We start from the raw sequence: 57671 nt of genomic DNA on the forward strand, positions 1-57671 counted from the left end.
GCGGAGCAAGGCATGAACAGCACGTCCACCCTCAGAGCCGAACTCGACGCCACCCACCGGACCAGCCGGGATGCGCATGCAACCCGAGAACCCCGAGCCGATCAAGTCCCGGAGCTACTTACATGAGCCGCGTCAGGGGCGGGGAACTCAGCGGACGAAGGCGGAGTGGCCCGTGATCGCGCGGCCGACGACGAGGGTGTTGATCTCGCGGGTGCCCTCGAAGGAGTAGAGGGCCTCGGCGTCGGCGAAGAACTTGGCCACGCCGTAGTCGAGCACCACGCCGTTGCCGCCGACGACCTGCCGCGCCAGCGCCACGGTCTCGCGCATCGCCGTGGTCGTGTACTCCTTGGCCAGCGCGGCGTGCTCGTCCCGCGCCTCGCCGGCGTCCTGCATCTCGGCGAGCCGCACGCACATCCCGAGAGACGCGGTGATGTTGCCCAGCATCGTCACCAGCGAGTCCTGGACCAGCTGGAACCCGGCGATCGGCCGGCCGAACTGCTCGCGTTCCTTGCTGTAGGCGAGCGCGGTCTCGTAGGCGGCCATCATCGTGCCGGTGGCGCCCCAGGCCACGCCGCCGCGGGTGCGCCGAAGCACGCCGTTGGTGTCCTTGAACGAGTTCGCCCGCTGCAGCCGGTCCTCCTCGGGGACCCGGCAGTCGGTGAGCACGATGTCGGCGTTCTGCACCGTCCGCAGCGCGATCTTGTTCTCGATCTTCGTGGCGGTCATGCCCGGGTTGTCCTTGTGCACGACGAAGCCCTTCACCGCGCCGTCGGCCTCGTCCCGCGCCCAGATCACGACGAGATCGGCGAAGGTGGCGTTGCCGATCCAGCGCTTCTCGCCGTTCAGGACCCACGTGTCGCCCTCCCGCCGGGCGGTGGTCTCCAGGCCCTGCGCGACGTCCGATCCGCCGTGCGGCTCCGTGAGCCCGAACGCGCCGATCTGCTCCATCCGCGCCATCGCCGGCAGCCAGCGCTCGCGCTGCTCCTCCGAGCCGCAGAGGTCGACGCTGCCCATCGCCAGGCCGTTGTGGATGCCGAAGAAGCTGTTCAGCGACGGGTCGGTGTGCGCCAGCTCGAGCGAGACGAAGCCGATCAGGAGCCGGCGCGCGGCCGGCCCGTCGAGCCCCTCGTACGGCAGCCCGGCGATGTCGAGGGCGGCGAACTTGGGGACGATGCCGTGCGGGAACTCCGCGCGGCTCCAGGCGTCCAGGGCGATCGGGGCGATCTCGGTCCGGCAGAACTCGCGGACCCGTCCGATGACCTTCTGCTCCTCGTCCGTGAGCAGGGAGCCGTAGCCGTAGAAGTCGCCGGTGAGGAGGTCGGCGCCGCGCACATCGCTCATGGACCGACTCTTGCACGGCGCACCGGCGCCCGCTCGTCGTCGCGGGGGGCCGGGTGGGGGTCGCGTGCCGGTCGGGGACCGTCGGTACCGGCTCGTACGATCGCGCCGTGACCGCTCCCCCCGCCCCCGCGCTCGAGGTGCTCCACCGGGTCTTCGGCTACGAGGCGTTCCGGGGGCCGCAGCAGGAGGTCGTCGAGCACGTCTGCGCGGGTGGGGACGCGCTCGTCCTCATGCCCACCGGCGGCGGCAAGTCGCTCTGCTACCAGGTGCCCGCGCTGGTCCGCCCCGGCACCGGCGTGGTGGTCTCCCCGCTCATCGCGCTGATGCAGGACCAGGTCGACGCGCTGCGCACGCTCGGGGTGCGGGCCGGGTTCCTCAACTCCACCCAGGGGCCGGAGGAGCGCCGCGGCACCGAGCGGGCCCTGCTCGCCGGCGAGCTGGACCTGCTCTACCTCGCCCCCGAGCGACTGCGCGTCGGCTCGACGGTCGACCTGCTGGACCGGCTGGAGGCGCAGGGCGGGATCGCGCTGTTCGCGATCGACGAGGCGCACTGCGTGGCGCAGTGGGGCCACGACTTCCGGCCGGACTACCTCATGCTCTCCGAGCTGCACCGGCGCTGGCCGGCCGTGCCCCGGATCGCGCTCACCGCGACGGCCACCGAGCACACCCGTGCGGAGATCGCCGAGCGGCTCGACCTCACCGGCGCCAAGCAGGTCGTCGCCAGCTTCGATCGGCCCAACATCCAGTACCGGATCGTGCCGAAGGCCGAGCCGCGCCGGCAGCTGCTGGAGCTGGTCCGCACCGAGCACCCGGGCGACTCCGGGATCGTCTACTGCCTGTCCCGGAAGTCGGTGGAGCAGACCGCGGAGTTCCTGCAGGGCCAGGGCATCCCGGCGCTGCCCTACCACGCGGGGCTCGACGCCGGGGTCCGCCGCGAGCACCAGGCCCGGTTCCTCCGCGAGGAGGGCCTGGTCATGTGCGCGACCATCGCCTTCGGGATGGGCATCGACAAGCCGGACGTCCGGTTCGTCGCCCACCTCGACCTGCCCAAGTCCGTCGAGGGCTACTACCAGGAGACCGGCCGGGCGGGCCGGGACGGGCTGCCGTCCACGGCCTGGTTGGCCTACGGGCTGGCGGACGTCGTGCAGCAGCGCAAGATGATCGACGACTCCGAGGGCGACCAGGCGCACAAGCGGCGGCTGGCCCAGCACCTCGACGCGATGCTCGCGCTGTGCGAGACCGTCGAGTGCCGGCGGGTGCAGCTGCTCGCCTACTTCTCGGAGAAGACCGAGCCGTGCGGCAACTGCGACACCTGCCTCACCCCGGCCGAGTCCTGGGACGGCACGGTGCCGGCGCAGAAGCTGCTGTCCACGGTGTGGCGGCTCAGGCGCGAGCGGAACCAGAGCTTCGGCGCCGGGCAGGTCGTGGACATCCTCGTCGGCAAGCGGACCGCCAAGGTCGAGCAGTCCCGGCACGACCAGCTCTCCACCTTCGGCATCGGCACCGAGCTGTCCGAGCAGGAGTGGCGCGGCGTCGTCCGGCAGCTGCTGGCCCGCGGGCTCCTCGAGGTCGGCGGCGCCTACAACACGCTCCAGCTCACGGACGGGAGCTCGGCGGTGCTCAAGGGCGAGCGCCAGGTGATGCTCCGCAAGGACCCCGAGCGCACCCGGACCCGCCGCTCCTCCCGCTCCACGGCCCCCGCCGCGGACCTGCCGGCCGGGGCGGCGCCGGTGTTCGAGCGGCTCCGGGCCTGGCGGGCCGCGACCGCGAAGGAGCAGGGCGTCCCGGCCTACGTGATCTTCCACGACGCCACGCTGCGCGCGATCGCCACGCTCGCGCCGAGCTCCGCGGCTGCGCTCGGCACGGTCAGCGGGGTCGGCGAGAACAAGCTCGCCAAGTACGGGGCGGGCGTGCTGGCCGCCGTCGCGGGCGACGAGCCGACGGAGCGACCGCCCTCGCCACCGGCCGCCGACGAGAACTGGCCGCTGGAGGAGCCCCCGGAGCCCGACTACCCGGACGAGGACCCCTGGGGCTCCTGAGCCCCGACGAGCCGGGTCAGCCCGACCCGGGACCGGACGCCGAGCTTGCGGTAGACGCGCGTCAGGTGCGCCTCGACGGTCTTGCGGGACAGGAACAGGGCGTGCGCGACCTCCGGGTTCGTCCGGCCCCCGGCGACCGCGACGGCGATCTGCCGTTCCTGCGGGGTGAGCAGGGCCAGCCGCACCGCCGCCGGCTGCTCCCGTTCCGCCCCGCTGGCGTCGAGCTCGCGGCGGGCCCGGTCGGCCCACGGGTCGGCCCGCAGCGCCTCGCACAGCTGCAGCGCCGCCCGCAGTGGGGCGCGGGCGGCCGTGGGGCGGCGCACCCTGCGGAGGGACTCCCCGGCCGCGAGCAGGGCGCGGGCCCGCTCGAAGGGCCGCGGGACGGCCAGCCGCACGGCGAGCCGGCCGTGGGCGGCGGCCGACTCGGCGTCGTCGGCGAGCAGCGTGCGCACCCGGGCGGCCGCGGCCGCCGCGGAGGGCAGCCCCTGCCGGGCGAGGAGATCGAGGCGGACGAGAGCCGGGCCGGGGTCCTCGCCGGAGCGCAGCAGCGCCTCGGCGAGATCGGCCAGGCCGAGGTCGCCGGCCCCGGCCAGCGCCTCGGCGGCGCCGACGTGTGCCCCGCCGGTGAGCCGGAGCAGGCCCTCGACGGCGGCGATCCGCCGCGTCAGGGCGGTGTCGCCCGGTCCGGCGAGGCCGCGCGCCTCCCGCAACCGGCGGGTGGCGAGGTCCGGCCGCCCCCGGGCCGCGTCGACCCGGGCGAGCTGGGTCCGGGCGCGCGCCGCCATGCCGGGCTGGCCGACCGCGTCCGCGAGGCCGGCGCTCTCCGCGGCGTCGCGGACGGAGTCGTCCCAGTCGCCTGCCCACCAGCCGACCTCGGCCCGCATCGCGAGCACGCGCGGCAGGTCGGCGGGATCGGCCTCGGCGGCCAGGACGTCGAGGAGCGGCCGCGCCCGGTCGGGGTCCTCCACCTGCACCGCGACGACGGCCGCGAGCAGACCCGGTCCGCACCTCCCCTCGTCGAGCGTGGCGCGGGCCTCCATGAACCGGCCGGCCGCCGCGGAGACCGCGGCGCGCGCCGCCGGCAGCGGACAGGTCAGCTCCGCGGTCCGGCCGCTCTCCAGGAAGGGCAGCACGCCGTCCTCGGTGATCGGCCCCCCGGTCCGCAGCAGGAGGTCGACGGCCGCGCGGGGACGCCCGAGCTGCGTCAACGCCCGCGCGCGGATCCCGGCGACCTCGGCTCCGGGGTCGTCGCGCCGCGCCGCCGCACACCAGTCCAGGGCGGCCTCGGCGGCCCCCGCCCGGACCGCGTCCCGTGCGGCGGCGATGTACCGGCCCGCCACTCCGTCGCCGGCCAGCTCCGCGGCCCGGGCCGAGGTCCGGGCCGCGGCCCACCACTCGCGGCGGGCGCGCAGCTCCGCGGCGGCGACGTCGAGCTCCGCGGCGACGCCGTCGTCCGGGCGCCGGGAGACGGCGGCCCGGTAGCGCACCCGGCCCGACCCGTCGGCCCGGTCGGCGAGGGCCCGGAGCGTCCGCCCCCACCACGCCGGCGGGGTCCGGGCGAGCAGCGCCGGGCGCAGCAGCGGGCTCACGGGTTCCGGGCCCTCCGGCGCCGTCACGACCATGCCCGCCAGGTGCGCCGGATCCAGGTCGGCGAGCCGGAGCCCCAGGGAGGTCAGGACGGCGTCCAGGGTCGGCAGGGCCGGGCGGGGATCGGCGACGAGCGGAGCGAGGGCCCGCACCGTCCGCGGCGGCAGGGCGTCGAGGGCGGCGGCCCATGCCCGCGCCTGATCCGGCGCCAGGACGACGACGCCGTCGCCGCGATCCAGGCTCGCGAGGAAGGCGGCCGGGTTCCCACCCGTCTCCTCGGCGAGGCGGGCCACCAGCGCCGGCGGGGCCGGGTGGTCGTGCCGGCGGGCGAGGAGCCGCAGGTCGGCGGGCCCGAGGCCGCCGAGCGGGAGCGGCGGGAGGTCGGTCGTCGCAGGCATCTCCCCCGGCAGGGTCCGCCGGGCGAGCAGCACCGCGCCCGCGCCGGGGCGGCGGGCCAGCCGGCCGAGGACCGACCGGGACCGGGCGTCGACCCACTGCAGGTCGTCGACCACGAGGAGCCGGCGGCCCAGCGTGGGCGCGGGATGGCCGGCCCCCGGACCGTCCGTTTCGTCGGCGCCGCCCAGCCGGGCCGCGAGCTCGGCCAGTACCGCCCCGTCGAGATCCGCCTCGCCCTCCCGTCCGCGCAGCGCCACGACCTCGCGCCCGGATCCCGCTGCGCACGCGCGCACGAAGGCCGAGCGCCCGCACCCCGGCTCACCGACGACGAGGCACGCCCCGGTCTCGTCGAGCGCGATCCACGCGCGGGTCAGCTCCGCGTCCCGGCCGACGAGGTCCGGGGCCGGGCGACCCGGCCCGCCGCGCGCGGGGCGGGGCGACACTCCGCAGGCGCACGGCACCCGCTCCACGAGGTCCACGTCCGCAACAGACCGGGCCCCGGACGGTGGCGATACCGTCCGGGGCCCCATCTACGTACCTTTACGTACCGCTCCGTAGCCGAACGGTCACTGCGGGCTCGGCGCCGTGCCTCAGCGGAGCAGGCCGCCGACGGCCGTCGCGACCCGCGGGTCCGCGAGGTACTCGCGGATGTCGTGCGGGCGGTCCTTCGGGTTGTCGGTGCGCAGGTCGCGGACGTCGGCCCAGTCGTCGGCCAGCGGGCAGCCGATCGCGACGGCGTCGGCCGCGGCCCAGGCGTTCACCCACGTCCCGACGTTGCGTGGCCGCTCCGGGCCGCCCGCCAGCAGCCGCTTCTGCACGGCGTCCAGGCCGAGCGGGCTGCCCGCCGTCACCAGCAGCGGCACGGTCCGGCCCGCGGGCAGCTCCCGCAGCAGGTCGAGCGCGACGACCGCCCCGAGGCTGTGCGCGACGAGCACGATCTCCCCGTCGGGCGGCAGGTCGGCGCGCACGGTGTCGAGCACCGCGCGGCGGACGATGTCGTCCTCCAGGTACAGCGCCACGTCCCGGAACACCGTGGCGATGACCAGGTCGTCCAGGCCGCTGCGCCCCGCGATCCAGGACAGCGGCCCCTGCAGCGCGGCCACCAGCCCGCCGACGAAGGCGCCCTCCTGCTCCCCCGCCGGCATCCCGGTCCGCTCGGCGGTCTCCCGCAGCAGTGCGCCGTAGGCCTCACGCGCCGGGCCGGACGGCGGGGCGAGCTGCTCGGCCGTGGTGCCGACGAACGGGACGGCCTCACGGGCGCCGTCGACGAGGCCGTCGAGCACGTCGCCGTAGAACGGGACGCACGCGTCGGCCGCGTCGACCGGGGCCATCCCGCCGGCGGCCAACCCGCGGGCCAGGCCGCCGGTCCAGTCGGCCCGCAGCGCCGCCGGGTCGCGCCCACCCTGCCCCCGTCCGTGCAGGTAGACGAGCCGGCGTCCGGACGCCGAGGGGCGGCCGGGCAGGCCCGCCGCGATCCGCGGGAGGGCCGCGACGTCCTCCGGGCCGGCCGGCCGCGCCGCGGCGACCGCCGGCCGGGCGCCCGCCTCGGGCTGCGCCTGGGCGCCCAGCTCGGCCACGACCCGCCGCTGTGCGGCGTCGAGGTCCAGACCGCTCAGGTGGGCGAGGACCCGGCTGATCCGGGCGCCCTCGTTGGCGATCCAGGCGTCGGGGCCCCCTGCGGGATCGGGCACGCCGGCGTGGTGCAGCGCGACGACCTCCCACTGGTCGTTGTAGACCGGCGAGCCGGAGCTCCCGGGCAGGGTGTCACTGTTGTAGTGCAGGAAGTCGGACAACTGGTTGACCAGCTCGTTCGCCCGGACGGCGATCTCCTTCGGCCGCCCGTCCGGATGCCCGACGACGTTCACCGGCTCACCCGTCACGATCTTGCCCTGGGTCGCCGCGAGCGTGTTCCAGCCGAACACCTCGCCCGCGACCCGCCCGCTCGCGTCCGGCCGGACGGCGACGAGCGTGTAGTCCAGGTGCTCGTCGGTCGCGAACAGCGTGCCCGGGTCCAGCTCGAACCGGACGACCGGCTTGGGCAGGCCGTCGACTCCGGCCTCGAGGTCGAACTCGAGGAACGAGCCGGCCGCGGTGCGGGCGTCGGGCAGCACGTGGTTGTTGGTCAGCGCGAGCCTCCGCCCCACGAGGAAGGCCGTGCCGAACCCGACGACGTCGCGTCCGCTCCGGATGCTCACCCGCGCGACGGTGCGGGCCGCCTCGGCGCCCCGGGCCAGGAAGTTCACGCCCTGCAGCTCGTTCGCGGCGCCGATGATCCGCTCGAGCACCGTGCCCTTGTCGGGTCCGGTCACCGCCCGCACCAGCGCGTCGACGTCGACCTCGCCCTTGCGCACCAGGCGCCGGGCCCGGGCCTCGAGCTGCGCCGGGCTGTCGGCCACGGCGGTGTGCGCGGCCTCCCGCGCCTTCCGGTTGTCCTTGCGCTGCCTGGTGGTCGAGCGGTACCGCTCCGCCGCCGCCGCCTCCTGCTCGGCGCGGTTCACGCCAGCACTCCGGCGAAGCGGAGGAAGTCGGCGATCGAGCGGATCGGCCGGCCGTCCCGGAGGCGGACGCCGTCGCCCGGACCCCAGCTCGTCTGGTTCAGGTACGAGGTCCGGTCGAGCCGGATCTGGCCGATGATCGTCGACGCGACGATCCGGCTGCCGACGACGCCCAGGGTGGCGCCGTTCGCCCGTACCTCGGCCTCCTTCAGCAGGTAGAACCACAGCGGGGTGCGGTCGAGGAGACCGCCGTCCGTGAGCGCCTGCACGACCTCCGCGGAGCTGCCCTCCCGGAGCTCCTCGGCGGTGAGGGGCGGCTCGTCGAGCAGCCGGGCCACCGCCTGACCGGTGGGCAGCGACAGGACGTACCCGCGCCGCAGGTTGCGGCGGGCCAGCTGCTTGAGCAGGGTCGCGATCCGGCCACCGGGGTCGTCGGGCAGGCTCTCGCCCTCGTTGAGCAGCTCACCCAGCGGCAACGCCAGATGCGTGTCGATGCGCCGGGCGAAGCGGACCGGGTCCTGCGAGTCCTTGTCGATCATCCGGTCCCACTCGACCGGCCAGTTGGTGGGCAGGCTCGGTGCGCCGAAGAAGGGCGGCCGGGCCTTGCCTGTGAACTGGAACAGCTGCTCGAAGGAGGCGAACCGGGCGCCGTTGTTGCCCGGCTTGCCGAAGTTGCGGTTCCAGTCGTAGCCGGCCCGCACCATGCTGTGCCCGAAGCGGAAGGCCGCCACCGAGAACTCGAGCGGCATGTAGCCGCCGCGGCCCTCGAGGTCGAGCAGGTCGAAGTCGTCCGTCAGCACGGTGTCGACGACCCCTGGGGCGGTGATCGTCCGGAGGTAGTCGTGCACGACGAGCCACTGGTAGGTCCACCGCAGCAGGTCGCGGGCGCGCAGGAACACCTCGGCGTCGGAGATCCGGTCGGGCTCGTTCGCGCGGACCCAGTCGACCGCGGCGTTGTGGAAGCGCAGGAACGCGACGTGCAGCTGCGCCACCACGAGGTTCTCGTCGTTGCGGCCGTCGCCGATGAGCGCCGTGCCGGCGGCGTCGCGCGGCAGGTCCCGCTCCATGTCGTCGACCGGCGGGATGCGCACGCCGCGCGAGGCCGGGGTCAGGCGGCCGAGGGTGAGCTTCACGCCGGTGTAGGGAACTGCCGCGTCGTTCGCGTTCGGGCGGTCCACGAAGGGCCCGTCGCCGTAGACGGAGTCGAGGTTGAGCGCCGGGCTGCGCAGGTTCTGCAACTCGCGGACGACCACCCCGCGGTCGAGGGGCTGCGGGTGCTCGACCGTGATCGAGGTGACGGGCGAGGTCGCGTCGCGGTCGGTGTTGGCGGTGATGTCGTGGTCGACGAACTGGCCCCAGTACGTGTAGATCGGCGGGATCGGCGAGTTGCCCTCCGCGTCGTCCTGCTGGTCGATCATGGCGTTCCCCAGCGCGTCGAGCGCGGCGACGGTCGCCTCCCCGGGCGGCAGGAGGTCCGCGTCCGACAGGCCGGGGAACAGGTAGCCGAACGACGTGCGGCCGATCGACGCCGTCTCGGCCGACGGCTCTCGGGCCACGTCGCTCAGCGCGATCTCCCGCGCGCGCAGGACGTCCTTGCGCTGCTCCTCCGTCTCGTCGGCGCGGACGACGCCGCCGTGCGTCAGGTCCGCGAGGACGCGGCTGAGCCTTCCCTCGGTCATCGGGTGCCCCCTTCGGTTCGCCTGACAGGAGGGTGACGGTGTGCAGGCGGATCCGGCTTCGGGGAACTCCCTACACCTCCCCGCCGACCGCGCGCGTCACCCCGTCGGCCCATCGGCGCCGCCCGCCCGACGATCGATAATCGCGGGCGGCCCCGCCGTCGACATCCGGGAGGACGCGTGCCGGACCGGACCGGCCTGCCCGCACGGATCACGGAGCGGCTGCGCCTGCCCGTGATCGCCGCGCCGATGCTGCGGGTCTCCGGCCCGGACCTCGTGGTGGCGGCGTGCGCGGCGGGTGTCGTGGGCGGCTTCCCCACCGCCAACGCCCGCAGCGCCGAGGAGCTGGACGGCTGGCTGGGCGAGATCGAGGCGCGGACCGGCCAGGCCGCCGCGCCCTGGGCCCCGAACCTGATCATGCGGTCGCCGCGCCTGGCCGAGGACCTGGCCGTGCTGGTGCGGCGCCGGGTCGAGCTGGTGATCGCGAGCGTGGGGTCGCCGAAGCCGGTCCTCGGGCCGCTGCACGACGCGGGGGCGCTCGTGCTCGCCGACGTCGCCACGCTGCGCCACGCGGAGCGCGCCGTCGCGGCCGGGGCGGACGGGCTGGTCCTGCTCACCGCGGGCGCCGGCGGGCAGACGGGCTGGATGAACCCGTTCGCGTTCGTGCGGGCCGTGCGCGGCTTCTTCGCCGGCCCGGTCGTGCTCGCGGGCGGGATCGGCGACGGGACGGCGCTGGCCGCGGCCCGCACGCTCGGCGCCGACCTCGGCTACCTGGGCACCGCGTTCCTCGCCACGCAGGAGAGCATGGCGGCGCCGCGGTACAAGCGGATGTGCGTCGACAGCACGCTCGACGACGTCGTCCTGACCAGGGCGTTCACCGGCCTGCCCAGCAGCATGCTCGCCCCCGCGATCCGGGCCGCCGGGCTCGACCCGGCCGCGCTCGACGAGAACGTCACCCCCGCGGACGCGGACGCGCTCTACGGCCACGGCGGCCTCGGCCCGCGCCGGTGGACCGAGGTCTGGAGCGCCGGGCACTCCGTCTCCGGCGTCCGGGAGGTCCCGACCGCAGCCGAGCTCGTCGACCGCCTGGCGCGCGAGTACGAGGCCGCGACGGGCGACCCGAACCGTGTCGTCCACCCGGGGTAGACCCACACCGCCGTCCCCGACGTCCACCGCCGCACCGAGGGAGCACGTATGACCACGGACACCCGCGACACCGCCGTCCCCGCCGCCGTCCCGCCCGTACCGCTGTGGGCCGGGGCCACGGTCGGCACGCTGGTGCTCCGCGCCCTGCGCCGGTACCCGGACCGGACCGCGTTCGCCTCCGACGCGGGCACGCTCACCTACGCCGGTGCGACGGAGCTCATCGGCCGGATCCAGCGGGTGCTCGCCGATCGCGGGTTCCGCCGGGGCGACCGGATCGGGCTGCTGGCCGGCAACAGCCCCGAGGCCTGGTGCGCGGGTGTCGCCGTGCAGGCGTCGGGCATGGCGACCTCGTGGCTGCACCCGCTGGGCTCGGTGGAGGACCAGCTCTACCAGCTCGCCGACCTCGACGCGGCCGCCTGCCTGGTCGACGCGCGCCGGCACGGCGCCCGCGGGGCGGAGCTCGCCGCGCGCAGCGGCGACGTCCCTGTGCTCGGTCTCGGCCCGTCCGACTTCGGCCCCGACCTGCTCGCCGAGGCGGAGGCGGCGGGTGCCGCGACCGCCCGCGACCTCGCGCACCCCGCGGACATCGCCCTGGTCAACTACACCGGCGGCACCACCGGGCGGCCCAAGGGCGTGATGCGCCGACACCCCGCCGTCACGCACGTCATGTCGATCGGCACCCTCACCGACTTCGAGATCCCGTTCGACGCGCGGTACCTCGCCGTCGCGCCGATCACCCACGTGGCCGGCACCAAGGTGGTCCCGGTCCTGCAGCGCGGCGGGACCGTGCACCTGCAGGACGGCTTCGACCCCGGGCGGTTCCTGGAGACCGTCGAGCGGGAGCGGATCACGATGGCCCTCGCCGTGCCGACGATGATCTACGCGCTGCTCGACCATCCCGCGCTCGACCGCACCGACCTCGGCTCGCTGGAGCTGCTGCTCTACGGCGCCTCCCCGATGTCCCCGACCCGGCTGGCGGAGGGGCTGCAGCGGATCGGACCCGTGTTCTCGCAGCTCTACGGGCAGACCGAGTGCTACCCGATCAGCGTCCTGCGCCGCGCCGAGCACGCCGATCCCACCCTCGAGGGCTCGTGCGGGGTGCCGATCAGCAGCGTCGACGTCACCCTCCTCGACCCGGAGGGCAACCCGGTCGAGGAGGGTGAGCCCGGGGAGATCTGCGTTCGCGGCCCGGGGACCATGGAGGAGTACTGGCGCCAGCCCGAGCTCACCGCGCAGGCCTTCGCCCACGGCTGGCTGCACACCGGCGACGTCGCCCGGCGGGACGACCGCGGCTACCTCACGATCGTCGACCGCACCAAGGACATGATCATCAGCGGCGGCTTCAACGTGTTCCCGCGCGAGGTGGAGGACGCCCTGACCAGCCACGACGCCGTCGCCGTGGCCGCGGTGTTCGGGCTGCCGGACGAGAAGTGGGGCGAGGCCGTGACCGCCGCGGTCGTGCTGCGCCCCGGAGCGTCGGCGACCGCGGAGGAGCTCGCCGCGCACGTGCGGGCGCTGAAGGGCGCGGTGCAGACCCCGAAGTCCGTGCACCTCGTCGACGCCCTGCCGACCACGGCCGTCGGCAAGATCGACAAGAAGGCGCTGCGGGCGGGGCTGCGGACGGGCGGCCTCGAGCGGTAGCGCTACCGGCGGGGTTCGGGACCGCCGGCGGCGCTCTCTCCGTGCGACCAACACCGATCAACTGCCGTCGAGGTACTAGGCTTACCGGGCGACCCGCGCGTGATCGCGTCGGTTGGGACCTACACCCATCCCAGCGGCGGGCCTACCCTTGCCGTCCCGCGAGGGGAAGGAGGACCCGATGATCGAGCGCACCAACCCCGATATCGGCTATCTGGCCGAGGAGGTGCACACGACCTTCTCGTTCACGCAGACGATCAAGGCCGGGAACACGGTCTACTTCTCGGGGGTCACGCCGCTACGCGGGAGCCTGGCCGACCTGCAGGTCGTCGGCGAGGGCGACATGCGCGCCCAGCTCGAGTGGTGCCTGGAGATACTGCGCCGCTGCCTGGCCGAACAGGGAGCCACCTTCCACCACTTCGTGTCCCAGACCGTCTACACGACCGATATGGACGAGCTCGCCAAGCACGCCGACGTCTTCGCCAAGGCGTTCGCCGGGGAGGCGCCGAGCGCCACGTGGCTACAGGTCGAGCGGCTCTTCCACCCTGCGCAGCTGCTGGAGATCTCCGGGATCGCAGTGCTCGACTGACCTGCGGTACCAGGCCTTCGCCGGCGTCGTCACCCACGTCGGGCGGACGCAGTCCCCACCGTCCCCGCGGGTCGCGGCGTCCGTCGGCGCTGTCACCCCGCGTTTGCCCGACCACCGTCGACGTCGTCGCCCCGCGGGTCGCGACCGCCGCCGGCTCCGTCGTCGCGCCCGGCGCCGTCATCCCGCGCTGCCCGGAGCAGACCGAGCTCGTGCTCGGCCGCCCCGAGCCGCCGGTGCAGCTCGGCGGTCTCGCGCGCCTGCTCGACCGCCCGCCGCTCGACGGCCGCGGCGTGCTCCTCCCGCAACCGCTCCTGCTCCTCGCGGTGCCGGGCGGTCGTGCGGTCCCGCTCCTCGATGGCGGCGGTGCGCTCGGCATCGAGCCGGGAGGCGTGCTCCTCGCGTAGCCCGGCGAGTGCGGTGTCCAGTTCGGCCCGGTGCGCGGCGGCCGCCTCGCGGGCCCGCTCGCGCTCGGAGTCGAGCTCGGCCCGGTGCGCGTCGGCGGCCTCACGAGCCCGGCAACGCTCCGCGTCCAACTCGGCGTCGCGGGCGGTCAGGGTCGCGCGTAGCGCGGCCAGCTCGTCCCGCAACTGGGCGGTCTGCGCCGCTGCCGCCTCGGCCAGCTCCTCCGCCCGCACCGCCCGGTCCTCGAGGGCGACCGAACGCCCCTCCGCCCGCAGGAGCGCGCGCACGGCGGCGGCGGCCGCCCGCTCGGCGCGGGTACGCGCGCGGTCGGCCTCCGCCCGCAGGTCGACGGCCTCGCCGGCCCGTGCGGCCGCCTCGGCGGCCGCCGCCTCGGCCTGCGCCGCGCGCTCCTCCGCCGCGAGCCGCGCCCCGTGGTCCTCCGCCGCCCGGGCCAGCGCCGCGTCCCGGGCCGCCAGCGCCTCGCGCACCTCCTCGTCGAGCTGCGCCCGCAGCACCGAGACCCCGTCGAGCACCGCGGTCAGCGGTTCGGCCGCCGCGGCGAGCCGGGCACCGAGGTCGTCGACGGCGGTGACCGCGCCGGTGGGATCGCCGTCCTCGCGCAGCGACTCGACCGCCACGAACGCCGCCTCGGCGTCCTTGCAGCTCAGCCCCTTGCTCCCCCAGGTCCGGCCGTCCTGGCAGTAGCGCGGCCGGTTGCCGCGCCCCGCCAGCACGGGCAGCGGCTCCCGGCAGCGCCGGAAGGCGCACCGGCGCGGCTCCCCCGTCGACCGTCCCGGGTCCGCAGCCCGGACCGCCGTCGCCGCGCCCTGGGCGTCGTCCACCGACTCTCCTCCCGGAGATCCGTGGATCCCCTCGCTCCGCGAACGACAGATGTGTGGTTCGCAGCCTAGTCACCTCGGGCGAGGAGCAAGTTCGGACGTCAGGGGCCGGACGCGCCGTGCTTGATGCCTGCGACGGCGGGCCGGGCCAGATCATCCTGGTACGGGCTGTGCGGGCAGCAGGAAGACGACGCTGCTCGAGGAGCTGACGCGGCGCGTCACGGACGCCGGCGCGGTGGTCGCGTCGGGGCGCGCGGCGCCCGGTGGGGCCCGTTCCGCCCGGTGGCGGAGGCGCTGGTTCGGGTCGCGCCTGCCCTCGCCGATGAGGAGTGGCTGTTGCCGTACCGCGTGGTGCTTGCACGGATCTTGCCGACTTGGCCGCCCGGGCCGTCCGTGGGTACGCAGTGGTCGATCCCGTAGGTGTTCTTGGTGAGGCGGTGCTGGCACTGCTTCGGGTGCTCTCGGATGACGAGCACGCCCGCCACGAACCGCCTCCCTCCCATCTGGCTCTGGTCGAGACCCGGGTCGCCGGACTGGCGCCCCGGGTTCGGGAGCTGGTCCGGACCGCCGCCGTGCTGGTCCCGACCTCGACGCGCAGCTACTGACGGGGTCTCCGGGCCGGATGCAGCCGGGGTGGCCGACGGGCTGTCGTCCGCCCTTGACGCCGGGCTGCTCATCCGGGACGTGGCCGGAGCGTGCGCTGGCGGCACGCGCTGACCTGTGGCGCGGTTCTTGTCGGGCTCACCCCGTCCGACCGGGGTGCGATCGCGGCGCGTGCTGCGGAGGCGCTCGAGAACGAAGCCGGTGTGCATCGGGGCTTGGTCGCGGAGCTGAACGCGCGCGGTGGACGCCCGGTCCGCGCCGCCACGCTGCTGCTCGAGGAGGCGCGACGCCGTGGCCGTCGGGGCGCTGGCCACCGGTGGGTCGGGCACTCCTCCACCGGCTCTGCACCGGACTGCAGGCGGCACTCGACGACGTCGATTTGGTTACGGGGCTCGTGCTGCTGGAGCCGGCGCCGAATCGCCGCCCAGCTCGCGGTCGCCCGCGGGCACGGCCTCGCCACCTTGTCCTCGGCCTGGTGGCCGTCGACGAGGTCGTGCAGCGCGGGCGCGTTCGGCCTCGAATGCTGCTTCCACCTCCCTGCATCTTGCCCGGAGCGCAGGTGATCGCAGACACGCGCTCAGGATTCTCCGACACGCCGCGACTGCCGTAGCAGTACTGCGGCGGTGATCTAGTCAGTCGGCTCGATGTTCTGGTTCAGCCGGAAGACGTTCTCGGGATCGTACTTTCGCTTGACCGCACTGAGTCGATCGAAGTTTGCGCCGAAAGCCGATCGGACTCTGTCCGACCCCTCCTCGCCGAGGTAGTTCACATAGACGCCGCCGCTGGCAAATCGTGCGGTAGCTTCGGCGAAGTCCTTGGTCCAGGAAATATTCTTACCGGTGACTTCCCGATCTTCCCACATAGAGGTGATCAGTAGGTTGTAAGACGAGTCTCTGTGCCAGAAAGCAGTCTCACTGCGGTCGACGTCGTTCATCGCGCCATCCCCGTTGTGCTCGATGACGACCGTCGTCATGGGTGACGGGACGGACGAGAACTGGCCTGCGATCGTGTCGATCGCCTCGTCCGAAAGCCCGTTCAGGAAGTCCGACTTCCAGTAGTTCTGGAAGTTGTGCGGCCAGAATGCATCAGCCATCGTCTGCGCGGAGCTGTACGGCATCGGCTGGATGATGTCTGCAACAGGCGGGCCCCAGTCGCGGAGTGGCCGTAGCACCTTTTTCCCGACCTCCAGGTCTCCGGTGAAAACGCCTCCGATGCCGACGACCGGCGTTCCCTGGACGTCTTCTGGCATGAACGGGGCGGGAGGCGCCGTGAACAGCAGTGCTCCAGCGGTCAACTCCCGGGGCGCCGTGGTCTCGAAGTCTCGCCAGAATCTCAAGGCCTCGCGAGCGCGAGAGGCCGGATGGACGACCAGTCCGGCGAGGACGGTGCCGGCCGGATGAACCTCGAACTCGAACGAGGTGACGATCCCGAAGTTGCCGCCACCACCCCGGATGGCCCAGAAGAGGTCGGGGTTGTCGTCCTTGCTGGCCTGCAACAGGCGCCCGTCGGCGGTCACGATGTCGACCGCGACCAGGTTGTCGCAGGCGAGGCCGTGCTTCCGGACCAGCCATCCGAGTCCACCGCCCAGCGTGAGACCGGCGATTCCGGTCGTCCCCACGAAGCCGCCGGCGGCGGCAAGCCCGAAGTGTTGGAGATCGTGGTTGACCTCCAGCCAGGTCAGGCCGGCTTCCGCCCGGATGATTCTGAGCCGCGGATCAATGTGCAGCCCCTTCATCGGAGAAAGATCGATCGTCAAGCCGCGGTCGGCCAAGGCGTTACCGGTGACGTTGTGCCCCCCTCCTCGGACAGCAATCGGCAAGCCGTGGGCTCGACCGAATCTGACTGCGTCTATGACGTCACCTACACCGGCGCAGCGAACAATGATCTCGGGCCGCCGGTCGATCATCGCGTTGTAGATCCGCCGGGCGTCCTCGTAGTCCGCGTCCCCCGGGCGGACGAGATCACCGCGAAGATCCGATTCCAAAAGATCGGCTGCCGAGCTGAAGGGTGTCGCGGACTGCTTCTCCGGGTCCATCGAATGCCCCTCCGTTCCCGTTCGTTCGAGTCATCGATGGCGCGCGGAAATATCCTCCTCGTTCCGAGAGCACGGCAAGTAGGCCTCGAGGAGCAGGCACGCGCTTCGCCCCGACCCGTCCCGTGACGATGTGGGTCCTCACCCTGGCTTGATCACCCGAACATGCCTCCACGCTGGCAAGACCCCGGCTGGTGGGCTCGGCCCAGTGCCGGGGCGCTGGGCCGTACGTACTTCTACGCAGCGACAGCGGGCAGCGGAAGGCGCAGCCTGGATCCTTGGGGCGGCCCAGGATCGCGAAGGTCCGAGGCCGGAGTTGTGGCGCCGAGGTGGCGGTGTAGCTCGCGAGTTGGCGCGCGGCGAACTTGGTTCGACGCCCGTCGGTCTGCTCGCAGGCGCGAGCCGACGAGTGCAGGCGGCCAATCCGTCGCTCCCCCGCCCCTGCCCCGATGTGGGCTCGGCTCGGCGGTAGTTGTCATAACGTGGCTGGAGCGGGGGGTCCGCCGGCGATCGCCTGGGCCAGGCGCAGGTGCAGGAACTCGCCCAGGGCTTGGCGTGGGTGCTTGCTTCGCGTCCCGGGCGGTCCACTCCCCCGGCTGAGTACACGGCCTTTCGCCAGCGCGCAGCCCGGCCGCACCTCGGCGGGTCCAGGGCCGCACCCGCGGCCACCGCGGCTCGTCGCCCGTGCTGTCTCACCTGCGGCGATCGTCGTATCGGAAACCCATCGGGTGCCGCTTCTACCAAGTCTGTATCTCTATATCGACAATGAGTTACAGATCTTGATAAGAGCCCTGCCAGCTCGACTGAGGAGAACACCTCTTCTCCTGGGTCAGCGGGCAGTCCGAGGCACGCGAGGAGCTGAAAACCGGGAGGCGCCCCGGCCTCACGCGTCTCGATGCCCGGCCCGGCGCGAACCGAGGCCACTCACGCGAGTGATCTACGGGGTGGCGCTCGTGCTCGCATAGGTGGCGGCGAGGGCGGCGAGCTCGTCACGGGTGGGGCCGTCCGGGACCGGCGGGCGCCAGCCGCCGGCGTAGATCTCCGCGGCTCGGGGTCGGGCTGCGTCCAGGCTGGCCGGGAGGGCCCGCATGCCGAGGTAGGGCCCGACGAGGTCGAACAGCGCGGGGTCGGCCTGGGCGGCCGCCACGATCAGGTCGGAGGGCAGCGGCCGGGTGAGGTCGATGTCGGCGCCGCCCCAACGGCGCCTCTGCTCGGCGTCCCAGTAGACGTGGTCCTCGAACCACGGCGCGATGTTCTCGGAGCACCAGGCGTCGAAGGCGAGGGTGAGGCCGACGACGTCGGACGGGTCGCGGCCGAGCAGGCGGACGAGCTGCCGGGCCTGCAGCAGGGAGGTGGTGATGCCCCGCCCGACGGCGGGGTTGGTGGTGCACACGGCGTCGCCGACGAACACCAGCCCGGGCAGGCCCACTGCGCCGGTGTCGTCGAGCTGGCCCTGATAGGTGTTGTGCAACCGACCGCCCGGCAGGACGGCCGTGATCGGATCCGCGCGGGTGGGATCGGTCCATGCGGCCAGCGTCGGGACGGCACGGGCCGCGGCCTCGAACACCTCGGTCAGGCGCAGGGCGGCCAGCGCCCGATCGTCGCTGGACCGTGCGATGACGGTGGAGAAGATCCCGTTGTCGTGCAGGAACACGATGGACTGGTAGCCGGGGTAGAGGTCGGTCCGGCCGAGGGGGAAGTTCATGGGTCCCGGCTGCGCCCCCGGGTGGAGGCGGTACTGGCGGGAGACGTAGGCGATGCCACAGTCCCCGCCCCGGGCCGGGGCGCGCCGAGCGGCGCCGAGCCGACCGGCACGTCCGGTCGCCGCGATGACCAGGTCGGCGTCCAGCGTCGTGCAATCGGTACGGACGCCGGTGGCCCTGCCGCGATCGATGCACACCTCGTCGACATGACCGGTGTGGAGGACCACGCCCGGCTGGCGCTCGGCGGCCGCCCGCAGGACCCGTTCGAAGGTCAGTCGGCGGCACCGCACCGCCATCAGCTCCGCAGGTGCACCCAAACTCCCCGGACCGGGAGCAGCGGTGACGGGCTCGGCGCCGGCGTCGAGCAGGTCGTCCCACACCTCGGGCAGCTCCGCCTGCAGCGCCTCGGCCACCTGGGCGCGCAACGCGTGCGGGTGGTGGAACTGCATCACGCCGCGCCGGGGCCACGACCCGTCCGGTCGAGGGCCGGTGTCGCGATCGACGACGGTGACCCGGTGACCCCGCCGGGCCAACGCCATGGCGGTGAACAGTCCTGTCGGCCCCGCTCCCACGACCACGACACGCATGACGGTCTCCGCACTCGACGCTTCGGCAGTGTCCCGTCGAGTCACGAGAGGTCGCGACACCCCGGTGATACGAGTCCGTTCCTCGACGGGGTGCCGGCGCACCGGCGCGTGCTGGTCCGGGCCCCGTTCCGTCGCTCGACGACCCCTGACGAGCACCGTTGCCCTGCGTGATCCTCGTCTGTGGTCGGATGACGGCATGCAGCGACGCGTGACGGAGTTCTGCGACCGGTTCGGCCTGCGGCTGCCGATCCTGGAGGCCCCGATGGCCGGGGCCTGCCCGCCGGAGTTGGCGATCGCGGTGGCGGAGGCGGGCGGGATGGGCGCCGACGGTGTCGTCCTGGACCCGCCCGAGCGGATCAGGGACTGGGTGGAGCGGTTCCGAGCCGGCTCGGCGGGACCCTTCCAGCTCAACATCTGGATCCCGGACCCGCCGGCCGACGATCCCGACCGCCGGCGTGCCGCCGAGGAGTACCTCGCGGGCTTCGGCGCGCCGGGCGAAGCCGGTCCCGCCGCCCCGGTCTTCGCCGAGCAGTGCGAGGCCATGCTCGAGGCCGCGCCGACCGTGATCTCCTCGATCATGGGCCTGTTCGAGCCGGACTACGTCGAGCGGATGCACGCCCGCGGGATCGCCTGGTTCGCCTGCGCGACCACCCTGGCCGACGCCGTGGCCGCCCAGGACGCCGGCGCCGACGCGATCGTCGCTCAGGGGATGGAGGCGGGCGGCCACCGCGGCACCTTCGATGCCGCCGTGGCCGAGCGCACGGACGTCGGGCTCTTCGCCCTGCTCCCCCACCTGGTCGACCGGCTGCGGGTCCCCGTCGTCGCCGCCGGCGGGATCGCCGACGGACGGGGCGTCGCCGCGGCCTTGGCGCTCGGCGCCAGCGCCGTGCAGGTCGGCACGGCGCTGCTGCGGTCGCCGGAGGCGGGGATCGACGAGACCTGGGCCGAGGCGTTGGCGGACCTGCCGCCGGAGCGGACGGTTCCGACCCGCGCCTACTCCGGTCGGCTCGGCCGCGCCGTGCCGACGGACTTCGTGTCGGCGTGGTCGCGCCCCGGGGCTCCTCCGCCCGCGCTGTACCCCGACCAGCGCCGACTCGTCGGGCAGTGGCGGCGTGGGGGCGCGGCCGGGGTGGACCGGGTCAACCAGTGGGCGGGGCAGGGTGCGGCGCTCGCGCGCCCAGCCCCCGCGGGGACGATCGTGCAGGACATGTGGGACACCGCCCGGGCGCTGCTGGCCTGACGGCCCGGAAAGGTCGCCCCACGAGACCTCGTCGGGAGGAGACCAAGGGCTCTGTGCCGCCGCGGCCCACGGGAGGACCGTCGAGGACCGTGACGACGCAATCCACGACCCCGACCGCACCCGCCGCGGCGACCGAGATGCTCATCGACCGGTACCTGCCGCGGTTCGACCGGACGCTCGTCGAGCACACCGTCGCCGACGCGGACCCCGCCGCGACCTGGCAGGCGCTCTGCGCGCTCGACCTCGCGCGGGTGCACTCGCCCCTGACGGACGCGGCGATGGCCGCGCGAGGGCTGCCCGACCGGTTCGCCCGGCTCCGCGGCCGCCCGGCTCCCGCCGCGCCGCCGGCCCGGCTCCCGCTGCGCGGCGGACCCCCGCTGCCGGGCTGGCTGTCCCTCGGCGAGGTCGCCGGGCAGGAGATCGCCCTGGGCGCGGTCGGCCGGTTCTGGCAGCCCGCGATCGAGTGGTACGACGTCTCCGGCATGGCACCGGAGGACTTCGCGGCCTTCGCCGACCCGGGGTGGGGCAAGATCGCCGCGAACTTCTCGCTCCGCCCCTACGGCACGTCCCGCACGCTCGTCTCGTACGAGGCCCGCACCCTGGTCACCGAGCCGGACTCCGCCCGCCGGTTCGCCCGGTACTGGACGCTCGTGCGCCCGTTCGTCGGCCACATCATGCGCGCCGCGCTCGCCACCGTCGCCGCGGACGCGGCCCGACGGTCGTCGCCCTGACCGAGCGCCCTCCGATCGGGTCGGTGCACGGGCGCAGCGCGTGAACTCGCAGCCGGGCGCAGCGCGTGAACTCGCAGCCGTGAGCTGGGCCTAGCCGGCCGCCGACTCGTCGCGCTCGTCGGGCTCGTCTCGCTCGTCGTCGTGGTCGTCGTGGTCGTCGTGGTCGTCGTGGTCGTCGTGGTGGTCGTGGTGGTCGTGGTGGTCGTGGTCGTGCGGCAGCCGCTCCGCCACGCGCCGGATCCTGCGCAGCAGGGGGATGCTCGGGTAGCAGTCCTGCTCGACCTTCTCCCGGAGCACCTCCAGGTACTCCGGGATCATGTGCCGGGGGATCCACCGCTCGATGAGATCGAGGTGGGTGTAGCTGGGGTAGCGGACCTCCCGGACCTTGTCGAGGAGCAGCTCGACCAGCCATTCACGGATCTCGTCGCGGGTCATGTCGGCATCGACCTCCGCCGGCGTCGGGCCAGGAGCCCTGCCACGGTTCCCCGGCCCGGCTCGGAACGGCAAGGGACGAAGGACCTTGTGCGACACGGGAGTCACGCGCGCCGAGGCGGGTAGGCCGAGGGCATGCTGACGCGCGCGTTGTGGCAGGGGGCCGTGGCAGGGGCCTGCGGGGTGGCGGTGATGACCGTCGGCGAGAAGATCGAGCAACGGCTGACGGGCCGGCCGGACTCCCACGTCCCGGCGCGGACGTTGGAACGTCTGGCCGGGGCCCCGGAGCAGCCGGGGCGCCAGCCGGTCGCCGTCAACTGGGCGATGCACTTCGGGCAGGGAGCGCTGCTCGGCGTGCTGCGCAGCGTGATGGCCGGCGTCGGGCTGCGCGGCCCCGTGGCCTCGGCGATGTTCGCCGTGGTGCGCCTGACGAACGACCAGATCCTGGAGAACGCGACGGGGGTCGGGGCGCCGCCGCAGACCTGGCCGCGCCCGGAGCTCGCGGTGGACCTGCTGCACAAGGCCGTCTACGCCTTCGCCACGGGCGCGGTGGCGGACGCGCTCGCGGCGCGCTCCGGCCCCGGTCCGGGTCAGCGGCACGCCGCCCTGCGCTCCGGGCGCCGGCCGGACGTCGGACCCCTCCCGCGCTGATCTCCGACAGCGCAGGGTGGTCCGAGAGCACACGGTGCGCGGCCCGTAGTCGGGATCACGAACGCAGAACCGCCCAGGAAGACCGGCTTCGCCGGCGCGGTGGGCCTCAGGCCGGGCTCAGGGGTGGATGGCCGTGGGCGACCGGGACATCGGCGATCCACGCCTGCAGTTCGGGACCGAGCGTGCCGTGCAGGTGCACGGAGATCACCTCGGCCAGCGCGGGAACGCGCTGCAGGAGCTCGGCACACTGTCGGTTGTGCGCCAGGGCCGCCTCGGGATCGGTGTACTCCTCGATGACGACGAGGTCGTCCGGGCCGTCGCCGGTGTACCACTCGTAGCGGAGGGTTCCCGGTTCGTCCCGGGCGACCTCGGCGAGGGCGACCGCCAGCGCGGTGAACTCCTCACGCCTGCCGGCGAGAGCTCGTAGCTCGCCCCGGACGATGATCGTCATGAACGCCCCCCGGCCGATCGGCCTGTCGTCGCGTGCCGAGGACGGTACCGCCCGTGTGCCGGGTGGTGCCGGGTGGTGCCGGGGCGCACCCAGGCCCGGCCGCCTCCCCCGCAGGTGTCTCGGGGCTGCGGAAACCCGTGCACGTCCGCGTCGAACCTGGACAGGGCGTTCGGCGGTGGGGCGTCCCCGGGAATCTCCGGGCTGCGGGTCCTCACCCTTCCTCCGGAACCCGCAGCGGCGCGGCCGTTCGTCTCCCGGGAGCGCAACGGCGGGCTCGCCGGCGGTCGAGCGGCCGCGCCGTCAGCAAGTGTCTGTCGACGTGCCTGGATCCCTGCCCGGCCGTCGGCGGGGTCTCGGCGAGGGGAGGAGCTGTGGCCGGGGCGGTCGCGGTGCTCGGGGCCGGGAACGTCGGGTGTGCGCTGGCGGCGCACCTGACCCTTCGCGACGTCCCGGTGCGGCTGTGGACGCGCTCCGAGGAACCGCTGCGTCCGATCCGGGAGGCGGGCGCGATCACCGTGACCGGAGCGGTCAGCGGGGTGGTGCCGATCCCTGCGCTGACCACGTCGATGCGCGAGGCGATCACCGGGGCGGACGTCGTCGCGGTGACGGTGCCGACCCCGGCGCTGCCGTCCCTGGCCGCCGGACTGGTGGCGGAGTGTTCGCCCGACCAGCTGCTGTGGCTCGACCCGGGCCACAGCGGCGGCGCGCTGTTCCTCGCGGCCGAGTTCCGCCGGGCCGGCTCGCCCGTTCCGCGGATCTGCCAGCTCTCCACGGCGAGTCACGGGTCACGGAAGTCGGGGCCGGCCGCCGTCGGTGTCTTCCGGCTGAGCCGGGCGAAGGCGGGCGCCTTCCCCGCGAGCGCGTTCGACGAGTGCGCCGAGCAGCTGGATCAGTTGCTGCCCGGGCAGTTCGGCGTCGCGTCGACCGTCCTCGAGCTCGACCTGATGAACATCAACGCCGTCATGCATCCGGCTCAGATGGTGGGCAACGCGAGCTGGATCGAGGCGACGGGCGGGGCGTTCTGCATCTACCAGGAGGGGACCGGCCCTGGTCTCGCCCGGGTGATGGACGCGGTCGACGCCGAGCGACTGGCCCTGGCCGACCGCCTGGGCGTGCCCGCCACCTCGTTCGTGGAGATCCTCCGGGACGCCGGGTACACGACTCCCGACGCCGCCCGTGCCGGTCGGGCCCATCCCGCGTTGCAGGCGGGAGAAGCCATCCGGGCCGTCAGGGCGCCGCCGACGCTCGACCACCGCTACCTGCACGAGGACGTGGGCTGGGGCCTCGTGCCCTGGGTCGAGCTCGCTCGGACGGCCTCGGTCCCCTGCCCGACCATGGACGCGCTCATCGAGCTCGCGGGTGTGCTGAACGGCGTCGACTATCGGGTCACGGGGCTGACCCTGGAGCGGATGGGGCTCGAGGGCAGGTCACCCGAGCAGATGCTGACCTACGTCCGCGACGGGGGCGCATGATCCGTCGACGACGGAGGACACCTCGGGCACGGAAGTCCCTGCCGGGCAGCCCGGAGCCGGGCGGGCGATGCCGGTCGTCAGGGTGTCGCCGGGGCGAGGAGGGGTCCCGCGGGCATGCTCACCCGGCGCCCCGTGCCGGGCCGCACGAACAGCGCGCCGATCGTGGCCAGGGTGCGGGCGTGCGCGGCGCCCCGCCCCAGGCCGACCTCGACGACGTCGTCGAACACCGCCCGGTCCCGGGCCGCGGCGAGCACGGCGGCGTGCACGAACCGGGGGCTCCGCATCAGGCGGGCGAGGGCCGCGGTGTGCCGGTGGTGCCGGGCGAAGCAGCGGCGCAGGCTCGCCCGATGGACCGCGCCCGCGGCCGCCCCGCACAGCGCGGCCTGGCCGGCGAGCACCCCGGACGCGACGGCGTCGAAGATGCCTTCCCCGGTGAGCGGGTTGACCAGCGAGGCCGCGTCCCCCGCGAGGAGCACCCGCCCGTCGGGCTGCACGCGGCCGCCGGTCGACAGGGGCAGGCGGTGGCCCCGAACGGTCGACGGGTCCGGCTCCTGGCCGGGCAGGTGTGCGCCGAGCCCGGCGAGGAGCTCGTCGCGACTGGTCGGGGCGGTCCCGTCGAAGATCCCGTAGCCGACGTTCGCGCCGCCGCCGGCGAGCGGGAAGGACCAGGCGTAGGCGGGCCGGCGGCCCTCGGCGAACGCGATGTGCAGCGCTCCGGGCGTCGTGGGGGCCTGCGGGGTGTAGCCGCGGACCGCCACGGCCGTCTCCCCCGGCCGGCCCGGGATGCCGAGGCTACGCCGGACGGCGGAGTTGGCGCCGTCCGCCCCGATCACCGCGCGGGCGGCCGTGTCGCCGTCGAGCACCACGTGGTCGGCGTGGGCGTCGAGGCGGCGGACCCGCTGCCGCCGCAGCCGGGCCCCGCGTGCGACACAGGCGCTGACCAGGGCGTCGTCGAGCACGGCCCGGGGCACGACGCGGTTGGGACGAGCGCAGTGTCGGTCGACGACGGCCCCGCGCGGCGAGCGCACGTGCAGCCGCGGCACGGACCCGCCGAGCTCGACGAGATCGGGCACACCCAGGGCCGCGAGCAGGTCGAAGACGCCGGCGGCCACCCCGTCGCCGCAGGTCTTGTCGCGCGGGAAGTCGGCCGCGTCGAGCAGCAGCACCCGGGCGTCGGGCCGCAGCTGCAGCACCCGGAGGGCCGCCGCGCTCCCGGCGGGTCCCGCCCCGACCACGGCGACGTCGTACATCCCGGTCATCGCGACCTCCCGCCGCCGGGCGGAGCGCCGACGCCACCGGGCCGGACCCCGGGGACGCCGCGACCGGAACCGATCGAACTCCGCTGCGGTAGACAAGCACACACCGGGCATCCGGGCGCGGCGAACGGACGAGCGGGGAGCGGACATGGCGGGGCGCGGTCGACCGGCGGGGCCGACGGGCCCGGTGCTGACCCGCGGGCTCGCGCTGCTCGGCGCGTTCGGCCCGGCCCGCCCGGCGATGACGCTCAGCCAGCTCGCCCGGCACGCCGGGATGCCGCTGTCGACCGCGCACCGGCTCCTCGGCGAGCTCGTCGAGTGGGGCGCCCTGGAGCGCGACGCCTCCGGCTGCTACCGGATCGGGCTGCGCCTCTGGGAGCTGGGTGCGCTCGCCCCGCGCGGTCAGGGCCTGCGCGAACGTGCCCTGCCCTTCCTCGAGGACCTGTCCCAGATCACCCGGGAGAACGTCCAGCTCGCCGTCCGGGAGGGCACCGAGGTCGTGTTCGTCGAGCGGATCGGCGGGTCCGGCGCGGTCCCGGTGCTGACCCGGGTGGGGGGGCGGTTCGCGCTCACCGCGACCGGCGTCGGGCTCGTCCTGCTCGCGCACGCCCCCGTCGAGGTGCAGGAGGACGTCCTCGGCGGCCGCATCGAGCGCTTCACCGAGCGCACCGTCACCGACGCCGAGCAGCTGCGCCGCATGCTGGCCGACGTCCGCACGAACGGGTTCGCGATCAGCGACCGCCAGGTGACCATGGACGCCCTGTCGGTCGCCGCACCGATCCAGGACGACCGCGGGCAGGTCGTCGCCGCCGTCTCGCTCGTGGTCCGGCACGGCACGGCGTCGCCGCATTCGCTGAGCCCGCTGGTCAGGACCAGCGCCCGGGCCATCGGCCGGGCCCTCGGCGAGGGGTACCGCCCGGGCTGAGCGCGCGGCCGGCCCCACAAACCCTTCCATTTGCCGGAAGTCGTGTTCGGCGCGGGCGGCCGCGGAACGCATGCTCTCGACACCGCACCGGGACCCGACCCGGGCGGCGCCCGCCCCGGCCACCACGTTCCCGCCGGCGGGCCCGGCGCAGACGACAACGGAGTGCTGCCATGCGTCCTCCCACCCTTCCCGCACCCGAGGGCCGGCGCGGATGAGCGCCACGGTCCGGGAGCTGATCGACGACCGGCCGATGTCCCGCTTCCAGTGGGGTGCCGTCGTCGTGTGCGTGCTGCTCAACATGCTCGACGGCTTCGACGTGCTGGTGATGGCCTTCACCGGCAAGGCCGTCTCCGCCGACTGGGGCCTGAACGGCGCCCAGCTCGGCCTGCTGCTCTCCGCCGGCCTGATCGGCATGGCCGTCGGGTCGATGGTCGTGGCCCCGTGGGCCGACCGGTTCGGCCGGCGGCCGATCGTGCTCGGCTGCCTCGCCGTCGCGGCGGCCGCCATGCTGCTGTCCGCGGTCAGCCAGTCGCCGGTCCAGCTCGGCGTGCTCCGCGCGGTGACCGGCCTCGGCATCGGCGGCATCCTCGCCACCAGCAACGTCATCGCCGCGGAGTACGCCTCGCGCCGCTGGCGGGGCCTCGCGGTGAGCCTGAACTCCACCGGCTACGCGCTGGGCGCCACCCTCGGCGGCCTGCTCGCGGCCGTCCTGATCGGCCAGTTCGGCTGGCGGTCGGTGTTCCTGGTCGGCGGGCTCGCGACGGCCGCGTCGATCCCGCTGGTCTGGTGGCGGCTGCCCGAGTCGCTGGACTTCCTGCTGGCCCGCCGCCCGGCGGGCGCCCTGGAGCGGGTCAACGCCCTGCTCGCCCGGATGGGGCACGCCGCGCTGAGCGCGCTGCCCGCGCAGACCTCGGCGCCGAAGGGCGTCGGTGCCGGGTACCGGGAGCTGCTCACCCCGCGGCTGCGCCGGACCACGCTGGTGCTCTGGGTCGTCTTCTTCTGCATCATGGCCGGCTTCTACTTCGTGACGAGCTGGACGCCGACCCTGCTGGTCGAGGCCGGCCTCTCCCCCACCGCGGGGATCGCCGGCGGCACCCTGCTCAACGTCGGCGGCATCTTCGGCGCCGCGCTGCTCGGCCTGCTCGCCGCGAAGTTCGCCCTGCGCACCGTCCTGGCGACCTACCTGGTGGCGACCGGCGTGCTGCTGGCGGTCTTCATCGGGGCGTCGTCGTCGCTCGCCCTGGCCTTCGTGGTCGCCGCCGTGATCGGCGTGTTCGTCAACGGCTGCGTCGCCGGGCTCTACGCCCTCACCCCGACCGTCTACGAGCCCGCCGTGCGCACCACGGGCGTGGGCACCGGCCTGGCCATCGGCCGCGCCGGCGCGATCCTCGCCCCGACCCTCGCCGGCACCCTGCTCGACGGCGGGTGGACGCCCGAGCAGCTCTACATCGCCTTCGGCGCGGTCTTCGTCGTGACCGCGGCCCTGCTCTTCCTCCTCCGGCTGCGCAGGACCGACAGCGCCACCCCGGACACCACCACCCCGGGCACCACCCCGGACACCGCCGAACCCACCACGGCCCGAGTCGAGGGAGCGTCCTCGTGAGCACCATCCCGCGCAACCAGTGGTACGTCGCCGCGTACGGCTCCGAGATCCGCAACGAACTGTTCGCCCGGACCATCTGCGACGAGCCGATCCTGTTCTGGCGCACGGAGTCCGGCGAGGTCGTCGCCAACTCCGACCGCTGCGTGCACCGCCGTTTCCCGCTCTCCCAGGCGCCGTCGCGGCTGGTCGACGACAAGGTGGTCTGCGGCTACCACGGCTTCACCTACGGCGCCGACGGCAAGTGCGTCGCCGTGCCCGGCCAGACCCGCGTGCCGCGCACCGCCCGGCTCACCCCGTACCCGGTCGTCGAGCTCGACTCCCTGGTCTGGGTCTGGATCGGCGACCCCGCGCTGGCGGATCCGACCCGCATCCCGCGCGTGCCCTACCTGGCCTCGCCGGACTTCACCACCGTCCGCGGGATGGAGCCGCTGCAGGCCCGGTTCTCGCTGCTGGTCGACAACCTGCTCGACCTGTCGCACGAGACCTACCTGCACGGCGGCTACATCGGCACCCCCGAGGTCGCCTCGACCCCGATCACCACCGAGGTCGACGACGAGGCCGGGATCGTCTACGTCTCCCGACACATGGACGACGCCGAGTGCCCGCCGTTCTACTCGAGGTCGACCGGCCTGCAGGGGCGCATCGCCCGCTGGCAGGACATCGAGTACACCCCGCCGTGCCTGTACAAGCTGCACAGCCGGATCGCCCCGGTCGGCTCCGTCCCGAACCCCGACGGCACCGACCCCGACGCCTTCCACGTCGAGGTCGTCTACGCGATCACCCCGGAGACCGAGCACTCCACGCACGACTTCTGGATGGTCGCCCGTGACTTCGCCCTCGACGACGAGGAGGTCTCGGCCTTCCTCGCCGAGAACAACCGGACCGTCGTGCTCCAGGACGTCGAGGCCCTCGACGTGCTCGAGCAGGTGATCCAGCGCGAGCCCGAGGGCTACCAGGAGCTCTCGATCAACATCGACACCGGCGGCCTGGCCGCGCGCCGCATGCTCGCCCGCATGGTCGGGCAGGCCCCGCGCAACGCCCCGGCGGCCCCCGCCCGATGAGCGCCGGCATCCCGGAGGCCCCGCCCGTGCTGGGCGGGGACCGCGTCTACCGCATCCACTGGGTCCTGGGCACCGACCGGCTCCGCGCGGTCTGCCACTGCGGCAGCGAGCGGATCTTCGACGACCCGGTCGAGCTGTGGGAGTGGCTGCTGGCCCACCCCGACGGCCACGAGTCCGTCACCGTCCCGGCGCCGTCGCCCGAGCCCGCCCCGGCCCGCGCACCCGCGCCGGCCTGAGCCACCCGAGGAGACCGATGACCACCGATGCCCGGATCGAGCCCGAGCTCGACCTGGTCCTCGAGAAGAAGGAGACCCTGGCCGACGGCGTCGTGCAGCTGACCCTGCGCGACCCGGCCGGGGGCGACCTGCCCGCCTGGGAGCCCGGGGCGCACGTCGACCTCGTGCTCACCGGCGAGCTGACCCGGCAGTACTCGCTGTGCGGCGACCCCGCCGAGCGTTCGGTGCTGCAGGTCGCCGTGCTGCGCGAGCCGGCGGGCCGGGGCGGCTCGGCGCACGTCCACGACGTGCTGGCCGAGGGCGACACCGTCCGCGTGCGGGGGCCGCGCAACCACTTCGCGCTGGTCGAGGCCCCGCGTTACCTGTTCCTCGCCGGCGGCATCGGCATCACGCCGATCCTGCCGATGATCGCCGCGGCGGAGGCGGCGGGCGCGGAGTGGCGGCTGGTCTACGGCGGGCGCACCCGCGCGTCGATGGCCTTCCGGGACCGGCTGGAGCAGCGGTACCCCGACCGCGTGGAGGTCCGGCCGCAGGACGAGACGGGGCTGCTGGACCTGGCCGCCCTGCTGGGCGAGCCGGCCGCGGGCACGGCGGTCTACTGCTGCGGCCCGGAGCCGCTGCTGGCCGCGGTCGAGGAGCGGTGCGCCGTCTGGCCGGCCGGGTCGCTGCACCTGGAGCGGTTCGCACCCAAGGCCGGCGCGGACGACGGGCCGCGGGAGGCCTTCGAGGTCGAGCTCGCGCAGACCGGCACGATACTCACCGTCCCGGCCGAGCGGTCGATCCTCGACGTCGTGGAGGAGGCCGGCGTCGGGATCCTCTCCTCCTGCCGCGAGGGCACCTGCGGCACCTGCGAGACCGGGGTGCTCGAGGGCGTGCCGGACCACCGCGACTCCGTGCTCACCGCGGACGAGCAGGCGCAGAACGACGCGATGATGATCTGCGTGTCGCGTTCCTGCTCGGCCCGCCTGGTCCTCGATCTCTGAGCACCCGACCGGGAACCGGGGCCGGGCGCGCCGCCGACGACGCCGGCCGCCCGGCTTCTACCCTGCAGCACGTGCACGACCGAGCAGCGAACCGCAGCGACCACCCCGGACCCGGCCGCCCGACGTGCCGGTGACCGGTCGGGGCGCCGCCCTCACGCCGCGCGCCACCGCGGCCCCGCGTCGCCGGCCCCTCCCCGGCGCGCCCGCCTCGGACCTCGACCGGGACGCGGCCGTGCGGGTCGACGCGCTGGACGCGGCCGCGGACCGCTACCTCGACGCGGAGCGGGTGGCCAGCACCCGGGAGGCGTACGCGCGGGACTGGGCGGCCTGGGAGGACTACACCCGCTGGGCGGGCATCCCGTTGCTCTCCGGCGGGCGCGGTGCCCTGGTCGGGTTCGTGCTGTGGCTCGAGCAGGGGGCGCCGCGGATCGGGCGGCAGCCCGGTCCCCCGGCCGCGCCCGCCACCATCCGGCGCAGGCTCGCCGGGGCGCTGCACGGGCTGCGCAGGTTCGGCGCGGACGTCGACCCCCGCGGCCCGGCCGCCGCGCGCGAGGCCCTCACCATCTACCGCCGGCGGCTGGCGGCCGACGGGGTGAGCCGCGGCCGCGGCCAGGCCCACGCCGTGGACCTGCGGGCCGTGCTCGCCATGTCGCAAGCCTGCCCGGACACCCGCCGTGGGCGGCGCGACCGCGCCATGCTGACCATCGGCTTCTACGGCGCCACCCGGGCCAGCGACCAGGCCCACCTGCTCACCACGGACGTCACCGTCGAGCAGAACGGGATCGTGCTCGACGTGCGCGTCGGCAAGACCACCGGCCGCAGCGCCCTGCCCCGCCGGCGGCACCCGCTGCTCTGCCCGCGGTCGGCGTGGCTGGCGTGGCTGCGGGCGGGCGGGCACACGGCCGGCCCCGCCTTCCGCCGGATCGACCGGCACGACACGGTCCGCGACGAACCGCTCTCCCCCGACGCCGTCACCGCCGTGATCGCGCGGGCCGGCGAGCGCGCCGGACTGCCCTACCCCGTGACCTGCCACTCGCTGCGCGCCGGGTTCGCCACCGAGTCCTACCGCGCCGGGGCCTCGCTGCTCGACATCGCCACCCAGGGCCGCTGGGCGCCCGGCTCGCAGGAGCTCTTCCGCTACGTCCGGACCGTGGACCAGTGGCGGCACAACGCCGCCGACGGGCTCGACCTCGATCCCGGCTGACGGATCCGCCGGAGGGCCTGTTTGAGGCACCGGGCGACGGGAACGCCCGCCCCGGCCGGTCCCGCGGAGGTGGTTGCCATGTTGTCCGACAAGGCCCGTCCCGTCGTCGAGGCGACGCTGCCGGTGGTGGGCGAGCACATCGGCGAGATCGCGACCCGCTTCTACGAGCACCTGTTCGCCGAGCACCCGGAGTTGCTCGACGGCACCTTCAACCGGGGCAACCAGGTCGACGGGTCCCAGCAGCAGGCGCTGGCCGGGTCCGTCGCCTCCTTCGCCGGCATGCTGGTGAACGCCCCCGGCCGCACCCCGGAGAAGCTGCTGCGCCGGATCGCGCACAAGCACGCGTCCCTGGGCATCCGCCCCGAGCAGTACCAGGTCGTCCACGACAACCTGTTCCGGGCGATCGTGGACGTGCTCGGCGACGCGGTCACGCCCGAGGTGGCCGCCGCGTGGGACGAGGTCTACTGGCTGATGGCGCACGCGCTGATCAACCAGGAACGGGGGCTCTACAGCGCGCGCGGGGTCCGGCCGGAGACGGTCTGGCGCCCGTGGCAGGTCGAGCGGAAGATCCCGGAGACCGCGGACGTGGTGACGTTCGTGGTCAAGCGGGTCGACGACCGGCTGGTCAAGACCTCGCTGCCGGGCCAGTACGTCACCGTCCTGATGCCGATGCCGGACGGAGTGCGGCAGCCCCGCCAGTACAGCCTCACCCGCGCCGACGACGGGGAGCACCGCCAGTTCGCCGTCAAGCGCGTGTCCGGCGACGGGAAGCCCGACGGCGAGATGTCCACGATGCTCTGCGACACCGTCGAGGTCGGTGACGTCCTGACGATGTCGTTGCCGTACGGCGACGTCGTCCTGGACGACGCCGGCCGTCCCGTGGTCTTCGCGAGCGCGGGCATCGGCATCACCCCGATGGCGGGGATGCTCTCGCACCTGGTCGCCGCGAACTCCGGGCTGAACATCACCCTCCTGCACGCCGACGCGAACGAGGGGGCGTTCGCCCTCCGCCGCCAGGTCGTCGAGGACGTCCTCACCGCCCGCAACGCCTCGATCCACGTCTGGTACGAGGACGGCACGGGCAGCATCGAGCCGATGGACGGGGTCCACGCCGGGTTGATGGACCTGTCCGAGGTCGCCCTGCCCGACGACGCCCTGTACTACCTGTGCGGCCCCATCCCGTTCATGCAGGCGGTCCGGTCGACGTTGATCGAACGCGGGGTCGCGCCGTCGGAGATCCAGTACGAGGTGTTCGGCCCCGACCTGTGGCAGGCCGACCTCGACTGAACCTCGACCGAGCGGTGAACCGAGGTCTCACCGGCCGCCGCCGACCGGGCGGGCGAGCGCGTTCACCGCGCCGCCGAAGAGCGGCGGCAGCAGCCGGGAGGCGGGGACCAGCGCGCGGCGCGCCACCCGGGGACGTGTGCCGGCGAGCAGGGCCGCGGTGAGCCAGCGGTAGCGCCGGGTCAGCCGCACCCATTCGCGCTCGTAGCGCCGGGGCTCGCCGTCGACGACCGCGCGCACGGCGGCCTCCGCCTGGGCGAACGCCAGGGCCAGGCCCTCGCCCGTCAGCGCGTCGACGTACCCGGCGGCGTCGCCGACCAGCAGCACCCGGCCGGCCACCCGCCGCCGGGCGCCCCGGCGCAGCGGGCCGGCGCCGCGCACGTCGGTGGCCGGCTCGCTGCCGCCCAGCAGGGCCTCGAGACCCGGGAGCGCGCGCAGCCGGCTGTCGAACGAGCCCTTGCCGGAGGCGAGCACCGCGACCCCGACGAGGTCGGCGGCCACCGGCGTCACGTAGGCCTCGACCTCGGGTCCCCAGTGCACCTCGACGTACGGTGACCAGGGCGCGGTCCGGAAGTGCCGGCGCAGCCCGAAGCGCGGGTACCGGGCGGCGGCGACGTCGAGGCCGAGCGCACGGCGCACCGGGGAGTGCAGGCCGTCGGCGGCCACCAGGTACCGGGCGCGCCGCCCGTCGGCGGTGACACCCACGCCGTCCTGCCGCACCTCCGCCACGGCACGCTCCTCGATGCGGGCACCGGCGGCGACCGCCGCCTCCTGCAGGGCGTGGTGCAGCGTGGTCCGGCGGATGCCCCGGCCGGGGCCGCGGCGGAAGTCCGCGTCGGCCGACCGCCCGGCGCCGACGTACCGGATGCCGCGGAACGGGTGCCCGGCCGGGTCGACGCCGAGGGCCAGCAACCCCGCGAGCGCCCCGGGCATCAGGCCCTCGCCGCAGGCCTTGTCGACCGCGCCGGGGCGGGGCTCCCAGACCTCGACGTCGAGGCCGGCGCGGGCGGCGTGCAGTGCGGTCACCAGCCCGGCCGGGCCGCCGCCGGCGACGAGCAGGTCGATCGGGCGCGGGCTCACGCGCCCACCGCCGTCGGTGCGGCAGCCCGCAGGGCCCGGCGCTCCTCGCGCAGGCGCACGGTCAGCACCCCGGCGTTCGCCACGGTGAAGGCCGCGGCGGTGAGCCACGCCGTGTGGACGAGCGGGAGGGCGGCACCCTCCACCGCGACGACGACGTAGTTGGGGTGCGCCAGGACGCGGTACGGCCCGGAGGTGACCAGCGGGAGCCCGGGCACGACGATCACCCGGGTGTTCCACCGCGGTCCGAGCGCGTGGATGCACCACCAGCGGACGCCCTGGCACGCGACGACCAGGGCGAGCATCGGCCAGCCGAGCGCGGGCACGAAGGGCCGGTCGGCCAGCCACACCTCCGCGACGCAGCCGACCAGCAGGCCCGTGTGCACCACGACCATGACCGGGTAGTGCCCGCGGCCGGTCTCCACGCCCCCGCGCGCGAACGCCCACCGGGCGTTGCGGGTGGAGAGGACCAGCTCGGCCAGCCGCTCGAGACCGATCGCGAGCACGAGCAGCGTGAAGAGCAGGGACGACAGCGGTGCGGCGGTGCTCATGCCGGCGCCCGCAGCAGCACCAGCTCGGAGCAGAAGCCCGGCCCCATGGCCAGCATCAGGCCGTACGAGCCGGGGCGCGGCGGCCGGGACCCGAGTGTGTCGGCGAGGACGTGCAGCACCGAGGCCGAGGAGAGGTTCCCGATGCGGCGCAACGAGTCCCAGGTCAGCGCGAGGGCGTCGCGGTCGACCTGGAGCGCGTCCTGGAGGGCCTCGAGCACCTTGGGACCGCCGGGATGCGCGACGTACCACCCGACGTCCGCGTGCCCCAGCCCGTGGTCGGCGAGGAACCGGCGCACGTCGTCGCCGAGGTACCGGCGCACGAGGTCGGGGACGGCGGCGTCGAGCACGATCCGCAGGCCGCCGGCGCCGACGTCCCAGCCCATCGTCCGCTCGGAGTCGGGGTAGAGGCGGCTGCGGGCGGCCAGCACCTCCGGCTGCACGCGCACGCCGTCGACGAGCTGTTCGGCGCGCCGCGACCCCGCGGCGACCACGGCCGCGGCGCCGTCGCCGAACAGGCCGCTGGCGACGAGGTTGGGCACCGAGACGTCGTCGCGCTGCAGGGTCAGCGAGCACAGCTCGACGCTCATCAGGACCGCGACCGCGTCGGGGTGGCCGACCAGGTGGTCGTGCAGCCGGGCGATGCCCGCGGCCCCGGCCACGCACCCGAGGCCGACGATCGGCACCCGCACCACGTCGTCGCGCATCCCGGTGACCGCGGCGACCCGTGCGTCGAGGGACGGCACGGCGAGCCCGGTCACGGTCGCGGAGACGACGAGGTCGACGTCCGGCGGCGCGAGGTCGACGGCCTTGAGCGCGTCGACCACGGCGCGGGCGCCGAGCTCGACCCCGGCCTCGATGAACGCGTCGTTGGACTCCCCGAAGTCGCGGAGCCGGCCGTAGCGCTCCAGCGGCAGCGCGGTGTGCCGGGTCCCGACACCCGCGTTGCGGTGGAACCGCTCCAGGACCGCCCGGTCGACGCGGCCCGCGAGCAGCGACCCCGCGACGGCCTCGGTGATCTCCTCCTGGCGGTGGCGATGGGCGGGCAGGGCACCTCGGACGCTCAGGACGCGCATGCTCATCTCTCCTCCACGGGGTGGGCGGGGGTGGGCGCGGCGGGGCCGCCCGGCAGGAGGGCGCCGGCCAGGCCCCGGACGACGGCGGGGGTGATCCGGCCCCGGGCCAGGCCGAGCTCGACGAGGTCGTCGAAGACCCGGTGGTCCCGGGCCGACGCGCGCAGGCCCGCGTCGAGCACCGGTCCGCTGCGGCTCAGGCGCGCCGCGAGCGCGGTGTGACGCAGGTGCGGGAGCAGGTGCGCGCGGGCGGCGCGCCGGTAGCGGTGCCCGGCCGTGTCGGGCCGGCCCGACGTGATCGCCCCCGCGGCCGCCCGTCCGGCCGCGAGGCCGGTGGCCACCGCGTAGTAGATGCCCTCCCCCGTCATCGGGTTGACCAGGCCGGCGGCGTCGCCGACGAGCAGCACCCGGCCGGTCGGCGGCCACCAGCGGGCACCCGAGAGCGGCAGGTGGTGGCCCTTCCAGTCGGCGCCGTCGCGTCCCGCGCCGGGCAGCAGCTCCTCGAGCCGGTCGAGCAGTTCGGAGCGGGTGGGGGCCGGTCCGCGGCCGAGCACCTCGCCGTACCCGACGTTCGCGAGCCCGTCGCCGCGGTCGAAGGACCAGGCGTACGCCGGCTGCCGGGCCGTCCCGAAGGCGATCACCTGGGCCTGCTCGCGCCCCGCGGACACCGGCGCGTAGCCGCGCAGGGCGAAGGCGGTGCGGGCGGTGGACCACCCGAGACGGCGGCGCACCATCGACCGGGCCCCGTCGGCCCCGACGACGACGGCGGCACGGTGCCCGCCGTCGAGGACGACACCGCCGGCGTCCCCCCGGTCGCCCGTCCCGCCCTCGAGGTCGCGGACCCGGTGTCGGACCAGCACCGCGCCGGCGGTACGGGCCGCCTCGACCAGCCGGGCGTCGAGGATCCGGCGCGGCACCACGTACGACGGCCGGGCCATCGTGCGGTCGACCGCGCGGTCGCCCCGGGCGAGCCGTAGCCGCGCGACCGGCACCCGGTCGTCGAGCAGGCCCGTGACCCCGACCTCGGCCAGCCGGTCGAGCACGTGCGGGGCGACGCCGTCCCCGCAGGCCTTGTCCCGCGGGAAGTCCGCCCGGTCGAGCAGCGCCACCCGCAGCCCCGGTGCGGCGTGCAGCGCCCCCAGGGCGGTCGCGGCGCCGGCGGGTCCGGCCCCGACGACCGCGAGGTCCCAGCCGGGCATCAGCCGGCCGCCACGAGCAGCACCACGTCGAGCAGCGCGATCAGCATCGCGGCGCGGAACGGGAGGCGCCCGCGGCCGGTCAGCGCGACCGCCGCGAGCGCGGCGACCACCAGCAGCGCCCCCCACACCCACCCGGGCGGGCTCCCCGCGGGACCGAGCGCGGCCAGGACGGACGCCACGACGAGCAGCCCGGCGGCCAGCGGCCGCGCCGTGCGCTCCCCCAGCCGGTGCGGCAGGCCCCGGACGCCGGTGCGCACGTCGTCGGCGAGATCGGGCAGCGCGTTGAGCACGTGGGCGCCGACCCCGAGCGCCGCGCCGGCGGCGATGGTCCACCAGGGCGGCCAGGCCGGCGCGGGGCCGGCGAGGGAGGCCACGGCCGGGAGCGTGCCGAAGGCCACCGCGTACGGCAGCCACGACAGCCAGGTGCCCTTCAGCCCGAGGTTGTAGGCCTGCGCCGCGCCGACACCGAGCACCAGGTGGACGAGCCCGCTGCGCCACCCCGCGGCCAGCGACAACGCCACGCAGGCGGCCCCGGACACGGCGACCGCGGCGGCGACCCGGCGGGCCGCCACCCGCCCGGTGGCCAGCGGCTTGTCGGCCCGCCCGACGGCACGGTCGCGCCGCAGGTCGACGAGGTCGTTCACCCAGCCGACCGTGAGCTGGCCCGCCAGGACGGCGAGGGCGACGACGAGGGTGGTGCGGGCCGGCCGACCGGCGTCGACCGCGAGCAGGGCGGCGACCACCGTGACGGCCGCGGCAGGGCCGGGGTGGGCGGCCGCGACCAGCCCGGGGAGGGCGCCGGCCCGGTGGGTGGGCAGCGGCGTCGCGCTCACGGACGGGACCGTCTGCCGACGTGGCCGTGGAGCAGGGCGTCCCTGGTCGCGCCGGCCACCGTGCGGGGTCGCAGCACCGCGGTGGGCCCGGACGCGGCCGTGCGCATGCCGTCGACGACCTCGCGGAACACGGCGACGGCGTCCTTCGTGGGCGACCAGCCGAGCTCGGTGCGGGCGCGCGTGGAGTCGATCAGCGGGAGGGCGAAGGCCATGTCGAGCCAGCCGGTGTCGACCTGCTGCAGGCGCAGGTGCCACGCGGCGGACATCGCCGGGCGCAGGACCGCCGACGGCACGTGCACCAGTGGGGCACCCAGTACGCGGGCGATGTCCGGGGCGGTCAGCGGCGGGTCGGCCGCCAGGTTGAACGCGCCGGCGGCACCCCGGTCCAGGACGCGGGCGACGGCGTCGGCGACGTCGTCGGCGTGCACCACCGGGATCGCCAGGCGGCGGTCGAGGGGCAGCACCGGCAACCAGGCGAGGGCGCGCGCCGGCACCAGCCCCGGCACCCCGTAGCGCAGCAGCGCGCTCCCGGCCGAGTGCTGCCCGACGATGCCGGGGCGGAGCCGGGTGATCGTGGGCACGGCACCCTCCGCCTCCGCCTCGTCGAGGATCCGTTCGCCGGCGGCCTTGTGCCGGCTGTAGCGCGAGCTCGGGACGCCGTCGGTCGGCCAGCTCTCGTCGACCGGCGTGTCGTCGCGGCGCGGCGAGTAGGCGCCGATCGAGGACATGTGCACCAGGTGCGGCACCCGGGCCGTGGCCGCCGCGGTCACGACGCGGCGGGTGCCGCCGACGCCGAGCTCGCGCAGGTACCGCAGGTCGTGCGAGGGCTGGAAACCCCACGCGAGGTGGACGACGGCATCGGCGCCGGCGACGACCCGCGCGAGCTCCTCCGGGGTGGTGCGGGTCAGGTCGACCGACCTCCAGGTCGCGGGCTGCCCGTCCGCGACCGGCCCCGCCGGCACCCGGCGGGCCACGCCGACGAGATCGTGGTCCTCCCGGGCGAGGCGGCGCAGCACCGCCGTCCCGATGTTGCCCGTCGCGCCGGTGACGACGATCCGCATTCCTGCCTCCCCGAGCCTCGACCGACCCGTGGTCGATTCCCCTCGCGGCGGGACCTCACACGCGCGAGCCGCGACCCGCGCGACCGCGCGCCCGGGGAGGATCGGCCGGGGACGGTCAGGCGCGGCGGAGGCGCTTGAGCGGTTCGGGCAGGTCCGCGGCGTGCACGACGGTCAGCCGCTGCGTGGCGCGGGTCAGCGCCACGTAGAGGTCGTTCATCCCGCGCGGGCTCTCGGCCAGCACCTCCGCGGGCTCCACGAGCACGACCGAGTCGAACTCCAGGCCCTTCGACGCGCCCACCGGCAGCACGACCACCGGGGCCTCGAGGTCCTCCGGGTCCTCGGGGGCGGCGTCGCCGAGCACGGCCAGGCGCACGGACGCGACCCGCGCCGCGGGCACGAGCACCGCGGTGCGCCCCTCGCCCACCACGTCCCGCTCCTCGGCGACGATCCCGGCGAGCACGCCGTCCGAGCCCTCCAGCGAGCCCGCGGCGACCGGGACCGCCCGCGGCGGCACGCCGGTGCTGCGCACGGACGTCGGCGGGCCGAGGCTCGAGTCGATCGCGGCCAGCACGTCGTCGGCGACGTCGGCGATCTCGGCCGGCGTCCGGTAGTTCACCGTGAGCTGCTCGAGCCGCCAGCGGTTCTGCACGAACGGCGAGAGCACCTCCGACCAGGTGGAGGCCCCGGCGATGTCGCCGGTCTGCGCCACGTCGCCCACGATCGTCATCGAGCGGCTCGGCACCCGGCGCATCACCAGCCGCCACGCCATCGCGGACAGCTCCTGCGCCTCGTCGACGATCACGTGCCCGTAGGTCCACTCCCGGTCCGCGGCGGCGCGGTCGGCGGTCGACTCGTAGGTCCGCACCTGCATGCGCTCGGCCAGCCGGTCGGCGTCGACGATGTCCGTGGCCCGCAGCAGCTCCGGGTCCAGGTCCTCCTCGAGGTCCAGCACGTCGAGCACGCCCTGGGCGTACTCGACCTCCTCGCGCAGGGCGGCCTGCTCGGCGTCGCGGGCGGCCGACCCGTCGTCCCCGAGCAGCTCGGCGGCCTCGTCGAGCAGCGGGACGTCCGCGGGGGTCCACCGCAGGTCCGCCGGCACGTCCGCGCCGGGCGCGGGCCGCTCCAGCAGCGCCCGGTCCTCGGCCGGGATCCGGCGGGCGATCGAGTTGAGCTTGCGCCGGTCGGCGAACAGGTCGGTGAGCAGCTGCTGCGGGGTGAGCGTGGGCCACAGCGCGTCGAGCTCGCGGGCGACGGCCGCGTCCTCGGCCAGCTCCTCGCGGATGTCCTCGACGTCCAGCTTGCCCAGCAGGTTCCGCCCGCCGAGGTTCTGCGCCACCTGCTGCGCGAGCAGCCGCAGCGCCTCGGTGCGGAAGGCGCGCTTGGCCTCGTTGTGCGGCTTGCGGGAGCGCCGGGCCCGCGACCGGGCCTGGTTGACGAGCTCCCGGTCGATCCGCACGGGCTGCTGCTCCACCACGAGCTCGATGGGCCGACGCGGCAGCTGCTGGCGGTCGCGGACCGCCGCGGCGACGACGGCCGCCATGTCGACGCGGCCCTTCACCTCGGCGGTGCGGGCGTCCTCGGGCCGGCGGGCGTGCAGGCCCGGGAACAGCTCCGCCGGGGTGGCGAGCACGACCGAGGTCTCGCCCAGCGACGGCAGGACCTGCCCGATGTAGCGCAGGAAGGTCGGGTTCGGGCCGATCACCAGCACGCCGCGGCGGGCCAGCCGGTCCCGGTGCGTGTAGAGCAGGTAGGCGGCGCGGTGCAGCGCCACGGCGGTCTTGCCGGTGCCCGGCCCGCCCTGCACCACCAGCACGCCCGACGGCTTGGACCGGATGATCCGGTCCTGCTCGGCCTGGATCGTGGCGACGATGTCGCCCATCCGGCCGGTGCGCGCCTCGCTGACCGCGGCCATGAGCGCGGCCTCGCCGGCCAGCCCGGTGCTCGACCGCTGGGCCGCCGCGTCCGTGAGGTCGAGCACCTCGTCGTCGACCGCGACGACGGTCCGGCCGCGGGTGCGCAGGTGCCGGCGCCGCCGCATGCCCTCGGGGTTGGCGGCGGTGGCGGTGTAGAAGGGCTGCGCGGCGGGGGCGCGCCAGTCCATGAGCAGCGGCTCGTAGTCGTGCTCCTCGTCGAGCAGGCCGAGCCGGCCGATGTAGCGGACCTCGCCGGACTCCGCGTCGAGCCGGCCGAACGCCAGCCCGTGCTCGGCGGCGCGCAGCGCGGCGAGCCGGTCGGTGTACATCGCGGCGGCCGCGTCGCGCTCGGTCAGCGCCTGCGGCGTGCCCACGGTCTCGCCGTGCAGCACGTCGGCGAGCCGGCGCGCGGTGTCCCGACGGCGTTCGTCGAGCCGCTCGTACAGCATCGCGACGTACGCGCGCTCGTGCTCGAGCGGCGACTCGCCCGTGGCGGGTTCGGAGGTCGGCACCTGCTCAGACGTCCTTCGCGGGAGTGACGGATCGGCCGGTCCCCCCGGTCGTCCCTCGATCTGTCGGTATGTGAGGCGCCGGCGGCGCGGCCGACGTCCTCGTCGTCCCTCGTCGCCCGACGGCGCGGCAGTCCAACCTACCAGCGATCTCGCGCGGCTTCCCCTCGCATTTCCCCCGTCCGTGCCCCGCCCGGGGGGGTGCCCCGCGGGCCGCGTTTCCGTATCGGGGCGGTCGGGTAGATCCCTGCGTGGCGTCGGACACCAGAGCCAGCAGAGACCGGGTGCCGGGGCGTCGTGGCTGACCGCGACCCGGCTCCCGACCAGGCACCCGACCAGAACGGGCGGGCGGCCGACTCCGAGTATGCGCACCTCGCGCCCCTGTTCGAGAAGTTCGTGGCGCTCCCCGCCGGCCATCCCGAGCGCGACACCCTGCGCGCCGAGCTGGTCACCGGCCACCTGCCGGTGGTGCAGCACATCGCGCGGCGCTTCGCCAACCGCGGCGAGCCCGTCGACGACCTGGAGCAGGCCGGCACGGTCGGGCTGATCAACGCGGTGGACCGGTTCGACCCGGAGCGCGGTGTCGACTTCCTCTCCTACGCGATCCCCACCATCACCGGCGAGGTGCGCCGACACTTCCGCGACCGCACCTGGTCGATGCGGGTGCCGCGGCGGCTGAAGGAGATGCAGAGCTCCATCAACGGCGCCATCGGCCCGCTGTCGCAGGAGTTGGGCCGCGCGCCGAGGCCCTCGGAGATCGCCGAGCGGCTCGGCATCACCACCGAGGAGGTCCTCGAGGGGCTCGACGCCCAGCAGGCCTACCGCGGCCCGTCGCTCGACGAGCTGGTGACCGGGGCGGACTCCCCGCTCGCCGACACCCTGGGCGCGGCCGACGCGGAGCTGGACAAGGTCGAGTACCGGCAGACCCTGGCCCCGCTGCTCGACGACCTGCCCGCCCGCGAGCGCACGATCCTGGTGCTGCGCTTCTTCGGCAACAAGACACAGACGCAGATCGCCGACCAGATCGGGATCTCGCAGATGCACGTGTCCCGGCTGCTGGCGCGCACGCTGGCGCAGCTGCGGCAGCGGATGAGCGAGGAGTAGCCGGGGCCGCGCGAGGGGCGCGGCGCGGGCTCAGCCCTTGATCAGGCGCACGACCGCCCGCTCCACCGCCGCCCGACTCCGGTCGTCCGTGAGGTCGGGGGTCTCCAGCCGCTTCAGCGCCACCAGCACGGTGCGGCCCTCCTCGAACTGCTCCACCACCCGCGGGTCCACGTAGGAGTTCTTCGCCACGGTCGGGGTGTTGCCGAGGTGGTCGGAGACCGTGGTGATGGCGTGCCGCACCATCCGGGCCCGCGCCCGCTTCGCCGACGGCACCCGGCCCTCCTCCGCGACCGCCCCGGCCAGGGTGACGGCGGCGAGCACCGTGGCGTTCCACGTCCGCAGGTCCTTGCAGGTGAACCCGTCCCCCGCCAGCTCCTTCACCGCGCTGTTGAGGTCCTCGGAGCGCACGTCGTGCCAGCTCGTCCGGCCCATCTTGTAGGCCAGCAGGTCCTCGCCGCCGCCCTTGCGCCGCAGCAGCCCGTTGACCAGCCGGTGCAGCAGCGGGTCGCGCAGGTCGAGCTTGCGCGGCACCCCGCCCTTGGCCGGGTAGTCGAAGTGGATCAGGCCCCGGCGCAGCGTGACGTGCTCGCGGCGCAACGTGGCCAGACCGAAGGTGCCCGATTCGTCGTGGTCGTCGCCGTCGTGTCCGCAGTCGTCCGACCCGTCGTCGCCGCAGCTCGGGGCGTACTGCTCGCCGCCGGCCCGGAAGACCCCGATGTCCAGCATCCGCACGGCCCCGGCGAGCACCCGCTCGCGGTGCAGCCCGCTGGGCTCGAGCCGCGCGGTGATCTCCCCGCGGATGTCGGCCAGCCTGAGGCCCAGGGAGAGCACCCGGTCGTGTTTCTCCTGGTCCCGGGCCCGCCGCCAGTCGTCGTGGTAGCGGTACTGCCGGCGGCCGGCGTCGTCCGTCCCGACGGCCTGGATGTGGCCGCGGGGGTCGGGCGAGATCCAGACGTCCCGCCACGCGGGCGGGATGACCAGGCTCTTGATCCGCGCGATCTCCGCCCGGTCGTCGATCCGGCTCCCGTCCGGCGCGAGGAACACCCAGCCCCGGCCGGAGCGGCGCCGCCCGTACCCCGGGGTCGAGGGGTCGGAGCGGACGAGCCCGGCGGGCGCATCGGCTGCTGCTGCGGTCACGGCCGGGAGATACCCCGGCCGCCCTCGCGCAATCCCCCGGGTGACCGAACCTGCGGGGTCGCCCGGCGGGCGGCCCCGGCTCCGGGTCAGCTCCCGTGGTGCCGCTGGCGCGGCGCGCGGCCGTACGGCTGCTCCACCGGGTCGACGTGGTGCTGCGACGGCAGCGGCCGCACCTGCGGGTCCTCGGCCAGCGCGACCGGCTCGCCGTGGTGGCGCAGCCGCATCGGCGGGCCGCTGACCAGCCGGTACTCCACCTCGTCCGGCGTGATCGTGACCCGGATGTGCCGCCCCTGCCAGCGCAGCCCGAAGGAGATGCGGGTGAGCGCCGCGGGCAGGACCGGCGCGAAGGCCAGCCCGGTCGCGTCACACGTCATCCCGCCGAGCCCGGTGGTGATCGCCACCCAGGTCCCGGCCATGGAGGCGATGTGCATCCCGTGGTCGGTGTTGCCGGCCAGGTTGTTCAGGTCGATCAGCGCGGCCTCGGCCAGGTAGTCGTAGGCCAGGTCCAGGTGCCCCGTCCGCGCGGCGACCATCGACTGGGTGCACGCCGACAGCGACGAGTCCCGCACCGTGATCGCCTCGTAGTAGGCGAAGTTGCGGCGCATCTGCTCGGGGGTGAACGCGTCCGGCCGGAGCTGCATCGCCAGCACCAGGTCGGCCTGCTTGATCACCTGCTTGCGGTACAGGTCGAAGTACGGGTAGTGCAGCAGCAGGGGGTAGGTGTCGGCCGGGGTGTTCTCGAAGTCCCAGATCTTGTGCTTGGTGAAGCCCTCGGACTGCGGGTGCACGCGGAGCTCGTCGTCGTACGGGATCCGCATCGAGGCCGCCGCGTCCCGCCAGCTGGCCATCTCCTCGGAGTTCACGCCCAGCTTGGCCGCGCTGCGCGGGTGCTTCGCGGCGACCTCGGCGGCGTAGCGCAGGTTCAGCTGCGCCATCAGGTTCGTGTAGACGTTGTTGTCCACGATCGCCGAGTACTCGTCCGGGCCGGTCACGCCGTCGATGCGGAACTCGCCCGCGGAGTCGTGGTGGCCCAGCGAGCGCCACAGCCGGGCGGTCGCGACCAGGATCTCCAGGCCCACCTCGAGCTCGAAGTTCGTGTCGCCGGTCGCGGCGACGTGCCGGCGGACGGCGTCGGCGATGTCCGCGTTGATGTGGAAGGCCGCGGTGCCGGCGGGCCAGTACCCCGAGCACTCCTCGCCGCGGATGGTGCGCCACGGGTAGGCCGCCCCGTCCAGCCCGAGCTGCTGGGCGCGGTCGAAGGCCTGCGGCAGGATCGACTGCCGCCAGCGCAGCGCGTCCGCCGCGGCGTCCGGCGCGAGGAAGGACAGCACCTGCAGGCAGAACGTCTCGGTGTCCCAGAAGGTGTGGCCGTCGTAGCCGTCCGCGGTGAGACCCTTCGCCGAGATGCAGCGGCGCTCCGCCCGGGCGCCGGCCTGCAGCACGTGGAAGGTGGCCAACCGGACGGCCTGCTGCAGCTCCGCGTCGCCGTCGATCTCGACGTCCGCGGTCTCCCAGAAGTCCTCGAGGTAGTCGGCCTGCTCGCGGAGCAGGCCGTCCCAGCCGGTGTAGCGGGCGGCGGCCAGCGCGGCCCGGACCTGGTCGTACACCGCGGGCAGGCTGCGCTGCGAGGACCAGCCGTAGGAGAGGTACTTGACGACCTTGAGGGTCTCCCCCGGCTTGACCCGCCCGATGATCGTGGTGCTGCCGGCGTCCTCGGTGGCGTCCGAGGTGATCTTGATGCCCTCCGGCCCGTGCACCTCGTGATCCATCGCCGCGGCCACCCGCAGCCCCGACTTGCGGGTGCTGTGCACCAGCGTGGCCCCGGCCTCGTCGGCCCGGTGCATCTCCGAGATCAGGGCGTTGGTGAGCGCGGCCTCCAGGCGCGGGTCGTCCGCGCCGCGGGCGGGCAGCTGCTCGTTGGCCACCAGCTCGGACTGCACGACGAGCAGTGCGGCCTCGTCGAGCACCTCGACCTCGTAGCAGATCGCGGCGATCGCGCGCTGCGTCAGCGACACCAGCCGGATGCTGCGCACGCGCACCACGCGCCCGGCCGGGGACTCCCACTCGACCTCCCGGCTGAGCGTGCCGGCGCGCAGGTCGAGCACCCGCTCGTGCCGGCGGAGCTTGCCGTAGCGCAGGTCGAAGGGCTCGTCGTCGACCAGCAGCCGGATCAGCTTGCCGTTGGTGACGTTGATGATCGTCTGCCCGGACTCCGGGTAGCCGTAGCCGCCCTCGGCGTAGGGCAGCGGCCGGACCTCGTAGAAGGAGTTCAGGTAGGTCCCGGGCAGGTGGTGCGGATCGCCCTCGTCGAGGTTGCCGCGCAGTCCGATGTGGCCGTTGGACAGCGCGAAGACCGACTCCGTCTGCCCCATCGCGGCGATGTCGAGGGTCGGTTCGCGCACGACCCAGGGCTCGACCGCGAACGTGCGGCCCGCGTCCGGCTTCACTACTGGTCCTCCAACAGCTCGGAGAGGTCGGACACCACCACGTCGGCGCCGTGCTCGCGCAGCGCGTCGGCGTGCCCGAGCCGGTCGACGCCGACGACCCGGCCGAACCCGCCGGCCCGGCCCGCCGCGACGCCGGCCAGCGCGTCCTCGTACACGACCGCCGCGGTCGCCGGGACGTCCAGGTCCTGCGCGGCGGCGAGGAAGGTGTCGGGGTTGGGCTTGCCCGGCAGGTGCCGCGCCCGGGCCGCCACGCCGTCCACCCGGTGGTCGATGAGGTCGGACAGCCCGGCCACGTCGAGCACCTGCTCGGCGTTGGCCGACGACGACACCACGGCCACCTTCAGGCCCGCCTTCCGCACGGCCTCCAGGTACGGCCGGGAGGCCGGGTAGACGTCGACGCCCTTCTCCCGCAGCACGACCTGCACCAGGTCGTTCTTGCGCGTGGACAGGCCCCACAGCGTCTCCGCGTCCGGCGGGTCGTCCGGGCTGCCGTCGGGCAGGGTGATCCCGCGCGAGGCGAGGAAGCTGCGGGTGCCCTCCAGCCGCGGCTTGCCGTCGACGTAGGGCCCGTAGTCCGCGGCGAGGTCGAAGGGCCGGTAGCCCGGGCCCTCCCGCTTCTCGAGGTACTCGTCGAACATCGTCTTCCACGAGGCCGCGTGCACGCCGGCGGTGTCGGTGAGCACACCGTCCAGGTCGAACAGGCAGGCGCGTGCGCCGTCGGGGAGGCCGAGCATGGGCGGAACCGTAGCGTCCTCCTGATCGCGCCCGCAGACCGGCGCCGCCTCGGTCACGCCTCGCCGGTCAGGTTGTCACACGCCGTTCACACAGGAGGGTCGTCTCAGCCGGAACAGGCGGCGGGTGCGGGCAGCCGCAGCCTGCGTTCGCCGTGGCCCCGGTCGGTCACGACCACCTCCGCGCCGCCCGCGCCGTCCGCCGCGACGTGCACGGTCACCGCGCCGCCCTCCGGGCGCGGCTCGATCTGCTGCTGGACGGTCTCGCGGACGAGGACCAGCACCTGCAGCGGGGCGACGGACAGATCGCGGAGCTGCGCGGCGAGCCCCTCCCCGACCGTCACCTCGGCCTCCAGCCGGCGGCCGAACCGCGCCTTCTCGATGGCCAGGTAGGCCCGCACGGCGGCCAGCTCGTCGGCCAGCGGGATCTCCGGGGTGCCCACCCGGTCGGCGGTCCGGCTGAGGTCGGCGAAGCCCAGCAGGAGCTCGCGGGCCTGCGCGGGATCGGTGCGCATCAGGGCCGCGATGGTGTTGAACGCGTTGTAGACGAAGTGCTGCTCGAGGCTGCGGTTGAGCGAGCTGGCGGAGGCCGGCGGCGGCGCCTCGGGACGTGCGGGCACCGGCGGGAGGGCCGGGGGTGGGGTGGGCGGCTCCGGGATGGGTGCGGCCGGGGTCGCACCCGCGCCGTGGCCCACGTCCTCCCCGTCGGCGCTGTCGGCGCGGTCGGCGCGGCCGGTGCGGCGGCCGTGCTCGTGCGGGGTGCGGACCCGCTCGCCGCGTCGGCGGGGACCCCAGACCTCGGCGTCCTCGGACCCCGGTGTGGCGCACTCGCCGGTCTCCCCGGTCCCCGCGCCCGCGTCCCGGTCCCAGGGCGTGCCCGCCCAGTCCTCCGGCGCGACCTCGCCGGGCCGCAGGATCCCGCGCCACACCGGCAGCCGGAGGTGCGCCCCGCGTGTCCAGCCCTGGTACTCGGCCTGCCCGACGATCCGGGGCACGACCCAGCGCGCGTCGTCGGCGACCGCGTCGGGTACTGCCCCCGGGCCGGCGGGCACGAACGGGGGGACCTGCGCGTTCAGGGTGCGAAGCAGCTCGCCGATCTCGCGGCGCGCGGCGCCCGATCCCACGCCCACGCGCCCGACGTAGCGCAGCGGCCCGAGCGGCCCACCGGGCACGGGCGGGGTGTCCGGGATGCCGAGCAGCAGTGCCCCGACCCGCCCGGGCCGGTTCCGCTCGGCCGGCATCCAGCCCCCGACCACGACCGGGCGCGCCCGGCGCAGCGGCACCCGCAGCCAGTCCCGGGTCCGGCGGCCGGCCTTGTACGCGGCGTCGACCCGCTTGAGGTGGAGCCCGTCGAGCCCGAAGCGCTCGGCGGCCTCCATCACGAACCCCGCCTCCGCCGCGGGGTGCGAGGGCGGCACCAGCACGTGCGGCCCGGCGATGTCCAGGCCCTCCAGCAGCCGGCGGCGCTCGGCGTAGGGGCGGCGCAGCAGCGGGCGCCCGTCCAGCCACAGCAGGTCCGTGACCACGAACCCGACGGGCACCCGCGCGCGCAGCGACTCCGAGGGCGCCACCGTGGAGGTCCGGCGCATCAGCGGGCGCCGGCTCGGGCGACCGGCGTCGTCGAGGGCGACGACCACGCCGTCGAGCACCAACCCGGCCCCGCGCACCCGGTCGCCGAGCACGGCGAGCTCGGGGAAGCTGCGGGTCACGCTGCGCGCGGTCGACGAGAGCAGCCGGACGTGCCCGGGACGGACGTAGGCGACGCAGCGGAAGCCCGCCCAGGCGAACTCGACCGCCCAGTCGCCGCCCCGCTCGCCGTCGGCCAGGTCCCCCTGGGAGGGGAGCATCGGCGGGACGACGTCGGGCATGCCCGTGCCCGCTCCCCGCCCTGTCACGCTCCCCACGGTAAACGGCCGTACGGGGGATGTGTCACCTGATCGGCCGTACGGCGGTGGCAGCGCGCCCAGGGCACCGTGATCTGCGGCAGGTGGTGCGCGGGCGGGCGGAATCGGCTTTCCCGCGGCGACCGGGCCGGAGCAGGCTGACGCCGTGGACGCGACCGTGCCCGTCGGGCCGCCGGACGGTTTGCCGGAGGGGCTGCAAGACGGGCTGTCGATCAGGGCCGCGGGGCCGGCGGACGTCGAGGCCCTCCGCGAGCTCGAGCGCGCGGCGGGCGCGCCCTTCAGGAGCCTCGGCATGGACGCGATCGCTGACGACGAGCCGCCCACCGCGGCGGAGCTCCTCGGACCGGTACGCGCCGGCGCCGTGCGCGTCGTGGACCAGGAGGGGCGCATCGCCGCCTACCTGCTGGCCGAGCCGCTGGACGGCGCCCTGCACGTCGAGCAGGTGTCCGTGCACCCCGACCACGCCCGGCGACGGCTGGGGCGTGCCCTGCTCGAGGACGCCGCGGCCACGGCCCGGCGCGCGGAGCTGCCCGCCCTCACCCTGACGACCTTCGTCGAGGTCCCGTGGAACGGGCCGTACTACCTCCGGTGCGGGTTCCGCTGGCTGGCCGAGGAGGAGCTCACCCCCGGCCTGCGCGCGGTCCGGGCCGCCGAACGGGCCCGGGGCCTGGACCGGTGGCCGCGGGGCTGCATGATCCGGATGGTCCGGACCCTCTGAGCGGGCGGATCCGGACGGGCCGCCCGCGGTTCCGGCCGAAGCAGTTCCGTGCACCGGGCGCGCCTGATACCCCTCTGGGGTATCAGACGACCGAGGAGGCGCCGTGACCGCGATCGAGCAGGGGATGTCCCGCCGGCAGACCTGGTTCCACCGGACCTGGCCGGCCGCGGCCGGACTCGCCGTGGGCGTCGCCTCCGGGCTGGGGATCGTGGACGGGGCCGAGGTCGCCCCCGTCGTCGCCGCCTCCGGGTTCGTCTACCTGACGGCCGCGGCGCTCGGCTCGCGCGTCGCGGCGTGGCCGGCCTTCGGCGTGTCCGTCGTGCTGATCGGCGTGGGGAAGGCGGTGCCCGGTATCGACCCCTCGGTCTGGATGCTCGCGCTCGCCGCCGTGCTCGCGGTGGTGGGCCTGGCCAGGGGCCGGCTCCGCCCGCCGTGGGGCCTTCCCCTGCAGGCGGCGGCGATGCTGGTGCTGGGGGCGGCCGCGCTGGTGGCGGCGCAGGCGTCGCCGGGGTGGTCGGGGGCGCTGGTGGCGGGTGCGCTGCTCGTGCACGCGGGCTGGGACGTCCACCACCACCGCACCGGGCGCGTGGTCGTGCCGTCGATGGCGGTGTTCTGCGCGGTGCTCGACACCGCCCTCGCCGCCCTCGTGCTCGCGGTCACGGTGGTCTGAGCAGGCAGGTCGGCCCGCGCGGGCGGACTCGTGGACAATCGGCGGCATCATGACCGCCACCTCCGCCGCCCTGCTCACCGACCGCCTCCCCCGGGGCGACGATCCGGACGCCCTGGTCGGGGTCTTCGCGGACTGGGCCTTCGAGGAGCGGGGCCTCTCGCTCTACCCCGCACAGGAGGAGGCGCTGCTGGAGATCGCGACCGGCGGCAACGTCATCCTCTCCACCCCCACCGGATCGGGGAAGTCGCTCGTCGCGATCGCCGCGCACGCCGCCGCGGTCGCCCGCGGCGCCCGTACCTTCTACACCGCTCCGATCAAGGCGCTGGTCAGCGAGAAGTTCTTCGACCTGATCGACGTCTTCGGCGCCGACAAGGTCGGCATGCTGACCGGCGACGCCGCGGTGAACGAGGGCGCCGAGATCATCTGCTGCACCGCGGAGATCCTGGCCAACATCGCACTGCGCCAGGGCGCGAAGGCGGACGTCGGCTCGGTCGTGATGGACGAGTTCCACTTCTACGCCGACCCGGACCGCGGCTGGGCCTGGCAGGTGCCGCTGGTCGAGCTGCCGCAGGCGCAGTTCCTGCTGATGAGCGCCACGCTGGGCGACACGTCGTTCTTCCGGGACGACCTCACCCGCCGCACCGGCCGCGCCACCCGGGAGATCACCTCGGTCGAGCGGCCCGTGCCGCTGCACTACCGGTACGTCCTCACCCCGCTGCACGAGACGATCACCGAGCTGCTGGAGACGCACGAGGCGCCGGTCTACGTCGTGCACTTCACCCAGCAGTCGGCCGTCGAGCGGGCGCAGGCGCTGATGAGCGTCAACGTCACCTCGAAGGAGGAGAAGGCCGCGATCGCCGAGCTGATCGGCGACTTCCGGTTCACCGCGGGCTTCGGCAGGACCCTGTCCCGGCTGGTCCGGCACGGGATCGGCGTGCACCACGCCGGGATGCTGCCCCGCTACCGCCGGCTCGTGGAGACCCTCGCCCAGGCCGGGCTGCTCAAGGTCATCTGCGGCACGGACACCCTCGGCGTCGGGATCAACGTGCCGATCCGGACCGTGCTGTTCACCGGCCTGTCGAAGTACGACGGCCGGCGCACCCGCCCGCTCAAGGCGCGCGAGTTCCACCAGATCGCCGGGCGGGCCGGGCGGGCGGGATACGACACCGTCGGCACGGTCGTCGCCGAGGCGCCCGAGCACGAGATCGAGAACCACAAGGCCCTGCAGAAGGCCGGCGACGACCCGAAGAAGCGCCGCCGGGTGGTGCGCAAGCAGCCGCCGGAGGGCTTCGTCGGCTGGTCCCAGACCTCCTACGAGAAGCTGCAGGCCGCCCAGCCCGAGCCGCTGACCAGCCACTTCCACGTGTCGCACGCGATGCTGCTGAATGTGATCTCCCGGCACGGGGACGCGTTCACCGCGATGCGGCACCTGCTCGAGGACAACCACGAGCCGCGGTCCCGGCAGCGCAAGCACATCCTGCGCGCCATCGCGATCTATCGGGCCCTGCTCGCCGCGGGCGTGGTGGAGAAGCTCGACGCGCCCGACGCGGAGGGCCGCACCGTCCGACTCGTCGGCGACCTCCAGCTCGACTTCGCGCTCAACCAGCCGCTGTCGCCCTTCGCCCTGGCCGCCTTCGACCTGCTCGACCGGGACTCGCCGTCGTACGCGCACGACGTCGTCTCGGTCGTCGAGGCCACGCTCGACGATCCCCGCCCGGTGCTCTACGCCCAGGAGAACAAGGCCAAGGGCGAGGCCGTCGCGTCGATGAAGGCCGAGGGCATCGAGTACGAGGAGCGGATGACGCTCCTCGAGGACGTCTCGTACCCGAAGCCGCTGGAGGAGCTGCTGGTCGGCGCACTGGAGACCTACCGGCGCGGCGCGCCGTGGGTGGAGGACGCCCGGCTCTCGCCCAAGTCCGTGGTGCGGGACATGTCCGAGCGGGCCATGACCTTCCACGAGTACGTCGCGTTTTACCAGCTCGCCCGCTCCGAGGGGCTGGTGCTGCGCTACCTCGCGGACTGCTACCGGGCGCTGCGCCAGACCGTGCCCGAGCACGCGCGCACGGACGAGCTGACCGACCAGATCGAGTGGCTCGGCGAGCTGGTACGCCAGGTCGACTCCTCGCTGCTCGACGAGTGGGAGAAGCTCGCGGCCGGCGGCGGGGTCGAGGACGAGTCCGCGCCGCCCTCCCTCGACGAGGGCCCGGCCGGCGTCACCCGCAACGCCCGGGCCTTCCGCGTGCTGGTCCGCAACGCCCTGTTCCGCCGCGTGGAGCTCGCGTCCCTGCAGCGCTGGGACCTGCTCGGCGAGCTGGACAAGGAGGCGGGGTGGACCGCGGAGCGCTGGCGCGAGGCCTTCCTGCCCTTCTTCGACCTGCACGGGTTCGGCGGCATCGGGATCGGCCCGGACGCCCGCGGCCCGAAGATGATCGACATCGTGGAGGAGCCGGAGCGCTGGCTCGTCCGCCAGGTGATCGACGACCCCGCCGGCGACCGCGACTGGGCCATCACCGCCGAGGTCGACCTCGCCGCGTCGGACGAGGCGGGCGAGGCCGTCGTGTGGGTCACCGGCTTCGGCGACTCCTGACGAACCGGGCGAACGGCACTCTCGCTCACCAGGGATGAGCGAGAGCGCCGTTCGCTCACACGGTCAGGGAGGCGAGCAGCTCGAGGACGTGCCGGTAGGTACGGCCCGTCGCCCGGGTCATGCCCAGCTCGCAGGTGCGGTTGCAGGACACGTGCGCGGCGGCGTCCCGCTCGCGGACCTCGGCGGCCTCCCGTGCGGTCGCCGAGGCGGTCAGCTCGGGGTGGAGCAGGCCGCGGTCGCCGGCGAAGGCGCAGCACCCCCACTCGTCCGGGACGTGCACCTCGTCGGCCACCGCGTGCGCGAGGGCGAGGAGCGCCGGATCGAGCTGCATCCGCACGGAGGAGCAGGTCGGGTGCACGGACACGGACGCCACGGTCGCGTGCTCGCCCAGCCGCGGCAGGACCTCGTCGACCACGAACCGCATCGCGTCCACGACCCGGACGCCGGTGCCCTCGAGCAGCCCGTGGAACCCTTCGGTGCAGGACGACGCGTCGCTGATCACCGGCAGCTCACCGTCCCGGGTGGCCGCGAGCACGACCGGGCGGACCCGCTCCCGCATCGCCTCGTACCCGCCGGGGACCCCCTTGGAGGACCACGGCGTGCCGCAGCACAGCGAGTCGACGCCCTCCGGCACGAGCAGCCCCACGCCGGCGGCCCGGCAGAGCGCCTCGACGCTCGCCTGCACCCCGGGCCCCTCCGGCTCGCCGGCGGGCCCGAAGATCGTGTTCACGCAGGACGGGAGGTAGACGGCGGCCGGGGCCACCGCCGGGGCCGGCCTGGCCCGGCGGGGCCCGCCGCGCGGCAGCTCCCCCGACCACAGCGGCACATGCTCCGCCCCGGCCACCGCGCGAACCGCCCGGTTCGCCGCGGTGACGGCGGGATCGAGGGCGTCCGGCGCCTTGTCCAGCGCGGTCAGCGCGAGCGAGCCGCCCCGGGTGACCGCACCCCAGTGCTTCGCCGCCGTGGTCCACGCCGCGGCGTTCGCCTTCGGCTGGTCCCGCCGGCGGTGCTTCTTCACCAGGTCGCCGGTGTTGATCAGCACCGGGCAGGCGGTCTGGCACATGCCGTCCACGGCGCAGGTCTGGACCGACTGGTAGTCGTAGTCCGCCCGGATCCGCTCGGCGAGCACGGCGTCGCCGGCCAGCTCGGCCCCGCGGATCGACCGCCAGGCCGCGATCCGCTGCCGCGGCGTGAGCGTCAGGTCTCGGCTCGGGCACACCGGCTCGCAGAACCCGCAGGCCGTGCAGCGGTCGACCTCGGCGTCCACCTGCGGGTTCAGCTTGATGTGCTTGAGGTGCAGGTCCGGGTCGTCGCTGAGCACCACGCCCGGGTTGAGCACGCCGTGCGGGTCGAGGAGCCGCTTGATCTCCTGCATGACCGCGTACAGCTCGTCGCCGTACTGGCGGCGGACGTACGGCGCCATGACCCGCCCGGTGCCGTGCTCGGCCTTGAGCGACCCACCCTGCCCCAGCACGAGGTCGACCATGTCCTCGGTGAAGTCCCGGTACCGGCCGAGCTGCTCGTCCGTCTCGAAGCGGTCGGTGAGCATGAAGTGGATGTTGCCGTCCTTGGCGTGCCCGAAGACCACGCTGTCGCGGTAGGAGTACCGGTCGAACAGCACGGCCAGCTCCCGGCAGGTCTCCGCCAGGGCCGGCACGGGCACCACGACGTCCTCCAGCAGGGCCGTGCTCCCCTGCGGCCGGGCCCCGGCCACGGACGAGTAGAGGCCCTTCCGCAGCTTCCACAGCGGGCCGCGGACGCCGGCCTCCGTGCTGAGCCGCACCGGCTCCGCGGTCCGGAGGGCGGCGAGCACCGGCTGCGCGGCGGTGACCCGCTCGGCCAGCTCCTCGCCGGAGGTGGCCTGGTACTCGAGCAGCAGCGCGGCCTGGGCGTCGACCGCGATCCGGGCGACCTCCGGCGGGCAGTCCGCGAACGACTGCCCGACGCGCAGCGAGGTGGCGTCCATCAGCTCCAGGGTCGCCGCCTGCGTGGCGACGAGGGCCGGCAGCGCCTCGCTGGCCGCGAACAGGTCGTCGAACACCAGCAGGGCGGACGAGACGTGGGTGCGCAGCGGGACCGTGCGGAACACCGCGGACGCGACGAACGCGAGCGTGCCCTCGCTGCCGACCAGCAGGTGGGTGAGGATCGCGGTCGGGGTGTCGTGGTCGAGCAGCGCGTTCAGCCCGTAGCCCATGGTGTTCTTCATGGCGAACTGCCGCTCGATCGTGGCGACCGAGGCCGGGTTCGCCAGGACCCGGTCCCGCAGCTCCAGCAGGCCCTTGGCGAGGTCCGGCTCGAGCGCCCGCAGCCGCTCGTCCGCGTCCGGGGCACCGGTGTCGACCACCGTGCCGGAGGGCAGCACCGCGACCACCGACTCCAGCGTGCGGTAGCTGTTCTCCACGGTCCCGCAGGCCATCCCGCTGGAGTTGTTGGCCAGCACACCGCCGACCGTGCACGCCGCCTCGCTCGCCGGGTCGGGGCCGAACCGGCGCCCGTACCGGGCCAGGCGGGCGTTGAGCTGCCGGACGGTGACACCCGGCTGCACCCGCACGCGCAGCCCGTCGTCCAGGATCTCGACCTCGCGGAAGTGCGTGCGGGTGTCGACGAGCAGCTGGTCGGTGACGGCCTGGCCGGACAGGCTGGTCCCGCCGGACCGGAAGGTCAGCGGGACGCCGGTGCGCCGGCTCAGCGCGAGCAGCCGGCCGACCTCGGGCGCCCCCCGCGGCACGACGACCGCGGTCGGCAGCAGGTGGAAGTGCGAGGCGTCGTGGGCCTGCGCGTGGCGGGCGAGCTCGTCGTCGCGGAGCTGCCCGGTGGTGGACACGCAGGCCCGCAGCTCGCGCAGCAGCGCGTCACGGGACATCTGGGCACCATGCCACCCGGCACGGCGGGCTGCCGCTCCACCAACCCGGTGAACAGCGCGGGCCGGGTGGGTCAGCCGAGCGGGCTGCGCGGGAGCAACCGGTCCGCGATGATCTTCTGCTGGATCTCGCTCGTGCCCTCGAAGATCGTGGTCAGCCGGGCGTCCCGCCAGTAGCGCTCGACCCGGTGCTCGGTGGTATAGCCGTTGCCGCCGTGCAGCTGGATGCCGTCGCCGGTGACCTCGGCGGCCATCTCGGTGGCCAGCAGCTTCACCATCGCCGCCTCCCGCTCGCAGGGTTCGCCCTGGTCCAGCCGGTGCGCGACGTGCTGGTAGAAGGACCGGGCCTGCTCGACCCGGGCGGCCATCGTGGCCAGCCTGAACCGGACGGCCTGGAAGTCGCCGATCGGGTGCTCGAACTGCTCGCGCTTCTGCAGGTAGACGATGCAGTCCTCGACGGCGCCGCGGGCCAGCCCGACCGCCCGGGCCGCGGTGTGCACGCGGGCGATGTTGAGCCACTGCTGCGTGTCGGCGAACCCCTGGTCGCCGGAGGCGAGCTGGTTGCCCGCCGGGACCCGCAGGCCGTCGAACTCCAGGTCCCACGTGACGAAGCCGTGGTAGCCGATCTTGTCGATGGGCCGCCCGGTGACGCCCTCGGGGAAGGAGTCGCGCTCCTTCTCGACGACGACGGTGGCAAGGCCGGCCGAGCGCCGCTCCCCCGGCTTCGGGTCCTCGGTCCGCACCAGCACCTGGATGAAGTCGGCGGCCTTGGCGTTGCCGGTCCAGCGCTTGCGCCCGGTGATCACGAAGTCGTCACCGTCCCGGACCGCCCGGGTCGCGACGGCGGCGAGGTCCGACCCGGCGTCGGGCTCGGAGAGGGCGATGGCCCCGATCCAGGTCCCCGCGGCACTGCGCCGCAGCAGCTCCGCGCGGCGGGACTCGTCCGCCACGCCGGTGCCGGCCCCCTGGGCCCGGGCGATGATGCTGCCGACGCTCATCCAGCCGCGGGCCAGCTCCTCGGCGATCATGCAGTACTCGAAGGCGCCGAGGCCCAGCCCGCCGTGCTCGCGCGGCACGGTGATCCCGAAGTAGCCGAGCTCGGCCAGCTCGTCGAGCAGCGAGCGCGGGATCTCGCCCTTGACCTTGTCCAGCTCGTCGGCCAGCGGGAGGACGCGCTCGGCCGCGAAGGCCCGCGCCTGCTCCTGCAGCTTCTCCCGCTCCGGGGTGTGGAACGGGGCCGGGACGACCGGGACGGGCGGGGCCAGGAAGTCGCTCATGGTGGAGTTGTGCCACACCGCGGCCGCGCGCGCCCGCCGGACCGGCCGGTCGGGCGGGGTGCCCGGCCGTCCCGGCGGCATCGTCGGCGCAGGTCGGCGCAGGTCGGCGCGCAGGTCGGCGGGTCGCGAGCGACCGCGCCCGGTCAGGGGCGGTCGGCAGCACTCACAGCCGGCGCAGGCCCGCGAGCACCCGCTCCATCAGGGCCAGGTCCGGTCCCTCGGCCGTGGCGGTCCGGTGCACCTCGAGCCCGCCCGTGACCGCGAGGTCGCCCACGACGACCCGGGCGACGCCCAGCGGCATCCCCGTGAAGGCGCCGACCTCGGCGATCGACCGGGGCTCACGGCACAGCTCGAGGATCGCGGTGTGCTCGGCCAGCTCCGGCTGGCGGAAGGCCGCGGGCGGGGTGGACACCAGGGTCTCGATGGCCAGCTCGTAGCGGGACCGGGTGCGGCCCTTGGTGTAGAAGTACGGCCGGACGGCCAGGGAGCGGCCGGTCCGGTCGTCGACGTACTCGTCGTCGAGGTCGCCGGGCCCGTCGACGGGCGGGGGCAGCGGCGGCAGCACCGGGTCGACCACGACCGGGATCGGCTCCGGGTGCTCCTCGCGCTCGCGGCGACGCCGGGACGCCCCGCCGAAGCGGGCGCCGGTGTACCCGACGGCCGGCTCGTCGGGCGCGAGGGCGCTCTCGGCGACGGCTGCCGTCGTGGAGGTCTGCGCCGGCAGCGGGGCCGCCTCCCCGACGACCGCGATGGCCGCCGTGTCCGCCTCGTCCGCGGTCCAACGGTCGCTCCGGGTGCCCGCCTCCACGCCGGCGGTGCCTGCGGCCTCCGCCGCCCCCTCGGTCCTCTTGCGCCGCCGCTTCCGGGGCGCGCCGCCGAAGCGGGCGCCGGTGAAGCCGATGTCGAGGTCGTCGGCGGGCGTCATGCGTCTCCCTGATCGCGGACCGGAGCGTGGAGCGGCTCGCACGGTCTCGACCGTCTGTTACGAAGCCGTGTCATCGGCGTTCCACCCGCATGACGATCGCTCTCCGTGCTCCCTGTCCGACGACCGGGTGACGAGGTCGTGTCCGAGCGTCACCGCCATGGGGGACGAACCCACCGAAAGGGGACGAGGCGGACCGTGACCCGCCGACGCCGCGGTCGTCGCGCTGCGCGAGCAGATCCGGGACGGCGATCCGCGGCTAGAGTCCCCCCGGTGGCCCGCTACCTCCCGCTCGCCCGGCCGTGGTTCGGGCTCGTGGCCGCGTTCGCGCTGCTCGGGGTCGCGGTGCAGGTGGTGGCCGTCGCGGTGGACTCGGCCCCCTACTCGGTGTTCACCGGCACCGGGGCCCGCGTGGCCAACGTGTTCGCCTACTTCACGATCCTCAGCAACCTGCTCGTCGGGGTCACGCACGTGCTCCTGGCGGTCGATCCCGCACGGG

Annotated in this window: 45 protein-coding genes (1 of these 45 running past the window's edge); 21 read left to right on the top strand and 24 right to left on the bottom strand. The window is 74.9% G+C overall.

What is annotated here, in order from left to right; genetic code table 11:
- Positions 1-147: 147 nt before the first annotated feature.
- The gene (locus ABD990_RS27535) at positions 148-1341 is read right to left on the bottom strand and encodes an acyl-CoA dehydrogenase family protein (protein WP_345383663.1); all 1194 of its coding nucleotides are present in this window, start codon (positions 1339-1341) and stop codon (positions 148-150) included.
- 107 nt (positions 1342-1448) lie between these two features.
- Here ABD990_RS27535 and recQ point away from each other — a divergent pair, with 107 nt between their 5' ends.
- Positions 1449-3380 carry a DNA helicase RecQ gene (gene recQ, locus ABD990_RS27540; protein WP_345383664.1) on the top strand — a complete coding sequence of 644 codons (1932 nt, stop codon included), beginning with the start codon at positions 1449-1451 and terminating at the stop codon, positions 3378-3380.
- Here recQ and ABD990_RS27545 read toward each other — a convergent pair.
- The 3 genes from ABD990_RS27545 to ABD990_RS27555 form a co-directional block, all read right to left on the bottom strand.
- Positions 3350-5842: a helix-turn-helix transcriptional regulator gene (locus ABD990_RS27545; protein ID WP_345383665.1), complete on the bottom strand. Its 2493-nt coding sequence runs from the start codon at positions 5840-5842 to the stop codon at positions 3350-3352. The two genes, recQ and ABD990_RS27545, sit on opposite strands and share 31 nt — an antisense overlap.
- A gap of 111 nt (positions 5843-5953) precedes the next feature.
- The gene (locus ABD990_RS27550) at positions 5954-7861 is read right to left on the bottom strand and encodes a trypsin-like serine peptidase (protein ID WP_345383666.1); all 1908 of its coding nucleotides are present in this window, start codon (positions 7859-7861) and stop codon (positions 5954-5956) included.
- On the bottom strand, positions 7858-9537 hold the full coding sequence (locus ABD990_RS27555) for a peroxidase family protein (RefSeq protein WP_345383667.1): 1680 nt from the start codon (positions 9535-9537) through the stop codon (positions 7858-7860). Before ABD990_RS27555 ends, ABD990_RS27550 begins: the two co-directional genes overlap by 4 nt.
- 177 nt (positions 9538-9714) lie before the next feature.
- Between ABD990_RS27555 and ABD990_RS27560 the strand changes: the two genes are divergently transcribed.
- The 3 genes from ABD990_RS27560 (at position 9715) to ABD990_RS27570 (ending at position 12907) form a co-directional block, all read left to right on the top strand.
- Positions 9715-10680, top strand: coding sequence for an NAD(P)H-dependent flavin oxidoreductase (locus ABD990_RS27560; RefSeq protein ID WP_345383668.1), 966 nt, complete (start codon positions 9715-9717; stop codon positions 10678-10680).
- Positions 10681-10728: 48 nt separating this feature from the next.
- Positions 10729-12321 (top strand): AMP-binding protein, encoded by a 1593-nt coding sequence (locus tag ABD990_RS27565; RefSeq protein WP_345383669.1) that lies wholly within the window; start codon positions 10729-10731, stop codon positions 12319-12321.
- A 178-nt stretch (positions 12322-12499) separates the two neighbouring features.
- Positions 12500-12907, top strand: a complete 408-nt coding sequence (locus tag ABD990_RS27570; protein WP_345383670.1) for a RidA family protein — start codon at positions 12500-12502, stop codon at positions 12905-12907.
- Positions 12908-12999: 92 nt separating this feature from the next.
- Here the strand turns inward: ABD990_RS27570 and ABD990_RS27575 are convergent, their stop codons facing one another.
- Complete coding sequence (locus tag ABD990_RS27575) at positions 13000-14151, bottom strand: hypothetical protein (protein ID WP_345383671.1); 1152 nt, start codon at positions 14149-14151, stop codon at positions 13000-13002.
- A 434-nt stretch (positions 14152-14585) separates the two neighbouring features.
- Here ABD990_RS27575 and ABD990_RS27580 point away from each other — a divergent pair, with 434 nt between their 5' ends.
- Positions 14586-14753, top strand: coding sequence for a hypothetical protein (locus ABD990_RS27580; RefSeq protein WP_345383672.1), 168 nt, complete (start codon positions 14586-14588; stop codon positions 14751-14753).
- A 626-nt stretch (positions 14754-15379) separates the two neighbouring features.
- Here ABD990_RS27580 and ABD990_RS27585 read toward each other — a convergent pair.
- Positions 15380-16786, bottom strand: coding sequence for an FAD-binding oxidoreductase (locus ABD990_RS27585; RefSeq protein ID WP_345383673.1), 1407 nt, complete (start codon positions 16784-16786; stop codon positions 15380-15382).
- A gap of 934 nt (positions 16787-17720) precedes the next feature.
- The gene (locus ABD990_RS27590) at positions 17721-19073 is read right to left on the bottom strand and encodes an FAD-dependent oxidoreductase (RefSeq protein WP_345383674.1); all 1353 of its coding nucleotides are present in this window, start codon (positions 19071-19073) and stop codon (positions 17721-17723) included.
- 196 nt (positions 19074-19269) lie between these two features.
- Here ABD990_RS27590 and ABD990_RS27595 point away from each other — a divergent pair, with 196 nt between their 5' ends.
- Positions 19270-20313, top strand: a complete 1044-nt coding sequence (locus ABD990_RS27595) for an NAD(P)H-dependent flavin oxidoreductase (RefSeq protein WP_345383675.1) — start codon at positions 19270-19272, stop codon at positions 20311-20313.
- 89 nt (positions 20314-20402) lie between these two features.
- Positions 20403-21044 carry a hypothetical protein gene (locus ABD990_RS27600; RefSeq protein WP_345383676.1) on the top strand — a complete coding sequence of 214 codons (642 nt, stop codon included), beginning with the start codon at positions 20403-20405 and terminating at the stop codon, positions 21042-21044.
- Positions 21045-21134: 90 nt separating this feature from the next.
- On the opposite strand, the gene ABD990_RS27605 is transcribed toward ABD990_RS27600, so the two are convergent.
- Positions 21135-21479: a hypothetical protein gene (locus tag ABD990_RS27605; protein ID WP_345383677.1), complete on the bottom strand. Its 345-nt coding sequence runs from the start codon at positions 21477-21479 to the stop codon at positions 21135-21137.
- Between the two features lie 132 nt (positions 21480-21611).
- Between ABD990_RS27605 and ABD990_RS27610 the strand changes: the two genes are divergently transcribed.
- On the top strand, positions 21612-22127 hold the full coding sequence (locus ABD990_RS27610) for a hypothetical protein (protein WP_345383678.1): 516 nt from the start codon (positions 21612-21614) through the stop codon (positions 22125-22127).
- A 106-nt stretch (positions 22128-22233) separates the two neighbouring features.
- Here the strand turns inward: ABD990_RS27610 and ABD990_RS27615 are convergent, their stop codons facing one another.
- Entirely contained in the window at positions 22234-22578 is a 345-nt protein-coding gene (locus ABD990_RS27615; RefSeq protein WP_345383679.1) for a putative quinol monooxygenase, read from the bottom strand.
- 371 nt (positions 22579-22949) lie between these two features.
- Between ABD990_RS27615 and ABD990_RS27620 the strand changes: the two genes are divergently transcribed.
- A complete protein-coding gene (locus tag ABD990_RS27620; protein WP_345383680.1) occupies positions 22950-24050 on the top strand; it encodes an NAD/NADP octopine/nopaline dehydrogenase family protein in 1101 nt (366 codons plus the stop codon).
- Between the two features lie 77 nt (positions 24051-24127).
- Here the strand turns inward: ABD990_RS27620 and ABD990_RS27625 are convergent, their stop codons facing one another.
- Complete coding sequence (locus ABD990_RS27625; RefSeq protein ID WP_345383681.1) at positions 24128-25309, bottom strand: geranylgeranyl reductase family protein; 1182 nt, start codon at positions 25307-25309, stop codon at positions 24128-24130.
- Between the two features lie 145 nt (positions 25310-25454).
- On the opposite strand from ABD990_RS27625, the gene ABD990_RS27630 reads away from it, so the two are divergent.
- The 7 genes from ABD990_RS27630 (at position 25455) to ABD990_RS27660 (ending at position 32605) form a co-directional block, all read left to right on the top strand.
- Complete coding sequence (locus tag ABD990_RS27630) at positions 25455-26231, top strand: IclR family transcriptional regulator (protein ID WP_345383682.1); 777 nt, start codon at positions 25455-25457, stop codon at positions 26229-26231.
- A 211-nt stretch (positions 26232-26442) separates the two neighbouring features.
- On the top strand, positions 26443-27834 hold the full coding sequence (locus tag ABD990_RS27635) for an MFS transporter (protein WP_345383683.1): 1392 nt from the start codon (positions 26443-26445) through the stop codon (positions 27832-27834).
- Positions 27831-28895 carry a Rieske 2Fe-2S domain-containing protein gene (locus tag ABD990_RS27640; RefSeq protein WP_345383684.1) on the top strand — a complete coding sequence of 355 codons (1065 nt, stop codon included), beginning with the start codon at positions 27831-27833 and terminating at the stop codon, positions 28893-28895. Before ABD990_RS27635 ends, ABD990_RS27640 begins: the two co-directional genes overlap by 4 nt.
- Positions 28892-29131 (top strand): hypothetical protein, encoded by a 240-nt coding sequence (locus tag ABD990_RS27645; RefSeq protein ID WP_345383685.1) that lies wholly within the window; start codon positions 28892-28894, stop codon positions 29129-29131. Before ABD990_RS27640 ends, ABD990_RS27645 begins: the two co-directional genes overlap by 4 nt.
- A gap of 17 nt (positions 29132-29148) precedes the next feature.
- A complete protein-coding gene (locus ABD990_RS27650) occupies positions 29149-30114 on the top strand; it encodes a PDR/VanB family oxidoreductase (protein ID WP_345383686.1) in 966 nt (321 codons plus the stop codon).
- Positions 30115-30244: 130 nt separating this feature from the next.
- Complete coding sequence (locus tag ABD990_RS27655; protein ID WP_345383687.1) at positions 30245-31318, top strand: tyrosine-type recombinase/integrase; 1074 nt, start codon at positions 30245-30247, stop codon at positions 31316-31318.
- A 78-nt stretch (positions 31319-31396) separates the two neighbouring features.
- Entirely contained in the window at positions 31397-32605 is a 1209-nt protein-coding gene (locus tag ABD990_RS27660) for a globin domain-containing protein (RefSeq protein ID WP_345383688.1), read from the top strand.
- 27 nt (positions 32606-32632) lie between these two features.
- Here ABD990_RS27660 and ABD990_RS27665 read toward each other — a convergent pair whose 3' ends face one another.
- The 7 genes from ABD990_RS27665 to ABD990_RS27695 form a co-directional block, all read right to left on the bottom strand.
- Positions 32633-33682 (bottom strand): NAD(P)/FAD-dependent oxidoreductase, encoded by a 1050-nt coding sequence (locus ABD990_RS27665; protein ID WP_345383689.1) that lies wholly within the window; start codon positions 33680-33682, stop codon positions 32633-32635.
- Complete coding sequence (locus ABD990_RS27670) at positions 33679-34230, bottom strand: isoprenylcysteine carboxyl methyltransferase family protein (protein ID WP_345383690.1); 552 nt, start codon at positions 34228-34230, stop codon at positions 33679-33681. Before ABD990_RS27670 ends, ABD990_RS27665 begins: the two co-directional genes overlap by 4 nt.
- A complete protein-coding gene (locus tag ABD990_RS27675) occupies positions 34227-35309 on the bottom strand; it encodes a type III polyketide synthase (protein ID WP_345383691.1) in 1083 nt (360 codons plus the stop codon). Before ABD990_RS27675 ends, ABD990_RS27670 begins: the two co-directional genes overlap by 4 nt.
- Positions 35306-36499 carry an NAD(P)/FAD-dependent oxidoreductase gene (locus ABD990_RS27680; RefSeq protein ID WP_345383692.1) on the bottom strand — a complete coding sequence of 398 codons (1194 nt, stop codon included), beginning with the start codon at positions 36497-36499 and terminating at the stop codon, positions 35306-35308. Before ABD990_RS27680 ends, ABD990_RS27675 begins: the two co-directional genes overlap by 4 nt.
- Entirely contained in the window at positions 36499-37332 is an 834-nt protein-coding gene (locus ABD990_RS27685) for a UbiA family prenyltransferase (protein WP_345383693.1), read from the bottom strand. Before ABD990_RS27685 ends, ABD990_RS27680 begins: the two co-directional genes overlap by 1 nt.
- Positions 37329-38393, bottom strand: a complete 1065-nt coding sequence (locus ABD990_RS27690; protein ID WP_345383694.1) for an NAD-dependent epimerase/dehydratase family protein — start codon at positions 38391-38393, stop codon at positions 37329-37331. The genes ABD990_RS27685 and ABD990_RS27690 overlap by 4 nt, the downstream gene beginning before the upstream one ends.
- Before the next feature lie 115 nt (positions 38394-38508).
- On the bottom strand, positions 38509-40755 hold the full coding sequence (locus ABD990_RS27695; RefSeq protein WP_345383749.1) for a HelD family protein: 2247 nt from the start codon (positions 40753-40755) through the stop codon (positions 38509-38511).
- A gap of 357 nt (positions 40756-41112) precedes the next feature.
- Between ABD990_RS27695 and ABD990_RS27700 the strand changes: the two genes are divergently transcribed.
- On the top strand, positions 41113-41919 hold the full coding sequence (locus tag ABD990_RS27700; RefSeq protein WP_425569670.1) for an RNA polymerase sigma factor SigF: 807 nt from the start codon (positions 41113-41115) through the stop codon (positions 41917-41919).
- A 30-nt stretch (positions 41920-41949) separates the two neighbouring features.
- Here ABD990_RS27700 and ABD990_RS27705 read toward each other — a convergent pair whose 3' ends face one another.
- The 4 genes from ABD990_RS27705 to ABD990_RS27720 form a co-directional block, all read right to left on the bottom strand.
- Entirely contained in the window at positions 41950-43056 is a 1107-nt protein-coding gene (locus tag ABD990_RS27705; protein ID WP_345383695.1) for a DNA topoisomerase IB, read from the bottom strand.
- Positions 43057-43142: 86 nt separating this feature from the next.
- Positions 43143-45503, bottom strand: coding sequence for a glycoside hydrolase family 65 protein (locus ABD990_RS27710; protein WP_345383696.1), 2361 nt, complete (start codon positions 45501-45503; stop codon positions 43143-43145).
- Positions 45503-46237 carry a beta-phosphoglucomutase family hydrolase gene (locus ABD990_RS27715; RefSeq protein ID WP_345383697.1) on the bottom strand — a complete coding sequence of 245 codons (735 nt, stop codon included), beginning with the start codon at positions 46235-46237 and terminating at the stop codon, positions 45503-45505. The genes ABD990_RS27710 and ABD990_RS27715 overlap by 1 nt, the downstream gene beginning before the upstream one ends.
- 104 nt (positions 46238-46341) lie before the next feature.
- On the bottom strand, positions 46342-48129 hold the full coding sequence (locus ABD990_RS27720; RefSeq protein WP_345383698.1) for an ATP-dependent DNA ligase: 1788 nt from the start codon (positions 48127-48129) through the stop codon (positions 46342-46344).
- 220 nt (positions 48130-48349) lie between these two features.
- On the opposite strand from ABD990_RS27720, the gene ABD990_RS27725 reads away from it, so the two are divergent.
- The 3 genes from ABD990_RS27725 to ABD990_RS27735 all read left to right on the top strand — a co-directional run bounded on the left by ABD990_RS27725 (position 48350) and on the right by ABD990_RS27735 (position 52113).
- Positions 48350-48856 (top strand): GNAT family N-acetyltransferase, encoded by a 507-nt coding sequence (locus ABD990_RS27725; RefSeq protein ID WP_345383752.1) that lies wholly within the window; start codon positions 48350-48352, stop codon positions 48854-48856.
- A gap of 103 nt (positions 48857-48959) precedes the next feature.
- Entirely contained in the window at positions 48960-49526 is a 567-nt protein-coding gene (locus tag ABD990_RS27730; RefSeq protein ID WP_345383699.1) for a hypothetical protein, read from the top strand.
- A gap of 49 nt (positions 49527-49575) precedes the next feature.
- A complete protein-coding gene (locus tag ABD990_RS27735; RefSeq protein ID WP_345383700.1) occupies positions 49576-52113 on the top strand; it encodes a DEAD/DEAH box helicase in 2538 nt (845 codons plus the stop codon).
- A 55-nt stretch (positions 52114-52168) separates the two neighbouring features.
- Here the strand turns inward: ABD990_RS27735 and ABD990_RS27740 are convergent, their stop codons facing one another.
- The 3 genes from ABD990_RS27740 to ABD990_RS27750 form a co-directional block, all read right to left on the bottom strand.
- Positions 52169-54976: an FAD-binding and (Fe-S)-binding domain-containing protein gene (locus ABD990_RS27740; RefSeq protein ID WP_345383701.1), complete on the bottom strand. Its 2808-nt coding sequence runs from the start codon at positions 54974-54976 to the stop codon at positions 52169-52171.
- A gap of 71 nt (positions 54977-55047) precedes the next feature.
- The gene (locus ABD990_RS27745; RefSeq protein WP_345383702.1) at positions 55048-56250 is read right to left on the bottom strand and encodes an acyl-CoA dehydrogenase family protein; all 1203 of its coding nucleotides are present in this window, start codon (positions 56248-56250) and stop codon (positions 55048-55050) included.
- 163 nt (positions 56251-56413) lie between these two features.
- Entirely contained in the window at positions 56414-57175 is a 762-nt protein-coding gene (locus tag ABD990_RS27750; protein WP_345383703.1) for a DUF742 domain-containing protein, read from the bottom strand.
- A gap of 270 nt (positions 57176-57445) precedes the next feature.
- On the opposite strand from ABD990_RS27750, the gene ABD990_RS27755 reads away from it, so the two are divergent.
- Positions 57446-57671, top strand: partial view of a Pr6Pr family membrane protein gene (locus ABD990_RS27755; protein ID WP_345383704.1) — the 5' end (the start) only. The gene runs 422 nt beyond the window's last position; 226 of the gene's 648 nt are visible here — the first part of the coding sequence; its start codon is at positions 57446-57448; the stop codon falls past the right edge of the window.

Origin of the sequence: Pseudonocardia yuanmonensis, assembly GCF_039542425.1 — a bacterium.
GTDB lineage: Bacteria > Actinomycetota > Actinomycetes > Mycobacteriales > Pseudonocardiaceae > Pseudonocardia > Pseudonocardia yuanmonensis.

Bases quoted from the DNA above. Each gene is read 5' to 3' on its own strand.
- ABD990_RS27555 (WP_345383667.1), bottom strand. From the start codon at position 9,537: ATGACCGAGGGAAGGCTCAGCCGCGTCCTCGCGGACCTGACGCACGGC.
- ABD990_RS27595 (WP_345383675.1), top strand. From the start codon at position 19,270: ATGCAGCGACGCGTGACGGAGTTCTGCGACCGGTTCGGCCTGCGGCTG.
- ABD990_RS27660 (WP_345383688.1), top strand. From the start codon at position 31,397: ATGTTGTCCGACAAGGCCCGTCCCGTCGTCGAGGCGACGCTGCCGGTG.
- ABD990_RS27750 (WP_345383703.1), bottom strand. From the start codon at position 57,175: ATGACGCCCGCCGACGACCTCGACATCGGCTTCACCGGCGCCCGCTTC.
- ABD990_RS27605 (WP_345383677.1), bottom strand. From the start codon at position 21,479: ATGACCCGCGACGAGATCCGTGAATGGCTGGTCGAGCTGCTCCTCGAC.
- ABD990_RS27585 (WP_345383673.1), bottom strand. From the start codon at position 16,786: ATGGACCCGGAGAAGCAGTCCGCGACACCCTTCAGCTCGGCAGCCGAT.
- ABD990_RS27715 (WP_345383697.1), bottom strand. From the start codon at position 46,237: ATGCTCGGCCTCCCCGACGGCGCACGCGCCTGCCTGTTCGACCTGGAC.
- ABD990_RS27745 (WP_345383702.1), bottom strand. From the start codon at position 56,250: ATGAGCGACTTCCTGGCCCCGCCCGTCCCGGTCGTCCCGGCCCCGTTC.
- ABD990_RS27670 (WP_345383690.1), bottom strand. From the start codon at position 34,230: ATGAGCACCGCCGCACCGCTGTCGTCCCTGCTCTTCACGCTGCTCGTG.
- ABD990_RS27650 (WP_345383686.1), top strand. From the start codon at position 29,149: ATGACCACCGATGCCCGGATCGAGCCCGAGCTCGACCTGGTCCTCGAG.
- ABD990_RS27570 (WP_345383670.1), top strand. From the start codon at position 12,500: ATGATCGAGCGCACCAACCCCGATATCGGCTATCTGGCCGAGGAGGTG.
- ABD990_RS27535 (WP_345383663.1), bottom strand. From the start codon at position 1,341: ATGAGCGATGTGCGCGGCGCCGACCTCCTCACCGGCGACTTCTACGGC.
- ABD990_RS27675 (WP_345383691.1), bottom strand. From the start codon at position 35,309: ATGAGCATGCGCGTCCTGAGCGTCCGAGGTGCCCTGCCCGCCCATCGC.
- ABD990_RS27735 (WP_345383700.1), top strand. From the start codon at position 49,576: ATGACCGCCACCTCCGCCGCCCTGCTCACCGACCGCCTCCCCCGGGGC.
- ABD990_RS27615 (WP_345383679.1), bottom strand. From the start codon at position 22,578: ATGACGATCATCGTCCGGGGCGAGCTACGAGCTCTCGCCGGCAGGCGT.
- ABD990_RS27565 (WP_345383669.1), top strand. From the start codon at position 10,729: ATGACCACGGACACCCGCGACACCGCCGTCCCCGCCGCCGTCCCGCCC.
- ABD990_RS27695 (WP_345383749.1), bottom strand. From the start codon at position 40,755: ATGCTGTACGAGCGGCTCGACGAACGCCGTCGGGACACCGCGCGCCGG.
- ABD990_RS27630 (WP_345383682.1), top strand. From the start codon at position 25,455: ATGGCGGGGCGCGGTCGACCGGCGGGGCCGACGGGCCCGGTGCTGACC.
- ABD990_RS27690 (WP_345383694.1), bottom strand. From the start codon at position 38,393: ATGCGGATCGTCGTCACCGGCGCGACGGGCAACATCGGGACGGCGGTG.
- ABD990_RS27645 (WP_345383685.1), top strand. From the start codon at position 28,892: ATGAGCGCCGGCATCCCGGAGGCCCCGCCCGTGCTGGGCGGGGACCGC.
- ABD990_RS27590 (WP_345383674.1), bottom strand. From the start codon at position 19,073: ATGCGTGTCGTGGTCGTGGGAGCGGGGCCGACAGGACTGTTCACCGCC.
- ABD990_RS27610 (WP_345383678.1), top strand. From the start codon at position 21,612: ATGCTGACGCGCGCGTTGTGGCAGGGGGCCGTGGCAGGGGCCTGCGGG.
- ABD990_RS27635 (WP_345383683.1), top strand. From the start codon at position 26,443: ATGAGCGCCACGGTCCGGGAGCTGATCGACGACCGGCCGATGTCCCGC.
- ABD990_RS27680 (WP_345383692.1), bottom strand. From the start codon at position 36,499: ATGCCCGGCTGGGACCTCGCGGTCGTCGGGGCCGGACCCGCCGGCGCC.
- ABD990_RS27740 (WP_345383701.1), bottom strand. From the start codon at position 54,976: ATGTCCCGTGACGCGCTGCTGCGCGAGCTGCGGGCCTGCGTGTCCACC.
- ABD990_RS27625 (WP_345383681.1), bottom strand. From the start codon at position 25,309: ATGACCGGGATGTACGACGTCGCCGTGGTCGGGGCGGGACCCGCCGGG.